This is a genomic window from Nocardioides aequoreus (assembly GCF_000720335.1).
Taxonomy (GTDB): Bacteria; Actinomycetota; Actinomycetes; order Propionibacteriales; family Nocardioidaceae; genus Marmoricola; species Marmoricola aequoreus.
This window is the reverse complement of the sequence record NZ_JOJN01000007.1, coordinates 335158-391115: the sequence shown is the minus strand read 5'-3', so window position 1 is coordinate 391115 and position 55958 is coordinate 335158. Positions and strand designations below refer to the sequence as shown.

The following is a 55958-nucleotide window of genomic DNA, read 5'->3' as shown; positions in this document are numbered from 1 at the left end:
GCTTCGGGGTCGGGGTCGGGGTGGGGGTGGGCGTGGGCTTCGGTGCGGGCGGGGGCACCGAGGACTTGCGCAGCACCGGGCTCGACTTCAGTGCAGCGGTGAACTGGTTCTGCTTCGCGCGAGTGGTGATGACCCACGGCGCGGTGCTGTTGAGGGAGGTGTTGAAGTAGGTGAAGGCCTTGCCGTTGTACTGCTGGACGGCCTTGTAGGTCTGCTCGATCCACTTGGGGTTGTTCACGGACCCCTTGTCCGTGAAGCCGGTCTCGGCGATGCCCCACGGGACGCCGTTGGCCTTGGACCAGGCGTCGAACTTCTTGAAGTACTGGTTGACCATGTCGGTGTGGGCGGTGAACTCCTTGCCGTTCTTGACGGCACCGAAGAAGTTGTAGGTGTCGTAGCCGACCATGTCGATCTTGGTGTTCTTGGGCCACAGCGAGTCCAGGGAGTACTGCTTCTCGCCGTAGAACTGGTTCCAGCCGGTCAGCACGATCGTGTAGGCGACGTTGGGAGCCGTGCTGCGCACGATGGGTGCAAGGCGCTGCTGCATCGCGGTCCACTTCGTGATGTCGCCGTCACCCTCGGGCTCGTGGTGGAACGCGAGCCACACGGGGCCCTCGACCTTGCTGAGCTTCGTGGCGAGGTCCTTGGCCCAGGCGTCGCCCGCGCCCTTCGACATGTCGGTCCAGCTGTGAGGGAGCTTGAAGCTGATCCAAGGGATGCGCCCCTTGGCGAGGTCGGCCGTGACGTTGCGGACGGCGCTGTCCACCTGGGCGCCGCTGTAGTACGTGCGTCGCACGCCGAGGTTCTTGCCCATCGACTGCTCCCACGCCGAGGGGTCGGTGTTGCTGCCGTACGCGGCGCCGACGAGGGCACCGCAGGTCGGGATTCCGCGATCAGTGAGCGGGCAGGCGTTGGACAGGGCCCACTTGCTCGTCGTCGTCTCGCTCTTGCTGGGCTTGCTCGGCGTCTGGGCGGCGGCCGCTGCCTGGACCTGAAGGGCGCGCATGCCCACTCGTGAGGCGCGAGGTCCACGCTGGATCACCAGCACCTGCACCTTCGACGCGGACGAACGCAGTTGCAGGGTCGCTGCCAGCCTGGTGTGCCGAGTCGGAGCGGTGCGTGCCCGCACGGACTTCGCCTTCACCACCTTGCCGTTGATGACCTGCCGGACCATCATCCGGACGAAGGGCTTGGCCCGGTTCGACTTGAAAGCAGCGCTGGCGCGCACGCTGGAGGTTCCGGCCGCCTGGTTGCGGCTGTGGACCAGGGTCCAGGAGCGGGACACGGCGGCGCGCTCCTTGTTCACTCGCGACCCTGGGTGGGCGGTGGCGGCTGCCGCCGTCGCCATCGTGCTGCCGCCGAGGCTCGCCGGTAGCGTGGTGAGCACCATCGCGAGCATGCCGGCCATCAGGAGGGCGGGACCGAGCCGCACGGAACGGGGGAGAGTAGTCATGTCACACCTCGGGGCAAAACGGACATCGCGGGCAGGTGTACTAAACCACACTTCTGCCGCAAATGTCCGATTTGAGAGGTCGTCGGCGTCCCGTTTGTCTGCACCTACCTCGTGGGTGCAGACCCACATGACTCGCTAGGGTCGGCGAGTGCCTACCTCCCCACGCGTCGACGACCACGCCCTCGCCGCCTGGACCGCCGACGAGGCGGGACGGGTGCTGCTCGACGTACGCCGCCAGGGCCTCGAGGGCCGCGAGCTCAAGGACGCGGGCGACATGGCCGCGCACGAGCTGCTGATGCAGATGCTCGCCGAGCACCGGCCCGACGACGCCGTGCTGTCGGAGGAGGAGCACCGGGGGACCGAGTCGCGCCACGACCGGCTCGCCACCGACCGGGTCTGGATCATCGACCCGCTCGACGGGACGCGGGAGTTCTCCGAGCCGCCGCGCGACGACTGGGCCGTGCACGTGGCGCTGTGGCAGGCCGGCGAGCTGCTCGCGGGCGCGGTGGCGCAGCCGGCGCTCGGCATGACCTTCCACACCGGGGAGCCCCCGGTCGTGCCACCGGCGACCTCGTCGCGGCCCCGGATCGCCGTGAGCCGCAGCCGTCCGCCGGCCTTCGTCGAGGCGCTGGCCGAGGAGATCGGGGCCGAGCTGGTGCCGATGGGCTCGGCGGGCGCCAAGGTGATGTCGGTGGTGCGCGACGTGGCCGACGCCTACGTGCACGCCGGCGGGCAGTACGAGTGGGACTCCGCCGCTCCCGTGGCCGTCGCCCGTGCCGCCGGCCTGCACACCAGCCGGGTCGACGGCAGCCCGCTGCTCTACAACCAGGTCGACGTCCGGCTTCCCGACCTCGTCGTCTGTCGGGCCGAGCTGGCCGAGCCCATCCTGGCCTTCGTCCGCGAGCACGGCACGGACTGACCGTGGCCTCCGTGCGGGCGGTGCTCTGGGACGCCGACGGCGTGCTCCAGCGCGGTCCCTCCGACTGGCACGACGCCTTCGGGGAGGCGCTCGGCGACCGCGCGGTCGACGTCGGCCGCGAGCTCTTCGGGGGCCTCGACCTCGACGCCGCCCTCCGCGGCGACTACGACATGCGCGAGCACGTGGTCGCCACCCTGGCACGGCACGACCTGGCAGAGGTGCAGGAGCAGGTCCTCTCCGTGTGGCGCCGCATCGAGCCGCTGCCCGAGTCCCGCGAGCTGGTCGCCGAGCTCGCCGTGCCGTCGTACCTCGCCACCAACCAGGACACCCTGCGGGCGGCCTGCATGCGCGAGCTGATGGGGTACGACGAGCTGCTCGACGGCGCCTACTACTCCTGCGACCTGGGCGTCGCCAAGCCCGACCAGCGCTTCTGGGCGCTGATCGCCGAGGCGCTTGGCCTGGCGCCCGCCGAGCTCGTCTTCGTCGACGACCTGCTCGACAACGTCGTGGCGGCGCGCGACCTCGGTCTCTGCGCCGTGCACTGGCACCACGACGACAGCGTGCCCGCGCTGCGCGACGCCCTCGCGGTGCTGGGGGTCGACTCCTGATGGCCGCCGCGAAGTCGCCCTCGGTCGAGGTCGAGGTCGACGACAAGGTGGTGCGGGTCTCCAACCCCGACCGCGTCTACTTCCCGGCGCGCGGCGAGACCAAGCTCGACCTGGTGGAGTACTACCTGGCCGTGGGCGACGGCATCGTCAACGCCCTGCGCGAGCGGCCGTGCATGCTCCACCGCTTCCCCACGGGCGTGGCGGGGGAGAAGGTCCACCAGAAGCGCCTGCCCCGCGGCGCGCCGCCCTGGATGGAGACGGTGCGGGTGCACTTCCCGCGGTGGAACCGCACCGCCGACGAGCTGTGCGTGACCGAGCTCGCCCAGGTGATCTGGGCGGTGCAGATGAGCACGGTCGAGTTCCACCCGTGGAACAGCCGCCGCGCCGACGTCGAGAAGCCCGACGAGTGGCGCATCGACCTCGACCCCGGGCCCGACTGCCCGTGGACCACGGTGCAGTGGGTCACCCACGTCGTGCACGAGGTGCTCGACGAGCTGGGCGCCACCGGCTTCCCGAAGACCAGCGGCGGCAAGGGCCTCCATGTCTACGTGCGGATCGCGCCGGACCACGGCTTCCAGGACGTACGCCGCGCCGCCCTCGCCTTCGCCCGCGAGGTCGAGCGGCGCTGCGACGACGTGACGACCGCGTGGTGGCGCAAGGACCGCGACCCGGCCGACCTCTTCGTCGACTACAACCAGAACGCGCGCGACCACACCATCGCGGCGGCGTACTCCGTGCGCGGCAACCCGATCGGCACCATCAGCACCCCGGTGCGCTGGGAGGAGGTCGACGACTGCGAGCCCGACGACTTCACCATCGCCACCGTGCCGGCCCGCTTCGCCGAGCTCGGCGACCTGCACGCCGGCATCGACAACGCGGTCTTCGACCTGGCCCCGCTGCTCGACTGGGCGGCTCGTGACGAGAGCGCGGGGGAGCAGCCGCCGGCGGACCCGGAGGACTGACGGGACGGGGTGTCGTCATTTGACACTTCCGGGCCTGGTGTCAATGTTACCGGCGGGTTTACCCTGCTGGACATGACGGCTCACCCCGACCGGCCGACCGAGACCACGGGTCCTGCGGACCCCGAGCACGACGTCACCGCGTCGTACGCGCTGGAGCCCTCCCGGGTGCGGGAGCTGACGGCGCGGCTGGTGGCGACCAGCGGCCGCGAGGTGACGGCGTACACCCCGATCAGCGGGCAGCCGCTCGCCGTGCTGCCGCAGTCGGACGAGCGCGACGTCGAGACGGCCTTCTCCCGGGCCCGGCGCGCGCAGCGGGCGTGGGCGCGCACGCCGCTGGAGGAGCGCGCCGAGGTGCTGCTGCGCCTCCACGACCTGGTCGTCGACCGGCAGGACGAGATCCTCGACCTGATCTGCTTGGAGTCCGGCAAGGCGCGCAAGCACGCCTTCGACGAGCCGATGCACGTCGCGCTGACCGCCCGGTACTACGCCCGCACGGCGCACCAGCACCTGGCTCCGCGACGGGTGAGGGGCGTGGTGCCCGGGCTCACGCGGGTGCAGGTCAACCAGGTGCCCAAGGGCGTCGTCGGCATCATCTCGCCGTGGAACTACCCCTTCACGATGGCGCTGTGCGACGGCCTGCCCGCGCTGTTGGCCGGCAACGCCGTGGTCATCAAGCCCGACGCCCAGACCATGCTCTCCGCGCTGTACGGCGCGCAGCTGCTGGAGGAGGCCGGGCTGCCCGACGGGCTGTGGAACGTCGTGGCCGGACCCGGTCGCGAGCTGGGCGGCCCGATGACCTCGCGCAGCGACTACGTCTGCTTCACGGGCTCGACCGCCACCGGCAAGGTGATCGCCGCCCAGTGCGCGGAGCGGCTGATCGGGTGCTCGCTCGAGCTCGGCGGCAAGAACCCCATGCTGGTGCTGCGCGACGCCAGCATCGGACGGGCGGCGGAGGGCGCGCTGCGAGCGATGTTCTCCAACGCCGGCCAGCTGTGCGTCTCCGTCGAGCGGCTGCTGGTCGCCGACGAGGTCTACGACCGCTTCCGCGACGAGCTCGTGCGCCGCATCGGCGCGATGACGCTGCGCGGCGGCCTCGACTGGGGCAGCGACATGGGCTCGCTGATCAGCCAGGACCAGCTCGACACGGTGGTCGCGCACGTCGAGGACGCCAAGGCCAAGGGCGCCACCGTGCTGACCGGGGGACGGGCGCGCCCCGACCTCGGTCCCTACTTCTACGAGCCCACGGTGCTCGAGGGCGTCACGCCCGACATGCTCTGCGCCGGCGCCGAGACCTTCGGCCCGGTCGTGGCGCTCTACCGCTTCTCCGACGAGGCGGAGGCCGTCGAGCGTGCCAACGAGGGCAGCTACGGCCTCAACGGCGCGATCTACAGCCGCGACACCCGACGTGCCCGCGCGCTCGCCGCGCAGGTGAAGTGCGGCACGGTCAACGTCAACGAGGCCTTCGCCGCGACCTTCGCCAGCATCGAGGCGCCGATGGGCGGGATGCGCGAGTCCGGCGTCGGACGCCGCCAGGGCGCCGAGGGCATCCTGCGCTACACCGAGACCCAGTCCGTCGCGGTGCAGCGGCTGCTGCGCTTCTCCCCGGTGCTCGGCCTCGGCGACGAGGGCTACGCCAAGGTGATGACCGCCAACCTGCGCCTGATGCGGCGGCTGGGGGCGAAGTGAGGGTCTCGACAGGCTCGACCGGCGAGGGCGGTTCGACCGGCGAGGGCGGTTCGACCGGCGAGGGCGGCTCGACCGGCGAGGGCGGCTCGGCCGACGAGGGCGGCTTCGACTACGACGTCCTGGTCGTCGGCTCCGGCTTCGGCGGGTCGGTGGCAGCGCTGCGGCTCAGTGAGAAGGGCTACCGCGTGGGGGTCCTCGAGGCGGGGGCGCGCTTCGCCGACGACGAGCTGCCCAAGACCTCCTTCGAGCTCGACAAGTTCCTCTTCCGCCCCGAGATCGGCTGCTACGGGATCCAGCGCATCGAGGCCGTCCGCGACTCGCTGATCCTGGCGGGGGCAGGCGTCGGCGGCGGCTCGCTGGTCTACGCCAACACGCTCTACGAGCCGCTCGACGCCTTCTACCGCGACCCCCAGTGGGCCCACATCGCCGACTGGAAGGCCGAGCTCGCGCCCTTCTACGACCAGGCCAAGCGGATGCTCGGCGTGGTCGAGAACCCCCTGCGCACGCCCTCGGACGACGTGATGGAGAAGGTCGCCAGCGAGATGGGGGTGGCCGAGACCTTCCACCCGACCCCGGTCGGCGTCTTCTTCGGCAAGCCCGGGCAGCGGCAGGGCGAGACCGTGGCCGACCCCTTCTTCGGCGGCGCGGGACCCGAGCGACGTACGTGCATCGCCTGCGGCGACTGCATGACGGGCTGCAAGCACAACGCGAAGAACACCCTGGTCAAGAACTACCTCCACCTCGCCGAGCAGCTCGGGGCCCGCGTGATGCCGCTCTCGACGGTCACCCGCGTCGCCGAGCGCGAGGGCGGCGGCTACGACGTCACGATCCGCTTCACTAAGGCGCGCCGCGCCACCCGGCGTACGACGCGCACCCTCAGCGCCGAGCACGTCGTCTTCGCCGCCGCCGCGATCGGCACCCAGAAGCTGCTCCACCGGCTCAAGGCGGAGGGCACGCTGCCGCGCCTCTCCGACCGGCTGGGCCACCTCTCGCGCACCAACTCCGAGTCGATCCTCGGCGCGATCGCCGGTGACACCTCGGTCGACTACAGCTACGGCATCTCGATCACCTCCTCCTTCCACCCCGACGCCGACACCCACGTGGAGCCGGTGCGCTACGGCCGCGGCAGCAACGTGATGTCGCTGCTGCAGACCGTGCTGACCGACGGCGATGGCCCGCTGCCGCGCTGGCGCACCTGGCTGGCCGAGCTCTGGCGCGAGCGGGCCAGCGTGCGCGACCTCTACGACCTGCGCCACTGGTCGGAGCGCACGGTGGTGGCGCTGGTGATGCAGAGCCTCGACAACTCGATCACCGTCTACCCCAAGCGGGTCCCGGGCACCCGGCGCTGGCGGCTCTCCTCGCGCCAGGGGCACGGCGAGCCCAACCCGACCTGGATCCCGGTCGGCAACGCGGTGGTGCGCCGGATGGCCGAGATCATGGGCGGCAAGGCGGGCGGCTCGATCGGCGAGCCCTTCAACATGCCGATGACGGCCCACTTCATCGGGGGCGCCGCGATCGGCGACTCCCCGGAGACCGGTGTCGTCGACGCCTACCAGCGCGTCTACGGCTACGACGGCCTGCACGTCGCCGACGGCGCGGCCGTCAGCGCCAACCTCGGCGTCAACCCCTCGCTCACCATCACCGCGCAGGCGGAGCGGGCCATGGCGCTGTGGCCCAACAAGGGCGAGACCGACCCGCGCCCGGCGCTCGGGGCGGCGTACGAGGTCGTGGCGCCGGTCGCGCCGCGGCGTCCGGCGGTGCCCCACGACGCGCCCGGTGCGCTGCGGCTCCCCATCGTCGGGGTCAGCTGACCCCACCTCCCGCCGGCGGGACCTGGAACGCACCAGGGCCCGGCCGGGGAGGGAGGGAGGCCGGGCCCTGGAAGCTCGCGAGAAGCGAACCGGTTCGGATCCGGTCGCCCGGATCCAAACGCCCCAACGACCTCGCGCGGGCCGGGGTTACGCCACGGACGCCGGAGTCCAGCATCTGGGCACCGCGCCGGCTCTGGCAGACTTCGGGGCTCAGGCCCGCGCCACCACCAACCCCCGGAAGGGTCGCTGCGTGACCGACCACGACACCGTCCTCGTCGTCGACTTCGGGGCGCAGTACGCCCAGCTCATCGCCCGCCGGGTGCGGGAGGCGAGGGTCTACTCCGAGATCGTGCCCCACGACATGCCGGTGGCCGAGATGCTGGCCAAGCAGCCGGCCGCGATCATCCTCTCCGGCGGGCCGTCGTCGGTGTACGCCGAGGGTGCTCCCGGGGTCGACGCGGGTCTCTTCGAGGCCGACGTGCCGGTCTTCGGCATGTGCTACGGCTTCCAGGCGATGGCCCAGGCCCTTGGCGGCGAGGTGGCCCACACCGGCATCTCGGAGTACGGCCGCACCCCCGTCGCCGTCAGCGACCCCGGCACCCTGCTGGCCGACGTGCCGCCGGAGCACCGGGTCTGGATGTCGCACGGCGACTCGGTCAGCCGCGCGCCGGAGGGCTTCCGGGTGCTCGCGGGCACGGCCGCCACCCCGGTGGCGGCCTTCGAGGACGTCCAGCGCCGCTTCGCCGGGGTGCAGTGGCATCCCGAGGTGATGCACACCGAGCACGGGCAGACGGTGCTCGAGCACTTCCTGCACGACATCGCCCACTGCCGGCCCACCTGGACGATGGTCAACATCGTCGAGGAGCAGGTCGAGCGCATCCGCGAGCAGGTGGGTGAGGGACTCGCGATCTGCGCGCTCTCGGGCGGCGTCGACTCGGCGGTGGCCGCGGCCCTCGTGCAGCGGGCCATCGGCGACCGACTCACCTGCGTCTACGTCGACCACGGGCTGATGCGCCAGGGCGAGACCGAGCAGATCGAGCGCGACTTCGTCGAGGCCACCGGGGCCGACCTCGTGGTGGTCGACGCGGAGAAGCAGTTCCTCGACGCGCTCGCCGGCGTCGCCGATCCCGAGCAGAAGCGCAAGATCATCGGCCGGGAGTTCATCCGCGTCTTCGAGGCGGCCGAGGCCGACGTGCTCGCGCCCAAGATCGAGCAGGGCGCGGCCGCCGACACCAAGGTCGCCTACCTGGTGCAGGGCACACTCTACCCCGACGTCGTCGAGTCGGGGGGAGGGGCCGGCACCTCCAACATCAAGAGCCACCACAACGTCGGTGGCCTGCCCGACGACCTGGAGTTCGAGCTCGTCGAGCCGCTGCGCACGCTCTTCAAGGACGAGGTGCGTCTCGTGGGGGAGCAGCTCGGCCTGCCGCCGGCCATGGTGTGGCGCCACCCCTTCCCGGGGCCCGGCCTCGGCATCCGCATCATCGGCGAGGTCACCCGCGAGCGCCTCGACATCCTGCGCGCCGCCGACGCCATCGCCCGCGAGGAGCTCACCCGGGCCGGGCTCGACCGCGACATCTGGCAGTTCCCCGTGGTGCTGCTCGCCGACGTCCGGTCGGTCGGCGTCCAGGGCGACGGACGCACCTACGGCCATCCAGTCGTGCTCCGCCCGGTCACCTCCGAGGACGCCATGACCGCCGACTGGGCGCGCGTCCCCTACGAGGTCCTCGAGACCATCTCGACCCGGATCACCAACGAGGTGCGCGAGGTCAACCGCGTCACCGTCGACATCACCAGCAAGCCCCCCGGCACCATCGAGTGGGAGTGAGGCCGCCCCTCGTCGGTGACTCGGGGGTGTCCCTGATGGCCCATCGGCGCGTGCGTCCCTAGGCTTCTGACCGACGGCAGGGGGTCGCATGGGGCTGGTCGCGGCGATGACGAGCACGATCACGGGCACCATCACGGGCACCATCACGGGCACGGTGGCCGGCGTGGCGCGGCGGACGCTCGTGGCGCGCACCGGGGGAGTCGACCTGACCCGGCTCGACCGGGTGCCCCGCTCGCTGTCGTGGCCGCTGCGGCGTGAGGGTGCCGCCCCCAGCGCGCGCCTCTCCGCGATGCGCGAGGCCGGACCCGTGCAGCGGCTGGTCACGGTGCTCGGGCTGGAGGTGTGGCTGGTCACCGGCGACGCCGAGTTGCGGGAGGTGCTGGCCGACGGGGCGTCGTACTCCACCGACATCAGGCCGTACGTCGGGCGCAGCGGCGGGAGTGACGGCGACATCGGGGGTCTGGGCTTCACCGACCCGCCCGACCACACCCGGCTGCGCCGCCTGCTGACCCCGGAGTTCACCGTGCGCCGGCTGCAGCGGGTGCAGCCGATGATCGAGGAGATCTGCCGTGGGCGGCTCGACGAGGTCGCGGCGGCCGCCACGGCCGGCGACGGCGTGGTCGACCTGGTGCCCACCTACGCCTTCCCGGTGCCCTTCCTGGTCATCTGCGAGCTGCTCGGCATGCCCCACGACCAGCGCGAGACCTTCGCGCGGCTGGCCACGCAGCGCTTCGACGTCGGCGGCGGCGGGGCGGGCACGCTGGGTGCGATCGGCGGCTCGCGACGCTTCCTGCTCGACGAGGTGGCCCGGCAGCGACGCGACCCCGGGCCGGGGCTGATCGGTCAGATCCTCCGTGAGCACGGCGACGAGGTCACCGACGTCGAGCTCGGCGGGCTCGCCGACGGCGTGATGACCGGCGGGCTCGAGACGAGCGCCTCCATGCTCGCCCTGGGCACGGCACGCCTGCTCGAGGACCGGGCGCTGTGGCAGCGGCTGGCCGAGGACGCCGCCGTCGCAGGCCCGGTCGTCGACGAGCTGCTGCGGCTGCTCTCCGTGGTGCAGGTCGCCTTCCCCCGCTTCGCACGGCGCGACGTGGTGGTGGGCGGCGTCCGGGTGCCGCGCGGCGCGGTGGTGATGTGCTCGCTGCCGGCGGCCAACCACGACCCCCGGGCCGGGTACGCCGCGGACCTCGACCTCGCGCGCGCCACCCGCTCGCACCTGGCCTTCGGGCACGGCGTGCACCGCTGCATCGGCGCAGAGCTGGCCCGGATGGAGCTGGTGACCGCGCTGCCGGCACTGGCGCGGCGCTTCCCCGACCTCGACCTCGACGTGGCGCCGGGCGACCTGCGCCACCGGCAGCGCTCGATCGTCTTCGGGCTGGAGCGGCTGCCCGTGCGCCCACGTGGCGCACGTCACGTTGTCTAGACCGGTAATCGATTTGTTGTTCGCGCCTACTAGTCACGGCCTGTGACGGGCATTACGTTGGGCCGGCCAACATTTACCGGACGGACACGTGGCCGACAGCTCTCGGACACCTGCCTCGCGCCCGACGGTGATCCGCACTCACTGATGGGAGGCGATCTGCGTGAAGCGGATGCCTGTAGTACTCGCGGCCGGGACCCTCGGCCTGGCGCTCACGCTCTCTGCCTGCGGCAGCGACGACGGCGGTAGCGACGGCGGCGACGGCGGCGACAGCGGCGCGGCCGCCGACGCCAAGATCGGCGTGATCCTGCCCGACACCGAGTCGTCGGTGCGCTGGGAGACCGCCGACCGTCCGGCACTCGAGTCGGCCTTCGACGAGGCCGGCGTCGAGTACGTGATCGACAACGCCCAGGGCGACGCCGAGCAGATGGCGACCATCGCCGACCAGATGATGACCGACGGCGTCACCGTGCTGGCGATCGTCAACCTCGACAACGCCTCCGGCGCCGCGATCCAGGAGAAGGCCGCCGCGCAGGGCGTCGCGACCATCGACTACGACCGCCTCACCCTCGGCGGCTCCGCGGAGTACTACGTCTCCTTCGACAACGAGAAGGTCGGCGAGCTCCAGGGTCAGGGCCTGGCGGACTGCCTCGGCGACACCGACGCCAACATCGTCTTCCTCAACGGCTCGCCCGACGACTCCAACGCCACCTCCTTCTCCAACGGCGCGCACAGCGTGCTCGACGAGATGAGCAACTACACGCAGGTGGCCGAGCAGGCCGTGCCCGGCTGGGACAACGAGCAGGCCGGCGTGATCTTCGAGCAGATGTACACGCAGGCCGACGGCGAGATCGACGGCGTCCTCGCGGCCAACGACGGTCTCGGCGGCGCCGCGATCTCGATCCTCGACAAGAACGGCCGCGCCGGTGAGGTCCCCGTGACCGGCCAGGACGCCACCGTCGAGGGCCTGCAGAACATCCTGGCCGGCACGCAGTGCATGACGGTCTACAAGTCCGCCACGCAGGAGGCCGGCGCGCTCGCGGAGCTCGCGATCGCCCTGGCCAACGGCGAGGAGGGCGAGACCACCGGTGAGGTGGAGGACACCGAGGGCGACCGCCAGGTCCCGTCGGTGCTGCTCGACCCCGTCGCCATCACGCAGGACAACGTGTCCGAGGTCATCGAGGACGGCGGCCAGACGGCCGAGGACGTCTGCAACGGCTTCGAGACGCAGTGCGAGGAGGCCGGGATCTCCTGATCCCGCGTCACCACCCGAGGACCTGATCGTCCTCCCCACGAGCAGCGGGCCCGGTCCAGCCGGTCCACCGACCCGGGCCGGGCCCGCCGCCACGTACCACAGCAAACCCCTGTCGCCCAGGAGGCGTGATGACCGACCCCCTGCTCGAGCTCCGCTCGGTCAACAAGAGCTTCGGACCCGTCCAGGTCCTCCACGACGTCGACTTCCGGGTCTACCCCGGGCAGGTCACCGCCCTGGTCGGCGACAACGGCGCCGGCAAGTCGACGCTGGTCAAGACCATCGCCGGCATCTACCGCGCCGACAGCGGCGACTTCGCCTTCGACGGCAAGCCCGTCACCATCCACAGCCCCAAGGAGGCGGCCGACCTCGGCATCGAGGTCGTCTACCAGGACCTGGCGCTGTGCGACAACCTCGACATCGTCCAGAACATGTTCCTCGGCCGCGAGGCCACCTCGGGTGGCGTCGTGCTCGACGAGCTCACCATGGAGGAGCGCGCCCGCACCACGCTGGCCTCGCTCTCGGTGCGCACCGTGAAGTCGGTGCGCCAGAGCGTCGCCTCCCTCTCCGGTGGCCAGCGCCAGACCGTGGCCATCGCCAAGGCCGTGCTGTGGAACTCCCGCGTCGTGCTCCTCGACGAGCCCACGGCGGCCCTCGGCGTCGCCCAGACCCGCCAGGTCCTCGACCTCGTACGCCGCCTGGCCGACGCCGGCCTCGGTGTCGTGCTGATCTCGCACAACATGGTCGACGTGCTCGAGGTCTCCGACCGGATCACCGCGCTCTACCTCGGCCGGGTCGCTGCCGACCTGCCGGCCAAGGAGAGCAACCTGAGCCAGATCGTCGAGCTCATCACCGCGGGGCGCTCCGGCGACATCGGCATCCCCGCCGCCACCGCCGCCGAGTCGGCCTGAGGACGGAGACCGCGTCATGACCACGACTCCCGAGACCACCGACCCCAGCGGGTCGAGCGGCACCAGCCTGGCCGCCGCCGACTTCGCCAACGACCGCGCGAGCGCCTCGCTGGGCGAGGCCTTCCGCGACTGGCGCGACCGGATCCGCGGCGGCGACATGGGCGCCCTGCCCGCCGTGCTGGGACTCATCGTCCTGGCCATCGTCTTCTCGATCCTGCGCCCGCAGACCTTCACCAGCGAGCTCAACATCGCCAACCTGCTGACCCAGGCGGCCTCGATCTCGGTGCTGGCCATGGGCCTGATCCCGGTGCTGCTGCTCGGCGACATCGACCTCTCGGCGGGCGTCGCCGGCGGCATGTCGGCCGGCTTCACCGCGGTCGCGATCGACCGCAGCGGCCAGCACTGGACCCTCGCCGTCCTCATCGGGCTGGCGGTGGGCGCGCTCGTGGGGCTGGTCATCGGGCTGCTCGTCTCCCGGCTCGGCATCCCGTCCTTCGTGGTCACGCTGGCCTTCTTCCTCGGTCTGCAGGGCGTCACGCTGCGGCTGATCGGCATGGGCGGCACGGTGCCCGTGCGCGACGAGGTGCTGCGCGCCATCACCATCAAGTCGATGCCCGTCCTGGCCGGCTGGATCGTGGTGGTCGGCCTGCTGGCGGCGTACGGCGCGCTGATGGTGGTGCGGCAGCGGCGGCTCGCGCAGCGCAACCTGCAGCGGCCCCCCAACGCGCTCCTGGCGGTCAAGTTCGCCTCGCTCGCGGTGATCGTGCTGGCCTTCACCGCCGTGCTCTCGCAGAACCGCAGCCGCTCGGCCGCGCTCGAGATCGCCGGCATCCCGTACGCCGTCTTCATCGTCATCGCGCTGCTGGTCTTCTGGACCTTCGTCTTCGGCCGCACGGCCTACGGCCGCCACATGTACGCCATCGGCGGCAACCGCGAGGCCGCTCGCCGCGCCGGCATCAACGTCACCCGGCTGCGCATCTCGGCCTTCGTGATCTGCTCGATGATGGCCGCGATCAGCGGCATCATCAGCTCCTCCTACACCGGCAGCGTCGCCCCGGGCTCCGGCGGCGGCAACACCCTGCTGTACGCCGTGGGCGCGGCCGTCATCGGCGGCACCAGCCTCTTCGGCGGCAAGGGCCTGATCCGCGACGGCGTGATCGGCGGCCTGGTCATCGCCACGATCGACAACGGGCTGGGCCTGCTCAACCAGGCGGCGTACATCAACTACATCATCACCGGCAGCGTGCTGCTCCTCGCCGCCTCGGTCGACGCCATCTCGCGCCGACGCCGGTCCGCGACAGGGACCTGACCGTGGCCTCCTCGCGGAGGCACGGGACGGGGACCAACCAGGAGGCGGTGAGGCGCCACAACCTGGCGACCCTCCTGGGCCACGTGCACCGCTCCGGCGGGGTCTCGCGGGCCCAGCTCACCGAGCGGATGGCGCTGAACCGCTCGACCATCGGCGACCTGGTGCGCCAGCTCGACGACCTCGCGCTGGTGAGCCAGGAGGTGCCGGAGGCCGGCGCCACCTCCCGGGCGGGCGTGGGGCGGCCGTCGCTCGACGTCATCCCCGACCCGCAGTCGGTGATCGTGCTCGCGGCAGAGCTCGGCGTCGACATGCTCGAGGTGGCACGCGTCGGGCTGGGCGGGTCGGTGCTGGAGCGGCTGAGCCGGCCGACGCCGCTCGACCACGACCCCGGCGCGCTGGCCGACCTGCTCGTCGACATGGCCCAGGCACTGCTCGCGGCGGCGGACCCGGGCTCGCGGCTGGTCGGGATCTCCGTGGCCGTGCCCGGCGTCGTCAACGACGTCGACGGCGTGGTGCGCTTCGCGCCCAACCTCGGCTGGAGCGACGTCGACTTCCGGGCCTCGCTGGCCGAGCGGCTCGGCGGCGACGCGCGGGTGCGGCTCGGCAACGACGCCGAGCTCGGCGCGCTCGCGGAGCACATCCGCGGCGCCGGGCGCTCGCACTCCCACCTCGTCTACCTCTCCGCCGACGTCGGCGTCGGCGGCGGCGTCATCGTGGAGGGGCAGCCGATGCGCGGTGCCAGCGGGTACGCCGGCGAGGTCGGCCACCAGCGCTTCGACGGGGGCGAGACCCGGTGCCGGTGCGGCAACCTCGGCTGCTGGGAGACCGAGATCGGGTCGTACGCGGTGGCCGACGCGGTGGGCTGCCCCCAGCACCAGATGCACCTGCTGCAGGAGTACCTGCGTCCCGGCATGCCCGTCACGCCCGAGCTGCGCCGCCTGGGCCAGCACCTGGGCGTGGGCCTGGGTGGCCTGGTCAACGTCTTCAACCCCGAGGTGATCATCCTCGGCGGCGTGCTGCGCTGGGTGCTACCGCTCGTGCGCGAGGAGGTGCACGACGCGCTGGTCACGTGGGCGCTCCCCGCCCCCGCGCAGGAGGCCGAGATCGTGGTGCCCGGCCTCGGCGGCGACAGCGTGATCATCGGCGCCGCCGAGCTCGCCTTCGGCGACCTGCTCGCCGACCCGGTCGCCACGCTGCAGCGGGTCGAGCGGACCCCCAGCCTCTCCTGATCAGTGCCGGGTGGGCCAGGTGAGCAGTCGCCAGGGCAGGCCCGGCAGCGGCGTGGCACCGCTGTCGGCGTCGTGCCGCAGCGAGCCCACCAGCCAGCGCGACGATGTCGAGAGCACCACCCGGTCGTCGTCGCCGACCACGACGACCTCGGCCGGGAGGTCGCCGAGCTCGTGCAGCACCAGCGACTCGAAGCGACCGACCGGCACGTCGGCGCCGGCGACGCCGAGGAAGTCGTCGTCGGAGAGGACCGGCTGGGTGAAGGTCAGCACGTAGCGGTCGGTGCCGTGCACGTCGACGTACGGCCCGACGACGTGCTGCAGCCGGGTGCGCCGGGGGACGGCGTACCAGGGGGCGACGACGTAGTCGTAGAAGCCGACGCTGTGGGTGTTGAGGTCGACCTCGAGCCGGGTCGGGGGGCTCGTCCCCGGCCCCCGCTGCCACCACTCCAGGAAGAGCGGCTGCTCGTCGACGACCGAGGGGGCCACGATGACGCCGAGCCCCACCGGCACGCAGTCGTCGGCGAGCAGCAGCTCCTGCAGCGGCTCGCGCAGCGCGTGCAGGTCGTCACGGCGTACGGCGACCCCCTGCGAGCGGGCCTCCTCGAAGCGGGCCAGCGCGGCCTCGCGGACGGCGGCGACGGGACCGAGCACGCGCTCGACCACCCCGTCGAGCACCGCGCGGACCTGCGCCTCGACGCGCTCGCTGGCCCTCGCCGCGCTCATCGGTCCTGACCCCTGGCGGAGGGGCCGTCGCCACGGCGCACCGCGGCGATGTGGATCTCGATCAGGCGCACGGTCACCCGGTCGAGGTGCTCCTCGGCCAGGTCGCGCGCCAGCGCCGCGTCGCGCGCCTCGACGGCGTCGAGCACGGCGTGGTGGGCGGCGGTGTCGGTCGCGACCTCGGCGGGCGAGCGGGAGGACCCCCAGAGCACCTGGCCGAGCTCCGACTGCAGCTCGATCTCCTGCGTGGTCAGCCGCACCGACTGGGTCGAGGCGGCCAGGGCGATGTGGTAGCGCCCCTCGAGCCGGCGCTGCTCGCTCCCGTCGCGGGCCGCCGCGACGCGGTCGACGAGGCCGCGCAGCGCGGCGAGCTCGGAGGCGGAGGCGCGCACGGCGGCGAGCCGGGCCGAGGTGCCGCCGACCGCCACCCGCAGGTCGCCCAGCTCGCGCAGGTCGGCGGTGGACAGCTCGGCCAGCCGGCCCCGGGCGAGCTCGGCGAGGGCGTCGTCGTCGGCACGCACGAAGCTCCCGCCGCCGCGGCCGCGCCGAGTGCTCACGAGCCCGCGCGAGCGCAGGTCGGCGAGCGCCTCGCGCAGGGTGACGGTCGCGACGTTGAGCGAGGCCGCGAGCTGCTGCTCGGCCGGCAGCTGCTCGCCGTCCTCGATGATGCCGAGGGCGATCGCGCTGCCCAGGCGGCGCACGACGGCCGCGCTGCGGCCGGCGCCGTCGTCGAGGGGCGCGAAGACGGCCTGGCGCGCGTCACCGGTGAGCAGTCGCACCCGCGGCCCTCCTCCCTGGTAGAGACCAGCCCTTGCCCTCTGAAGATATGGTCCCATATCTTTCGCAGAACGTGACTTGGATCACGTCCGTGCACCAGCCCGCACGAAGGAGCATCCCCGTGACGCAGCTCGACGACCAGCCCTCGGGCCCCGACGCCCTGGCCCAGGCACTGACGCAGCCCTTCACGCCGGGGATGCGCGACAACCCCGCCAGCCTCGCGGAGTACGACGACGAGGTCGCCGGTCCCGCGCCGGTCTCGCTGCCCGACCCGCGCACCCGCGAGTTCGTCGAGGAGTGGCGCAACGCGTCGTACAACTGCTTCTCCTCGGGCCACAAGTTCTGCCGCGAGGTCTGCCCCGTGATGCAGGTGACGCGCAACGAGTCGTGGACGCCCACCGCCTTCCACGCCAACGTCGTGGCGATGGAGAAGGGCGAGCTGGAGATCGCCGACGTGGCGGCCGACTACGTCAACTGCACGCAGTGCGGCGCCTGCGAGCTGCGCTGCCCCAACACGCTCTTCACCGGCGACTTCTACCGCTTCCGGACCCGCACCGTCGACGTCGTCAAGGCCGTGCGCGCGCTGGCCGTCGACTCCGGGATCCACCAGCCGCAGTGGCAGACGTGGAACAGGCGCACCGACGAGCGCACCCACGAGCCGGTGCTCGGCGAGACCGACATCAGTCAGGAGCACGTGCGCGACTGGGCCGACGGCCTCGACCTGCCGATCGGCGGCGAGACCATCCTCTTCGTCGACTGCGAGGCGGCCTTCTACCGCACCGCGGTGCCACGGGCGGTCGCGCAGATCCTGCAGCAGGCCGGCGTCGAGTTCGGGCTGATGGGGGAGCAGTGGTGCTGCGGGGGGCCCGCCGCCGAGATGGGCTACGTCGACCAGGCCAAGCGCTTCGCCCGGCACAACCTCGACAACTGGAGAGCCACCGGCACCCGGCGGGTGCTGGTGCTCGACCCGCACGACTACATCAGCTTCACCGAGGACTACCCGAAGTACTTCGGCGAGGAGTTCGACATCGAGGTCGTGCTCGTCGTCGAGCTCGTGGCCGACCTGATCCGTGAGGGGCGGCTGACGCCGTCGGTGCCGGTCGAGCGCACGATCACCTACCACGACCCCTGCCGGCTCAACAAGCGCAAGGGCATCTGGCAGCAGCCGCGCGAGGTGCTGCGCTCGATCCCGGGGCTGACCTTCCACGACGTCGACCGGGTGACGCAGTGGTCCTACTGCTCGGGCGGCGGGGGCGGGCTGCCGGTGGAGAAGCCCGAGCTCACGGCCGCGATCAGCGCCAACCGCATCGAGAAGGCCAAGACCCTCGAGGTCGACACCCTGGTCAGCGCCTGTCCGTGGTCGGAGCGGCCGCTCTCCGAGGCCGGCGACGGCGAGGACATCGACGTGGTCGACATCCACGAGATCCTGGCGCAGTCGCTCGGGATCGAGGTCGGCGGCAGCCGCGGCGAGGTGGGCGACCGGAGGTCCGGCTGTGGCGGCGGCAGCTGCGGGGGAGCCGGGGGCTGCGGCGGCGGCGAGGGGAGCGCGTCATGACCGTCGCGGCGGAGCGGCCCGGGGAGCGGCCCTGGGAGAGGCTGAGCCCCGAGCAGGTCGACGGCGTCGTCGAGCGGCTGCGCGGCATCCTGCGCGACGACCAGGTGCTCACCTCCAAGACCGACCGCTACAACCGCGCCCGGGTGCCCGCGCCCTTCCCGGTGCACCGCTGGCACGAGCGGGTGCCCGACCTCGCCGTGCTGCCGGAGTCGACCGAGGAGGTCGCGGCGGTGGTGCGGCTCGCCCACGAGCTGCGGGTGCCCGTGGTGCCGCGCGACGGCGGCACCGGCCTCACCGACGGCGCCGTGCCCCTGCGCGGCGGCATCGTGGTCGACGTCAAGCGGATGAACAAGATCCACGAGCTCGACCTCGACAACCGCACCGTCACCGTCGGCACCGGCATCAGCATGCTCAAGCTCAACGAGGAGCTCGCCCGCCACGGCCTGATCTACCCCGACGACCCGGCGTCCTACCCCTGCTCCCTCGTGGGCGGCCGCATCGGTACGTCGGGGTGGTCGCTGATCGGCTCGCGCTACGGCCACACCCGCGACCTGGTGCTCTCCTTCGACCACGTGCTGCCCACCGGAGAGGTGCTCCACGTCGGCGACGGCATCGGCGGCAAGGTCTCGAAGTCCTCCAGCGGCTACCAGCTCAAGCACCTCTTCATGGGCCACCAGGGCACGCTCGGCATCGCGACCCGCGCGACGCTCAAGCTCTACCCCAAGCCCGAGGCCGAGCTCTCGCCCTTCTGGGCCTTCGACGACTACGACGACGCCTACCGCTGCGTGGGCGCGCTGGCCCGCGCCGGGGTGGCGACCTTCGCCGGGGCCGTGCTCTTCGACGAGCACAAGGTGGCCTACCTGAGGCGTGACGACGAGGCCTACATCCCGCAGCCGAACGACGTCCGGGCCCTGGTCTGCGCGGTGATGTACGGCTACGACGACGAGGTGCGCCCCGCCGGGCGGCGCCTCTTCCGGATCGCCCGCGAGCACGGGGCGCGCTACCTCGGCGACGAGATCTCCGAGGGCGACTGGGCCGCCCGGCACGACCGGTACGCCACGCCGCTGCACGGCCGCACCAAGGACGGCCAGGTGGTGCCGATGTCGTGGCACTGCGAGGACGCCGCGGTCAGCTACACCCACCTCCCGGCCGTGACCCGCGCCTGGCACGAGATCATCGCCGACCTGCGGCGGCGTACCGACGTCTTCGACGACTGGGGGATGTTCGCCTACACCTCGGCCGACACCGGTGTCGACTACCTCACCGAGATCGACGTCGGCATCTGGGAGCAGCACCTCGACGACAAGGCCTGGGCGATGTGGGTCGAGGCCAAGCGCGAGATCGCCGCCACGGCGCTGCGGCACGGCGCCTCCATCAGCGCCTGCCACGGCTCCTGCCGCGAGGGCGAGGTCGACCTCGTGCCGCAGGAGCTCGGCCGCGGCTTCGAGGTGATGCTCGACATCAAGCGGACCCTCGACCCGCACCACATCATGAACCCCGGCAAGTACCACCTCGACCTCGCGTACGGCGGCGATCTCGGCGCCGCCCTCGACGAGCTCCGCCAGCGCTGAGCACCACCGTCTCCGAGAGGACACCCGCGATGAGCGACGACTCCCGCCTCCGCCCCTACCGCTACGCCGAGCAGACCTCCCCGCCCGAGCCGCAGCGGGTCAGCGACGTCGCGGTGACCACCTTCGAGCACGTCTTCGAGGTCGACCCGCGGCTGATGGAGCGCCACGTGCTCCAGCAGCAGTTCCCCAACTGGGACTCGCTGCGGATCATGAGCTCGCGCCACGACCACCTGGACTGGATGCACGCGCACTTCGCCGACTCGGTGGTCACCGGGTCCGAGCTGCTCGCCGAGATCGAGGCCGAGGAGGACGCGTGAGCACCGGCTGGGACGACGCCGCCGCGGTGCGCCCGAGCGACGTGCCGACCGACGAGGAGCAGCTGGCGGCGCTCGGCTACACCTCGGAGTTCAAGCGGGAGATGTCGCCGTGGGCCAACTTCGCCCTCGGCTTCACGTACCTCTCGCCCGTGGTCGGGATCTACACCCTCTTCGCCTTCGCGCTCGCCACCGCCGGGCCCCCGATGTTCTGGTCGCTGGTGATCGTCGGCGTCGGGCAGTTCCTCGTGGCGCTGGTCTTCGGCGAGATCGTGTCGCAGTACCCCGTCGCCGGCGGCATCTACCCGTGGGCCCGACGCCTCTGGGGGCGGCGCTACGCGTGGATGACCGGCTGGGTCTACCTCTTCGCGCTGCTCGCGACGATCGCCGGCGTGGCGTACGGCGCCGGCCCCTACCTCGGGCAGCTGCTCGACTTCGTGCCCGGCACCGGCACCACGGTGGCCTGCGCCCTGATTATCCTGGGGCTGGCCCTCGCCATCAACCTGCTCGGCACCAAGTGGCTGGCCTACGCCGCCATCCTCGGCTTCACCGCCGAGCTGCTCGGCGCGCTGGCCGTGGGCGGCTGGCTGCTGCTGACCCAGCGCCACCACGGTCTCGGGGTGCTGGTCGACAGCTTCGGCGCGGGCGAGCCGGGCGACTACACCGCCGCCTTCTTCGCCGCCGGCCTGATCGGCATCTTCCAGTACTACGGCTTCGAGGCCTGCGGCGACGTCGCCGAGGAGGTGCCCGACCCGACGCGACGCATCCCCAAGGCGATGCGGATGACCATCTACGTCGGCGGCGCCGCCGCGATGTTCGTCTGCCTCTCGCTGATCCTCGCGGTCGAGGACTTCGGCGCGGTGATCGACGGCACCGACGCCGACCCCGTCACCACCGTGCTCAACGAGGCCTTCGGCGTCGGTGGCACCCGCGTGGTCCTGGCCGTGGTGCTGCTCTCCTTCCTCTCCTGCGTGCTGAGCCTGATGGCGGCGGCCTCGCGGCTGATGTACTCCTACGCCCGCGACGGCATGATCGTCGGCTCCGCGTCGCTGCGGCGCATCATGCCAAGCACCCACGTGCCGCTCAATGCGATGATCGTGGCGGCGGTCGTGCCCGCCGTGATCGTGCTGGTCTCGGTCGTCTCGACCAACGCGCTCACCCAGATCATCAGCTTCGCCACGCTGGGCATCTACCTCGGCTTCCAGATGGTGGTGCTGGCCGCGCTGCGCGCCCGCTTCCTGGGGTGGCGGCCCTCGGGCGCCTTCCGGCTCGGGGCCTGGGCGCTGCCCGTCAACATCGCCGCCCTGGTCTACGGCGTCGGCGCCATGCTCAACATCGCCTGGCCGCGCACGCCCGACGTGCCCTGGTACGACAACTGGATCGTGGCGCTCGGCACCGCGGTCGTCCTCGGGCTCGGCTGGCTCTACCTCGCCGTGGGCCGCCCGCACGAGCGCAGCGACGCCGCCCACGGCGACGCCGTACCGACGAGCTCACGCACCGGAGCGTGATCGCGCACCACCACCACTGAAGTCCAGCAGAGAGGCCGACCCGATGAAGTTCAGCTACGTGATGCTGCCCGACTACCCGCTCCAGGAGTCGCTGGCGTCGATCAGGCTCGCCGACGAGCTCGGCTTCCACGCCGTCTACGCCGCCGACGAGACCTGGCACAAGGACCTCTGGCTGCTCTTCGCGGCGGCGGCCGCCTCGACCAGCAACATCCGGCTCGGCCCATCGGTCTCCGGCGTGGTGCTGCGCGAGCCCAGCCTGGTCGCGCAGGCCACCGCGACCCTCGACGAGCTCACCGACGGCCGCGCCGAGGTGGTGCTCTCCTCGGGCAACTTCGGGCTGCTCGCGCAGTACAAGATGGACTGGGCCAAGCAGAAGCCGCTCTCGCGGGTCAAGGAGGGCGTGCACGTCATCCGCACCCTGCTCGACGAGGGCGCGATCACCTTCGACGGCGAGTTCTTCCAGTACGAGGGGCTCTTCACCTTCGCCCGACCGGTGGCCGAGCGGGTGCCGGTGAAGATGGGCTCGATGCGCGGCCCGAAGTCCTTCCAGGTGGCCGCGGAGTTCTCCGACGGCTGCCACCACGCGCTGAGCTACACCAAGGGCGCCTACGAGTACATGGTCGAGCACATGACGATCGGCGCCGAGCGCGCCGGCAAGGACGTCAACGACCTCGACATCGGCGCCTGGGTCGTCTTCGCCACCGGTGAGGACTCCGCGGTCGCCAAGGACGCCGCCCGGTCGATGGTCGGCCTCTACGCCTCCGCGATGCCCCACGAGCAGCTGGTGCGCAACGGCATCGACCCCGCCGACATGGCGCCCATCATCGAGAAGCTCGGGGCCGGCGACCTGGCCGGCTCGATCGACGCCACCACCCCGGAGATCGGCGAGACGCTCTCGATCGCCGGCACCCCCGAGGAGTGCGTGGCCAAGCTCAAGGAGATCGAGGCGGCCGGCGTCAACCACATGATCCTCGCCGTCACCGACGCCACCCTGGTCAAGACCTTCATGGGTCGCGAGATCGACGGCGTCGCCGACGTCGACACCCAGCTGCGCCTGATCGCCGAGCGGATCATGCCCGCCTTCGCCTGACCGTCCGCGCCGATCCGCCCCAGATGTCGGCCGACCCGCCTGAGATGCCGGCATCCGGGGCGGATCGGTGAGGTCCAGGGGGTCTCAAGACCTGGTGGGGAGGCTGGGGGGCCTCGGGTGGTCGAGGAGGTCGCGCAGCGACCGTCTCGAGACCCGGTGGGACTAGAGGCCGCGGCGACCGGCGTAGACGTCGTCCAGCGCGTCGAGGGCGGCGCCCACGGAGGCGGCGTGGAGCCCGAGCGTGGAGAGGGCGACCGCGGCGCCGCCGGTGAAGGCGCCGTTAAGGGCCTCCTCGAGCGCGGGCACGAGCACGGCGCCGAGCGGCACGAAGGAGCCGCCGAGCACGACGACGGCAGGGTCGAGGCCGAGCGTCAGCGCGAGCACGCCGCGCGACATGGCTTCGCACACCGGGCGCAGCCGGCGGGGCGCGTCGGGCAGGGCGGCCACGCGGCTAGCGAAGGCGACGGGGTCCTCACCGGGGGCGACCTCCAGCCCGCTGGCGGCGGCGAGCGCGCGCTGTCCGGCGAGCGCCTCCCAGCAGCCGGTGCGGCCACAGCCACACCGGCCCGCCGAGCCCACCCGCAGGTGGCCCACCTCGCCGGCGAAGCCGCGCGACCCGCGCAGCACGGCGCCGCGGGAGACCACGCCGGCGCCGAGGCCGACGGTGCCGGTGAGGTAGACCAGGTCCCGCGTCCCGGCCGCGACCCCGCGCAGGCTCTCGGCCCGTGCAGCGCAGTTGGCGTCGTTGTCGACCGCCACGGCGACGGCGGGGGAGAGCCCCTGGTGGAGGAGTGCGGGCAGGTCGACGTCGGTCCAGCCGAGGTTGGGCGCGCGGACGACGCGGCCCGCCTCGCGGTCGACCAGGCCGGGCACGGCCACGGTGAGGCCGAGCACCTCCGAGCCCTGCTCCTCGAGCCGGACGACGTGGCGCCGCGCCAGGTCGCCGACCTGCTGCGGCGAGAGGGGCGCGCCGGCGTGCGCGACCTCCTCGAACCACCGCTCCCGGCCGGCCAGGTCGAGCGCCGTCACGGCCGTGTAGTCGACGTTGACCTCGATGCCGAGACCGACCAGCGCGGCCCCGTCGATCGCGACGGGCACGCTCGGCCGGCCGCGGCCGGCCGCCGCCGTCGCCGTGGCCGCGGCCTCGGCGAGCGCGCCGCGTGCCTGCAGCCCGGTGACGATCGTGCCGACGGTCGCCTTGGACAGGCCGGAGAGCCGGGCCAGGTCGGCCCGGCTCGCCGGTCCGTGGTCACGCAGCAGTCGCAGCACCGCGGCGGTGTTGCCACGGCGTACGTCCTCGGTGGCGGTCGGGCCGGTGCCCGCGTGGCCGTCGAGGCTCAGGAGCGCACTCCGTAGAGGTGCTCGAGCGCGAGCTGGTCGAGGTGCTCGAAGGCCATGCCGCGCGCGCCGAGGGCCTCGACGTCGGGGAGCGGGGCGTCCTTGAGGTCGCGCCAGGTCTCGCCCTCGGCCAGGGTCGGCACCGCGAGCTCGGGCAGCCTCGCCGCCTCGAGCGCCTGCTGCACCTCGGGGTCGGCGCGGAAGGCGCGGGCCTTCTCGCGCAGGATGAGGTAGTTGCGCATGCAGGCCGCGGCCGCGCCCCAGACGCCCTCGTCGTCCTCGGTGCGGGGGGTCTTGAAGTCGAAGTGCACCGGGCCGTCGTAGTCGCTGGCCAGCAGCGTGTCGACCACCCAGAAGGCGCCGCGCGCGTTGCCGGCGCCGAAGCGGAAGTCCTGGTCGTAGCGCGGGCCGGTCTGGCCGTTGAGGTCGATGTGGAAGAGCTTGCCCTGCCACAGCGCCTGGGCGTAGCCGGCGGCGGCGTTGAGTCCGGCCATCTCCTCGTGGCCGATCTCGGGGTTCACGCCGACGAGCTCGGGGTGCTCGAGCCGCTCGATGAAGGCGAGGGCGTGGCCGACCGTGGGCAGCAGGATGTCGCCGCGCGGCTCGTTGGGCTTGGGCTCGATGGCGAAGCGCAGGTCGTAGCCCTGGTCGAGCACGTACTGCCCGAGCAGGTCGAAGCCCTCCTTGTAGCGGTCGAGCGCCACGGCGACGTCCTTGGCCGCGCCCGACTCGGCGCCCTCGCGACCGCCCCACGCGACATACACCTTCGCGCCGAGCTCGGCGGCGAGGTCGACGTTGCGCATCACCTTCTGCAGCGCGAAGCGGCGTACGGCGCGGTCGTTGGAGGTGAAGCCGCCGTCCTTGAAGACGGGGTGGTTGAAGAGGTTGGTGGTGGCCGTCGTGACCACCAGGCCGGTGTCGGCCAGCGCCTTCTTGAAGCCGTCGAGGATCCGCTCGCGCTCGGTCTCGGAGCTGCCGAAGGGGACCACGTCGTCGTCGTGGAAGTTGACGCCGTAGGCGCCCAGCTCGGCGAGCTTCTGCACGGCGCGGACGGCGTCCATCGGCGCCCGGGTGGGGTCGCCGAAGGGGTCGCGGCCGGGGTACTGCACGGTCCAGATGCCGAAGGAGAACTTGTCCTCGGGCGAGGGGGTGAGTGACATCAGGTGCCTTTCGTGGTGGTGGGCCCAGGAGGTGGGTCAGGTCCAGTCGGTGGTGCGGTCGCGCAGGTCGGCGTACGCCGCTCGCAGGGCGGCGGCGTCGTGGCCGTCGTCGGTCAGCTCGGTGGAGGGCACCGGCCACGCCGGTGGCTCGGCGGTGCCGGCCAGCGCCCAGGCCGCCTGCCGGGCGGCGCCCAGCGCGACGTACTCCCCGGGCTCGGGCAGGCTCACGGGCACGCCGAGCACGGCGGGGGCCAGCGCGCGCACCGCAGCGTGACGCGCGGCGCCGCCGATGAGCAGCGCCCGGGAGGGCGGAGCCCCCACGGCCTGCATGGCGGCGAGGGCGTCGGCCAGGCTCAGCAGCAGCCCCTCGACGTGGGCGCGGGCGAGGTCCTCGCGGGTGGTGGCGCTGGTGAGGCCGCGCAGCACGCCGGAGGCGTCGGGCCGGGTCGGCGTCCGCTCGCCGTCGAGGTAGGGCAGCAGGGTGAGGCCGTGGGCGCCGGGCTCCGAGGCCAGCGCGAGCGCCGCGACGCCCTCGTGGTCGACGCCGAGCAGGCGGGCGGCCAGGTCGAGGATGCGCGCGGCGTTGACGGTGCAGGCCAGCGGCAGGAAGCGGCCGGTCGCGTCGGCGAAGCCCGCGACCTCGCCCGAGGCGTCGGCGGTGGGCGCGGTGGCGACCATCGAGACCACCCCGGAGGTGCCGATCGAGACGGCGGCGTCACCGGTCGCGAGGCCGAGCCCGAGCGCGGCGGCCATGTTGTCGCCGGTGCCCGGCGCGAGCACGGCGTCGCCGTGGTGGCCCACGACCTCGGCCGGCCCGGCGACGCGGGGCAGGGCGAGGTCGCGACCGGCGGCACGCCGGAGCACCTCGGGGAGCCACTGCTCGGTGGCGGGCGACCAGTAGCCCGTGCCCGAGGCGTCGCCCCGGTCGGTGGTCGCCTCCTCGGGCCGCCCGGCGAGGTGCCAGGTCAGGTAGTCGTGGGGGAGCAGCACCCGGTGGGCGCGCTCGAGGGCCTCGGGCGCGTGGTCGCGCAGCCACCGGAGCTTGGTCACGGTGAAGGAGGCGTTGAGCACCAGGCCGGTCAGCTCGGCCGTCGCCTGCGCCCCGCCGAGCTCCTCGACGAGGTCGGTGGCGGCGCCGGCGCTGCGCAGGTCGTTCCACAGCAGGGCGTCGTGCACCGGCTCGCCGGCCTCGTCGAGCACCACGGCCCCGTGCTGCTGGCCGCCGACCGCGACGGCGGCGGCGCGCCCGACGAGCGGCCCCGCCAACTCGTCGTACGCCGCCAGCCAGGCGCGTGGGTCGACCGCCGTGCCCTCAGGGTGCCGCGCCGTCCGCTCCTCGACGACCGTGCCGTCGTCGGCGTCGACCAGCACCGCCTTGGTCGACTGCGTGGAGGAGTCGACTCCCAGGACCAACGTCATGCCGCGATATTGGTACGAGACTTAAACTAAGTCAACCGCCGACCCGCCCGAGATGCCGTCATCTCAGGCGGATGGGCGTGCAGATGGGGCGGATGGGCGTGCAGATGGGGCGGATGGGCGTGCAGATGAGGCGGATCGGCGTGCAGATGGGGCGGGTCGGGGGTCAGACCCAGTCGCGGAGCCGGGAGACGAGGGAGGCGGGGTCGGGGTCGAGGGGGAGGACCTGCAGGTTGGTCACGCCGGCCTCGGCGTACGCCGCGATGCGCTCGCGCACGTAGGACTCCGGGCCGACCAGGTTGGTCTGCTCGAGCAGGGCGAGGGGGACGGCGGCCTCGGCCTCCTGCTTCTTGCCGTCGAGGTAGAGGTCCTGGATCTGCCTGGCCTCGGCCTCGAAGCCGTAGGCGCAGGCGAGGTCGTTGTAGAAGTTCTTGCCCCGGGCGCCCATGCCGCCGATGTAGAGCGCGGCCGTGGGGCGGGCGAGGTCGAGCTGGTCCTTGACGTCGTCGCCGACGGCGACCATGCCGCCCGCGACGACCTCCAGCGGCGGCAGCGAGGCGTCGCGCTCGGCCAGGCCGGCGCGCAGGGCGTCGCCCCACACGGCGTCGCTGCCCTCGGGGCTGAAGAGGAAGGGCAGCCACCCTTCGGCGAGTCGGGCGGTCGCCTCGACCGACCTCGCGCCGAGCGAGGCGACGTAGATCGGCACCGAGGAGCGCTGGGGGTGGGTGAGCAGCTTCAGCGGCTTGCCGAGGCCGGTGCCCTGGTCGGGGGGCAGGGGGAGGGTGATGGTGCGGCCGGCGTACTCCAGCCGCTCGCGCCGCAGCCCGGCGCGGACGACGTCGATGACCTCGGTGGTCCGGGTGAGCGGCCGGGTGTAGGGCATCCCGTGCCAGCCCTCGACGACCTGGGGCCCCGACGCGCCGATGCCCAGGATCGCGCGGCCGCCCGAGACGTTGTCGAGGCCGGCGGCGGTCTGCGCCAGCAGCGCGGGGGTGCGGGAGAAGACGTTGACGATGGCCGAGCCGATCTCGACCCGCTCGGTGACGGCGGCCAGGTAGCCCATCAGCGTGGGGGAGTCGAAGCCGTAGGCCTCGGCCACCCAGACGGTGTCGAGGCCGGCCCGCTCGAGGGCGACGACGTCGTCGGCGGCCTGACGCGGGTCGCCGGCGTAGGACAGCGAGGTCGAGAGCTTCATGTCCCTGACAGTAGTGCTGTCAGGATCGGTGGCGCAGCATGGCCTCGGTCTCGCGGTCGGGGTGGTCGGTCTCGCGGGAGAGCCGCGACGGCCACCAGATCCGGGGCCCGACGACGTGGCAGACGGCGGGCACCAGCAGCGAGCGCACCACCAGCGCGTCGAGCAGCACCCCGAAGGCCACGATGAAGGCGATCTGCGCCAGGAAGAGGATCGGGACGACGCCCAGCGCGACGAAGGTGGCGGCCAGCACGATCCCGGCGGAGGTGATCACGCCACCGGTGACCGAGAGCCCCTTCAGGATGCCGGGATGGGTGCCCTGGCGAATCGACTCCTCGCGCACCCGCGTCATCAGGAAGATCGAGTAGTCGATGCCCAGGGCGACCAGGAAGACGAAGCCGATCAGCGTTGTCGCGGCGTCGGTGCCCGGGAAGTCGAAGAGGTGCTCGAAGGCCAGGGCGGCCACGCCGAGGGTCGCGCCGAAGGAGAGCACGTTGGCCAGCAGCAGGATCAGCGGCGCCACGAGCGAGCGGAGCAGCACGATCAGCACGAGCAGGACCACGAGCAGGATCGCAGGGATGACCAGGGCGCGGTCACGCTGCGTGGTGTCGCGGGAGTCGACCGCGATCGCGGTGGCGCCGCCGACCAGGATGTCGTCGTCGATCTGGCCCAGCATGGTGCGCAGCTCGCGCACGGTCTCCGAGGCGGCCGCCGAGTCGGCGGGGTCGTCCAGGGTGGCGAAGACGGCGGTGTCACCGTCGACGACCCGTGGCACGGTCGGGTCCTCGAGCGACTCCGGCACGGGGAAGACGGTCGGCGCCTGCGGCGTGCCGCGGGCGACGCCGTCGGCCTGGGCCAGGAAGGCCAGCACCTCGCCGAGCTCGGCCTCGGGCACCACGACCTGCACGGGGCTCGCGTCGTCGGTCTCGAAGTGCCGGTCGAGCACCTCCTGCGCCCTGACCGAGTCGACCTCGGTGAGGAAGACCTCGGTCTGCGGCACCTGCTCCTCGTTGAGGGTGAAGGCGAAGGCCGCGAGCGCCGCGAGCACGAGCGCGGTGACCGAGGCGACCAGGCGGGCGCGGCGGTCGATGACCCGGGCGAGGCGGCCCCACAGGCCGGCGGCGTCGCGGTGCGGGGAGCCGTACGCCGGTCGGAAGGGCCAGAAGGCCGCGCGGCCCAGCAGCACCAGGGCGGCGGGCAGCAGCGTCAGCGCGGCGAGCACGGCGCCGCCGACGCCGATCGCGCCGACCGGCCCGAGGCCCGCCAGGCTGGAGAGGTCGGAGAGCAGCAGGCACAGCAGGCCGAGCACGACGGTGAGCCCGGACGCCGTGATCGGCTCCCAGCTGGCGCGCCACGCGGCGCCCATCGCGTCGTACGTCGACTCGTGGTCGCGCAGCTCCTCGCGGTAGCGGGAGACCAGCAGCAGCGAGTAGTCGACGGCCGCACCGATGGCCAGGATGAAGAGGATGCCCTGGCTCTGGCCGTTGACGTCGAGCACGTCGGTGCGTGCCAGTGCGTAGACCACCGCGGAGGAGACGCCGAGGGCCAGCAGCGCCGAGAGGATCACCACGAAGGGCAGGATCGGGCTGCGGTAGACGACCAGCAGGATCACCAGCACCACCGACAGCGCGACACCGAGCAGCAGGCCGTCGATCGCGCCGAAGGCGTCGATGAAGTCACCGAGCACGCCGCCCTGGCCGCCGACGTAGACGTCGAGCCCGTCGGGCGGGTCGGCGACGACCTCGCGGATGTCGACGACCGCGTCGATGATCTCCTCGCCGTCGCGGGCGTCGAGGGTGACCACGAGCTGGGCGGCGTCGCCGTCGTCGCTGGTCAGGGGACCGCGCACGCCGTCGTCGGCGACCCCGGCCACGCGCTGGATCTCGGGAGCCCAGCCCTCCAGGGCGGCGAGGTCGGCCTCGGTCAGGCCGCCCTGACGCTCGGCGACGACCTGCGCGGGGATGGTCTCCTCGTCGGCGAAGGCGACCAGCTTCTCCAGCGCCCGCGTCGACTCGGCGGTCTGCGGGAGGAAGGCGGCGTTGTCGTTCTCCTGCACCGAGCTGAGCTGCCCGGCGAAACTGCCGAGCGGCCCGCCGACGAAGACCCACAGCAGCAGCACGGCCACGGGCAGCAGCCACCGTCGCGAGCGGGTCCGGTGGGCGGGCACGGAGTCAGTGTGGCGCATGCCCTCAGCGGGCGAGGCCGTCGACCACCTCGGCGCCGGGCAGCGCGGCCAGCAGCCGCCCGGGCAGCACCAGCTTGGAGCGCCGTACGCCGCTGCCGACGACGGCGCGGTCGATCTCCACCACCCGGGCGTCGAGCAGCAGCCGCCAGTCGTCGGGCAGCCCGACGGGGGTGATGCCGCCGTACTCCATGCCGGTCTCGGCGACCGCGCGGTCGTGGTCGTGGAAGGAGCACTTGCGCACGTCGAGCAGCTTGCGCACCGCGTTGTTGACGTCGGCGCGGGTGTCGGCGCAGACCACGCAGGCGGCCAGCCGCTCGTCGCCCGCCCGCCGCCCCGCGACGACCACGCAGTTGGCGCTGGCGCCGAGCGGCACGTCGTACGCCTCGCTCATCGCCGCGGTATCGGCGAGCTCGGGGTCGATCTCCACGACGCCGACCTCGGCGGCCTGCGGCCAGGCCGAGAGCGCGGCCCGCACGGGGTCCGCGAGCAGGTCGGGACGGTCGAGGGCAGGCACGAGAGCGAGGGAGCCGAGGGGGTCCATGCCCGGTATTCAAGCGAACGTCACCTCGGCGACACCCGCCCACCACCTCGGCCACGCCTCGGGGTCGCACGGTGGGCGCATGCAGGCACCACTCGTGATCGGTCACCGGGGCGCCAGCGCCCACCGTCCGGAGCACACCGCGGCCGCCTACCGCACCGCCTGGCGCAGCGGTGCCGACTCCGTCGAGCCCGACGTCGTGAGCACCCGCGACGGCGTGCTGGTCTGCCGCCACGACCTCGACCTCGCGCTGACCACCGACGTCGCCGACCGCCCGGAGTTCGCGTCGCGCCGCCGCGAGGTGCTCCTCGGCGGCCGTCTGGTGCGCGGCTGGTTCGTCCACGGCTTCGACCTCGAGGAGCTGCGCACGCTGCGCGCCCGCGAGCGCTGGCCCGCGCGGCGCCCCGGCAGCGCGCGCTACGACGGCCACTTCGGGGTGATCACCCTGGCCGAGCTGCTCGACCTGCGCGAGGAGGAGAGCCTCCGCGCGGGACGCACCCTGGGCGTGCACGTCGAGCTCAAGCACGCCTCCTTCTTCGAGGCGCTCGGGCTGCCGACGCACCGCCCGCTCCTGGAGCTGCTGCGGGCGCGCGGGCTCACCTCGGCGCTGTCGCCGGTGAGCGTGATGTCCTTCGACGCCGAGGTGCTGCGCCGGGTGCGCCGTGCTGTCGACGTCGAGCTGGTGCAGCTGCTCGACGCCGACCGGCACGGCCTCCGGGCGACCCGGCCCCGCGCGCTGCGGCGCGTGGCGGCGTACGCCGACACGGTGGGGCTGCACCGTGACCTCGTGGCCACGGGTGCCGTGGAGCGCGCCAAGGCGGCCGGCCTCGACGTCCTGGTGTGGACGCTCGGGCCCGACGACGCCCCCGCGCTGCTGCCGGACCTGCTCGACCGGGGGGTCGACGGCGTGCTCAGCGACGCCCCCGACCTCGCGGTCGCCGTACGACGCTCCCGCCGTGCGGCGCTCGTGTCCTAGGAGTCGCTCCCGGTGTCGCTCACGTCGCCCACGTCGTCGCGGAGCTGACCCAGGATCCGGCCCAGCAGTCGCGAGACCTGCATCTGCGTGACGCCGATGCGCCCCGCGATCTCGCGCTGGGTCAGCCCCTCGTGGAAGCGCATCGAGAGGATGGCGCGGTCACGCTCGGAGAGGTGGCGCAGCACGGGCTGCAGCAGCAGCCGCGCCTCGGAGGCACGGTGGTCGGCGTCGTCGAGGGGGAGCAGGTCGCCCAGCGAGGTGGTGCCGTCGCCGCCCCCGGCGGGGTGGTCGAGCGAGGCGGGCACGAAGCAGCCGTCGCTGGCCAGCGCCTCGGTCACCGACGCGAGCGGCTCGTCGAGGTGCTCGGCGATCTCCTGCGGTCGCGGCGCCCGGCCGAGGCCGTTGGAGAGCTCGCCGTCGGCGTGGTTGATCCGGGCCTGCAGCTCCTGGATCCGCCGGGGCGGTCGCACCATCCAGCCGTGGTCGCGGAAGTGCTTGCGCAGCTCGCCGCGGATCGTCGGCACGGCGTAGGACAAGAAGTCGTGGCCGCTGGTGACGTCGTAGCCGTTGGCGGCCTTGGTGAGGGCGAGCGCGGCGACCTGGCGAAGGTCGTCGAGGGCCACCCCCCGCGACCGGTAGCGCTTGGCCTCGGCGTGGGCGAGCTCGAGGTGCATCACGATGACCTGGTCGTGCAGCTGCTGCACGACCTCCTCGGAGGCTCCGAGCGCCTGTGTGAAGAGCTCACGCGTGCGGTCGCTGCGGGCCTGGCCGGTCAGCCGGCCCGACGGCGTGCCCGGGACCCGGGACGGCGAGACGGACGTGGCGACCGGTGGGACGACGGTCGGTCCCGCCGAGGCCGTGGTGACGGACGGGGTGGCGGCGACGGATGGAGCCTCGGACGTCGCGGTGCTGGGGGCCACGTCGGTGCGCGGCTGGGGTTGCATGGTGGTCATGAAGCGCGTCCTCCCCTCAGGTGACGAGGGTTCGGATTGACCGCGGGCCGAGCGGGTCGGCACCAGGCATCAGGTCGATGGCTTCAACAAGACACCCACCGCCAAGGCGGCGGTGCGTCTTTGCACCATAGCCCACCGAAGCGGTCACACCTAGGGATGCGATGCCGCGCGGGCCCGGCGTCCTGTCCCTCGGACCCTCACAGCCCGAGCGAGCGCCCGATGATCTCCTTCTGGATCTCGGTGGTGCCGCCGTAGATCGTGGAGATCCGGCTGTCGAGGTAGGCCTTGGCGATGGGGAACTCCATCATGTAGCCGTAGCCGCCGTGCAGCTGCACGCCCTGGTTGACCAGCTCGTTCTGCAGCTCGGTGCACCACCACTTGGCCATCGCCGCGTCGACCGCGCTGAGCTCGCCGGCCAGGTGCTTGCGCAGGCACTGCTCGACGAAGGCCCGCGTGACCGCGACCTTGGTGGCCATCTCGGCGACGAGGAAGCGGTTGTGCTGGAACTTTCCGATCGGCTTGCCGAAGGCCTCGCGGGTGCGGGCGTACTCCAGGCACATCTCGTACGCCGCCTCGCTCGCGGCCAGGGCCTGGGCGGCGATGATGAGCCGCTCCTGCGGCAGGTTCTGCATCAGGTAGACGAAGCCCTGGCCGGCCTCGCCCAGCAGGTTGTCCTTGGGCACGCGGACGTCGCTGAAGGAGAGCTCGGCGGTGTCCTGGGCGTGCAGCCCGATCTTGTCGAGGTTGCGGCCACGCTCGAAGCCCTCCATGCCGCGCTCGACGACGAGCAGGCTGATGCCCTGGTGGCCAGCGTCGGGGTCGGTGCGCGCGACCACGATCACCAGGTCCGCGTTGATGCCGTTGCTGATGAAGGTCTTGGCGCCGTTGAGCAGGTAGTGGTCGCCCTCGTCGACCGCGCTGGTGCGCACGCCCTGCAGGTCGCTGCCGGCCCCGGGCTCGGTCATCGCGATGGCGGTGATGGTCTCGCCGGTGACGCAGCCGGGGAGCCAGCGCTGCTTCTGCTCCTCGGTGCCGAGCGAGGTCAGGTACGGCACGATGATGTCGGTGTGCACCGAGAAGCCGGGGCCGCTGGCGCCGGCCCGGGTCTGCTCCTCCGAGAGGACCACCTGGTAGCGGAAGTCGTCGACGCCCGGGCCGCCGTACGCCTCGGGCACGTCGAAGCAGAGCAGGCCCGCCTCGCCGGCCTTGCGCCACAGCTCCCGGGGCACGATGCCCTCGCGCTCCCAGTCGGCGTGGTGGGGCGTCACCTCGCGCTCGAAGAAAGCGCGGGCGCTCTTGCGGAAGTCCTCGTGCTCGGCCTCGTAGAGCGTGGACATGCGGCGTCCCTTCGTGGTCGGAGGCTGACATCCCGACTGTGACAGCAGATCTGTCATCGAGCAAGGCTGCCCGACCCGACGCGCCGACTGTGCCAGCATGACTGTGACAGTGCCCCTGCCCAGACCCCCGGAGGACGTCGTGAGCCAGGCTCCTGCCGAGCAGCTCTACACCGTCGACGAGCTCGCGGCCGCGGCCGGGCTGACGGTGCGCACGACGCGCTACTACGCCGGCCTCGGACTGCTGCCCCCGCCGCAGCGCCGCGGCCGGCTGGCCTACTACACCCCCGCGCACCGGGCCCGGCTCGACCTGATCCGCGCGCTGCAGGAGCACGGCTTCACCCTCTCGGCCATCGAGAGCTACCTGCGCCGGATCCCCGAGGACGCCGACGTGGAGGACCTGGCGCTGCAGCGCGCGATGCTGACCTCCTGGGGCGGCGACACGCGCGAGCCGATGACCCGCCGGCAGCTCTCCAAGCGCGCCGGGCGCGTGCTCGACGACACCGAGCTCGACCGGCTGGTGCGGATCTCCGCCGTGCGCCGCGAGGGCGAGAAGCTGTGGCCGCTGCCGGCCTTCGACGTCGCTCTCGACCTGGCCGCGCTCGACATCCCCGTCGACTCGATGGAGGAGGCCTCCGAGGCGATCAACCGCCACATGGAGGGCCTGGCCGACGAGCTCACGGTGATCCTGCGCGAGCGGGTGCTCAAGCCCTTCCGCCACCAGGAGCACACCGAGGCCGACAAGGCGGCCTTCGAGCAGACCCTCTCCCGGCTGCGGCAGCTCACCCTCGGCGCCGTCGTCGCCGGCTTCCAGCGCGCCGCCAACGAGGTCATCACCCGCTCCCTGGCCCGCGACCGCTGAGAGGTCACTCCCTGACGCGCGAGAGGTCACTCCCTGACGCGCGAGAGGTCACTCCCTGACACTCCGGGTGCCAGGCAGTGACCTCTCGGTGGTCAGGGAGTGACCTCTCGGCGAGGGGGTCAGGAGCGCGGCATCACGGCCCAGAGGACGGCGTAGGCCAGCAGGCCGAGGGGGAAGGTGAAGATCAGCGCGACGGCCACGACCACGCGGACCAGCGTCGGGTCGAGGCCGACGTACGCCGCCAGGCCGCCGCAGACGCCGCTGACCGGGCCGTCGGTGCGCACCAGGCGCTTGTAGGAGGGGCCGCCGGGGATCTGCTGCGGGTCGCTCATCGGTCGTCCTTCGGGTCGGTGGTGAGGGGGCGGGTCAGGGGAGCGGTGGGCTCGAGGTCGTCCAGCTCGTCCAGCCGGTCGCGGAGGGCGGGCTCGTCGTCGGCTGGCTGGTCCTCCACGGTGCCATGCCCGAGGTGACGGTCGTGGTCACGGCGTCGCGCCCCGGCCACGACGGCCACGAGGCCCAGCAGGCCGGCGGCGACGAGGACGCCGGGCACGAGGTACGGCACGGCCAGCGCGCTGAGCACGCCGGTGGCCACGAGCAGCCACACCAGGGCGGTGCCGAGGAAGAGGACGGCGAAGACGAGGTGGGGGACCTTCACGCTGCGGTCGTTCATGGGTGCTCCTGGGTAGGTGGTCATCGCGTCGTCACGTCGATCTGGCCGGTGCCGAGGATGAGGTCGAGCCCGACGGTGGGGGAGTCGGAGTCGCCGAGCACGGAGGAGGTGCCGCGCTGGCGGCCCATCCCGCTGCTGACCTGGTCGCCGTCGACGGAGGCCTCGCCGGCGTAGCGCAGCGTGGTGGTGACGTCGGCGTTGAGGCCCTCGGGCAGCACCACCGACAGCTCCCCGACGTCCATCTGCACGGTCAGGGTGCGGCCGTCGAGCTCGTCGAGGTCGTCGAGCCGCGTCAGGTCGAGGGTGAAGTCGCCGCTGTCGACAAGGTAGGTGCCGTCGCGGGCGTCGATCGGTGCGGTCGTGGCGGGCGCCACCACCTGCTGCCGGTAGGGCCCGAAGGCGTCGACGCTGTCGGCCGCACTGGTGGCGGCGAGACCCACGGCCGCCACCAGCCCGAGGGCGATCAGCCCGCCCGGACGCCCGGCGAAGGCACCGACGAGGAGGCCGAGCCCGATCACGGCGAGCGTCAGGGCGGCGTACGCCGAGACGGGCACGTCGTAGCTGACGTCGACCAGGCCCAGCACGCCCAGCGCGAGCACGACCGCGGCCAGTGTGGGCCAGAAGAGCACCAGGCCGGTACGCCGCTGGCGCGGCGGGGGCGGCGGGACCCAGGCGGAGGGTGCGGTGGGCGGTGCCGTCGGGGGTCCGGCCGGGGACTGCTCCCAGCCGGCGGTGGCGGGCGCCGCGGCGGCGGAAGCGGCCGCGGGGGCTGCCGGAGCGGGGGGCGGCGGGGGTACGGCGCGCTCCTCGCGGCGCCGGGTCGCCACCCACACCACCAGCGCCACGACGACGAGCAGCGGCCACGGCACCCACGGCCAGCCCGAGCCGCCCCAGGGGATGCCGAGCACGATCAGCGCGGCGACGACGCCGGCCCCGATCACCAGGACCTTGGCGACCTCGCCGCCCAGGTCGATCGTGGCGCGGTCGGAGCCGTCCTCGGGGACGAGGAGCCAGATGGCCAGGTAGAGCAGCAGCCCGGCGCCGCCGAAGAACGACAGCACCACCAGCACGACGCGCACCACCGTCGGGTCGACGTCGAGGTGGCGACCCAGCCCGCCGGCGACGCCGCCGACGTAGCGGTCGTCGCGGCTGCGGCGCAGCCGGGAGAAGTCGCGCACCTGCTCGCCGCTCACCCGGGGACCGGAGTCGTCGGGTGGGGCGGTCGCGGTGCCCGCGCCGGTGGCGGCGCCGGGGGGAGGGGTCTGCTCGTCCATGGCTCCATCGTGTCGCCGGGGAGACCCCCCGGACCATCGGGGACGACCCTGAATCCGGGCCGGGGCGACTCAGGGACGGCGCCCGATGTGCCCTGAGGTGGGCCGGTGCCACGATGGGGCACGATGACGACCGCCGCGCCCACCTCCGCCACCGGCGAGGGCACCCCGTACGTGCCCCGCCGGGCGCGACGCGCCCTCGACGACCGGGTGATCGGCGGCGTGGCCGCAGGTCTGGCCCGGCACCTGCGCCTGCCGACGCTGTGGGTGCGGCTCGGCTTCCTGGTGACGGCGGCCGTCGGCGGTCTCGGCCTGGTGCTGTACGCCGCGCTGTGGCTGGTGCTGCCCGCTCGCCGCGACGAGGGGCCGACGGCTCCCGGGCTCGACGCGGCGACGCGGCAGGGGAGGCGTCGGCAGAGCTCGCGGGAGCGGCGGCTCACCGACTACGGCCCGCTCGTGGCGGTCGGGGCGATCACGGTGGGCGTGCTGCTCGCGCTGACGATCGCCACCGGCTCCGGGCTGGCCGTCGGTCCGCTCGTGCTCGCCGGTGGCGGCATCGCGCTGCTGTGGTGGCAGGCCGACCAGGCGCAGCGCGAGCGGTGGGCCGACGGGGAGCGCCGGGTGCACCCGCTGCGCGCGGTGGTCGGCGCCGGCGGCGCGGCGGCGTACCTGCGGATCGTGGTCGGCCTTGCCCTGCTGGTGCTCGCGGTGACCCTCTTCGCGCTCCGCGGGGGGATCTCGGTGGCGCTCGACGTCGGCATGGCGGCGGCGCTCGCGGTGCTGGGCCTGGGGCTGGTGATGGCGCCCTGGCTGGTGCGACTCTCCGCCGACCTGAGCGAGGAGCGGGAGGCCCGGGTGCGCTCGGAGGAGCGCGCCGACGTGGCCGCCCACCTGCACGACTCCGTGCTGCAGACGCTGGCGCTGATCCAGCGCTCCTCCCACGACCCCGCCACCGTCGCCCGGCTCGCCCGGATGCAGGAGCGCGACCTGCGGCGCTGGCTCTTCGAGCCCGACGACCACGGTCCCTCGACGCTGGCGCAGGAGCTGCGCGACGTGGCCAGCGAGGTGGAGGACGCCTCCGGCGTGCCGGTCGAGGTGGTGTGCGTCGGAGACGCGACGCTCGCCGAGACCGCGCGCCCGTTGGTGCTGGCCACCCGCGAGGCCGTGCTCAACGCCGCCCGCCACTCGGGTGCCCCGACCGTCGACGTCTACGCCGAGGCGGGTCCCCACGCGCTCGAGGTCTTCGTGCGCGACCGTGGCCGGGGGTTCGACCCCACCACCGTCGCGCACGACCGCCAGGGCGTGCGCGGCAGCATCGTCGGACGCATGGAGCGTCACGGCGGCACGGCCGTCGTCCGCAGCGCGCCCGGCGAGGGCACCGAGGTGCGGCTGCGGCTGCCCCTGACCCACCCCGAGGAGGACTCGTGAGCAGGACCGTCGTGATCGTCGACGACCACGCCATGTTCCGCACCGGCGTGCGCGCCGAGCTGGGCGCCGCCGTCGACGTGGTGGCCGAGGCGGCCGACGTCGACCAGGCGGTGGCCGCGGTGCTGGCCCACCGGCCCGAGGTGGTGCTGCTCGACGTGCACCTGCCCGGGGGCGGCGGCGCCGAGGTGATGCGGCGTACGGCGTCGCGGGCGGAGGGCACGCAGTTCCTCGCGCTCTCGGTCTCCGACGCCGCGGAGGACGTCATCGGCACGATCCGCGCCGGCGCCCGCGGCTACGTCACCAAGACCATCACGGGGCCCGAGCTGGTCGACGCCATCGAGCGCGTCGCCTCGGGCGACGCCGTCTTCTCGCCGCGGCTGGCGGGCTTCGTGCTCGACGCCTTCGCCGGCACCGTCGAGGTGGCCGCGGTCGACGAGGACCTCGACCGGCTCACCGAGCGCGAGCGCGAGGTGATGCGGCTGATCGCCCGCGGCTACTCCTACCGCGAGGTCGGCAGCGAGCTCTTCATCTCGGTCAAGACCGTGGAGACCCACATGGGCTCGGTGCTGCGCAAGCTGCAGCTCTCCTCGCGCCACGAGCTCACCCGCTGGGCCTCCGACCGCCGGCTGCTCTGAGGGCCGCGCCCCCGGTCAGGTGGAGGCGGGCAGCGGCAGCAGCGAGCTCCACGAGGGACGCCAGGCCGGGGCGCGCTGCCCCATCTCCCAGGCCAGCTCGTCGAGCGTCGGCCCCTGGGCGGGATGCGCGACCCGCCACCAGGAGGGCCAGTGGTCGAAGGCCCGGTCGAAGCGGGTCACCACGCCGTCGGAGCGCACCCGCGCGAAGAGCCAGGCGCCGTGGTCCGGCGCGGACTCCTGCCGGTGCAGGTCGCGCAGCACGTGGGCGAGGGTACGCCGCGCGGCCCGCGGCAGCGCGGTGTTGGCCGGCGCCTCGACGAGCTCGTGCCGCCGCACCATCACGGCGTGCTCGAAGCCGCGGCGCGGCCCGTGCACCTGCGCCCACCGGACCAGCTCGGGCGGCTGCTGCAGCAGCATCCGGTCCGCCTCCGTCGCCTCGCGCATCTGCTGGTGCACCTGGTCGCGGAGCCGCGAGACCCGGGTGCCGCGGGTCAGCCGGGGTGCCGGTCCGGCGGCGTCCACGAGCAGCGAGGTCGCGGCGGCGAGGTCGGACGGCGTCCCCACGACGGGCACGGCGCCGGCCAGGTCCTCCGCCGCCAGCGCGCCGGTCGCGGCGAGCCCGACCAGGTGGGGGTCGACGGTCAGCAGGGGTCGCAGCAGCAGCGGCACGCCCTCGTCCTGCGGCGAGCGGGCGTCCCACTCGCCGTGGGCCCACCAGGCCACGAAGGTCGGGCGCCCGGGGTCGGTGGCCCGGCTCAGCGCCCAGTCGGGGGCCTCGCGCCGCGCGTCGAGGGGAGCCTCGGGCGCCATCGCGGAGCGGCCCCACAGCACGTAGCGCTCGCCCGGGCACCGCTGCACCCGCAGCCAGGAGCCGTCGGCCAGGTCGAGGGCGACCAGCATCGTGTCGCGCTCGAAGCGGCACCCGGGCGTCGCGTCGGCGTACGCCGTCGCGCGCTGCAGCGCGGCCAGCACCACGGCCGACCACCACAGCTCCCGGGGGAGGGGGATGTCCTCGGGCTCCACGTGGCCCATGGTGCGGCACCGCCCCAGCCGGTGCACCGGGTCGCCGTGGACTGAGACGCGCCGCGCGCCGGCGGGGCGACTACTCGGCCAGCTGGGCGAAGGAGGCGTCGATGAGCCACTCGACGGGGGCGTGGTCGTCGGTGTAGACGCGCCCGCCGTCGAGCCCCGGCTCGAGCCGGTCGGCGGCGGCGTCGGCGATCTGGCGGATGTCGGGGGGCACGTCGGCCGAGCGGAGGTTGGCGCGCGGGTCGACGTCGTCGAGGGTGGCGAGCAGGACGGTGTTGGTGTCGTCGACCGGGTCGCGCCACACGTTGGCGTCGCCGTAGACCTCGCGCATGGTCGCGGTCAGGACCTTCTCGAGGTCGTCGTTGCCCGGCGGGTGGCCGACGTTGACGGTCACGGTGCCGCCGGGGTTGAGCCGGGCCTTGGTGACCTCGAAGAAGTTCTCGGTCGTGAGGTACCACGGGATGTAGGGCTGCCGGTAGGCGTCGAGCATGATGTTGTCGAAGGTCTTGTCGGTCTGCTGCAGCCACGGGCGGGCGTCGGCGGCGTGGGTCGTGATCTGCTCGCTGGTCAGGTCGAAGTACTCCCGCCCCAGCTCGGTGACCTCGTCGTCGAGCTCGACGGCGTCGACCTCGATCTCCGGGAAGTAGTGCGTCAGCCCGCGGGCGACGGTGCCACCGGCGCTGCCGAGGTTGACGACCTGCTGCGGCGGCGTGCTCGCGCCGAAGCCGGCGACGAGCATGGAGTCCCAGTAGCCGCCGAAGAGGTAGTCGTCGGGGCGGTAGATGGAGTGGATGGCCTGGCCCTCGTTGAGCTCCAGCACGCGGGTGCCGGTGTCGGACTCGATCACCCGGGCGTACTGGTACTCGGTCTCCTCCTCGTGGATCACCCGGCCGGCGTCGGTGACGGTCTTGGTCGAGCCCGGGGGCAGCACGATCAGCACCGCGATCGCGACGGTCACCGCGATCGCGACGAGCCGCATCACGCCGGTGAAGGCCGGCACCACGACGAGGGCGAGGAGGACCGCGAAGGTGAGGAAGGTGCGGTGGCTGCCCACGAGGGGGATCAGCACCAGGGTCGCGAGGAAGGTGCCCACGAGCGAGCCGATGGTGCCGAGCGCGGAGAGCCGGCCCGAGACGCGACCGGTCTCGCCGACCGAGGTGACCTGCAGGCGCACGGCGTACGGCGAGACGATGCCGATCATCAGCACCGGGATCGCGATCATCGCGCCCACCCCGACCAGCGAGCCGAGGAAGAGGCCGCCGGAGAGCTCGGAGAAGGCCCGCACCGACTGGCGCAGGAAGGGCGCGGCCATGAAGGGCACGGCGGCGAAGAGCACCGAGGCCACCAGCACCCAGATGGCCATCTTGGGCAGCGTGGGGTTGCGGCTGGCGAGCCGGCCACCGAGCGCGTAGCCACCGGAGAGCGCCACCAGCGTGATGGCGATGGTGTTGGCCCACACGATGGTGCTGTCGCCGAACCAGGGGGCCAGCAGGCGGGCCGCCGCGATCTCGGCGCCCAGGCTCGCCACGCCGACGACGAAGACGATCGTGCCGAGGAGGAAGCGCGGGGGCCGCGACGCCGTCGTGGCGCCGGCGTCGGGGGTGTCGGTCGCCGGGTCGGGGCGGGTCGTCGTCACGACCAGGAACCTACCGGGACCGCGGTCGGGACCCGCCGCCCGGCGCGTCCCCGCGGCTACGCACGGACCCGCAGCCCGCGCGGCGTCACGACGAAGCCTGCTGACTCCATGGCCGCGCGCAGCGTCTCCGACTGAGTGCCGAGGATGCTCTCGCCGTCGGCCTTCTCGACCACCAGCCGGCCCAGGGCGCCGTCGCGCACGGCGGCGCCGAGCGCGGCGACGGCCGGCTCCAGGTGCTGCTCGGCGAAGGTGAGCAGGGTGCGCCCGCCGCGCTCGACGTAGAGCGTGAGCGCGCCGTCGACGAGGACCACGAGGGCACCGGCCTTGCGCCCCGGCCGGTGGCCCGACTCCTGCGGCGGCCACGGGAGGGCGGCGCCGTAGGGGTTGGCGGGGTCGGTCGCGGCGAGCGCGACGGCCTGCGGGTCGCCGTCGGGGTCGAAGCCGGCGTCGCGGTCGCGGCTGGTGCGGCTGTGGGTGCGCAGCCGGTCGACGGCGCCGGAGCCGCCGAACTGGGCGGCGCCGAGACCCTCCACGAAGTAGCCGCGCCGGCAGCGCCCGGAGTCCTCGAAGGCCGAGAGCACCTTGTACGCCGCCGCGAAGCCGCCGGGGGAGCGCTCGCTCATCACCGCGCCGCGGGTGACGATGCCGTGGCGCTCGAGCAGCGCCTCCGCCGTCGCGTGGGCCCGGGCGGTGGGGTCCTGCTCGGGCTCCGGCAGCAGGAACCACCGGCCCGCCATGTCGGGCGGCACCGCGCGCAGCGCCGCGCCGGAGAGCCGGGGTCGGGCCCGGCCGCCCCGCACCCGTGGCGGCGTACGACGCGTCGGGTGGGCGCCGCGCCGGCCGCGGGTCAGCCCCCGCAGCGGGGCGAGCGTGTCGTTGCCGACGCGGCCCGACCAGGCGAGCTCCCACACGACCGTGGCCAGCCGCTTGTCGTCGGACTGGCCGACGGCCTCGGCGAGCTGGCGGAAGAAGAAGGCGCCGCCGCCCCCGAGCGCGGCGAGCACGGCGTCGTGGTCGGGGGAGAGCTCGAGCTCCTGCGCGTCGGGCAGCGTCAGCGGTGCGGTGTCGGCGAGGTGGAGCGAGACCCAGCCGTCGGCTCCGGGCAGCGAGCCGTGTCCGGCCCACAGCAGCTCACCGGTGGAGGTCAGCTCGTCGAGCAGCGCCGGCTGGTAGTCGGAGACGCGCGCCGGCAGGACCAGGCTCTCCAGGGCGCTGGCCGGCACCGGGCAGCCGGCCAGCTGCTCGACCACGGTGACCACGCCGTCGAGCCCGCGCAGCCCCCGGCCGCGGCCGGAGCCCGAGGAGGCGACGTGCTGCCAGCTGGGGAGGAAGCGGGCCAGCGCCTCCGGCTCGACCGGCTCGACCTCCTCGCGCAGCCTCGCCAGCGACCGCCGCCGCAGCAGCCGCAGCACCTCCGCGTCGCACCACTCCTGGCCCGCGCCGTGGGGACGGAACTCGCCCTCGACGACGCGTCCCTGCCCGGCGAGGCGGGCGAGGGTCTGCTGGACCACCGCGACGCCCAGACCGAGCCGGGTGGCCACCTCGGCGGCGGTGAAGGGACCGTGGGTCCGGGCGTGCCGCCCGACCAGGTCGCCGAGGGGATCGTCGACCGGCTCGGCGAAGGTGTCGGGCACGCCCGGGGGGACCGGGACGCCGAGCCCGTCGCGCAGCCGCGAGACGTCCTCGACCACCGCGAAGCGCTGCTCACCGGTCATCAGCACGGGGAAGACGCGACGGGCGGAGGCCAGCTCGTCGAGCCACTCCGCGACCTGGGCGCCGGGCTGGCAGCGCGCCTCGACCTCGGCGAGGGTCAGCGGGCCGAGCAGGCGCAGCAGGTCGGCGACGGCCTCCCGGTCCTTGGCGCGGCGGTGCTCGGCGAGGCGCTGCAGCTCGGCCTCGGTCTCCGTGAGCACCTCGGGGTCGAGCAGCTCGCGCAGCTCGGCGCGACCCAGCAGCTCGGCCAGCAGCCCCTGGTCGAGCGCCAGCGCCGCGGCACGCCGCTCCGCCAGCGGCGAGTCGCCCTCGTACATGAAGGCGGCGACGTAGCCGAAGAGCAGGGACTGCGCCATCGGCGAGGGACGTTGCGTCTGCACGTCGACGACGCGGACGCGCCGGTCGGCGATGCGCTTCTGCAGGGCCACGAGGGCCGGCACGTCGTAGACGTCCTGGAGCACCTCGCGCACGGTCTCCAGCACGATCGGGAAGGAGGGGTAACGCACCGCCACCTCGAGCAGCTGCGCCGCCCGCTGCCGCTGCTGCCACAGCGGCGCCCGGCGGCCGGGGTCGCGGCGGGGCAGCAGCAGCGCCCGGGCGGCGCACTCGCGGAAGCGCGAGGCGAAGAGCGCCGAGCCACCCACCTCGTGGGTCACCAGCGCCTCGATCTCGTCGGGCTCGAAGGCGACGATCTCGGCGCCCGGCGGCTCCTGGTCGGTCTCCGGGATGCGCAGCACGATGCCGTCGTCGGTGGCCATCGCCTGCGCGTCGGTGCCGTAGCGCTCGCGCAGCCGGGCGTTGACCGCCAGCGCCCAGGGGGCGTGCACCGGCGTGCCGTACGGCGAGTGCACCACCAGGCGCCAGTCGCCCAGCTCGTCGCGGAAGCGCTCGACGACCAGCTGGCGGTCGTGGGGCACGGTGCCGGCGACCTCCTGCTGCTCGGTGAGCAGCGCCACCAGGTTGTCGGCGGCCCACTCGTCGAGCCCGGAGTCGCGGCAGCGGGTGAGCGCCTGCTCGCGGGGCATCGCGGCGAGCTCGCGGGTGAAGCCGCCGATGGCCTCGCCGAGCTCGGCCGGCCGGCCCAGGGTGTCGCCGGTCCAGAAGGGCAGCCGCCCCGGCTGGCCGGGGGCGGGCACGACGAGCACCCGGTCGTGGGTGATGTCCTCGATGCGCCAGCTGGTGGTGCCGAGGGTGAAGACGTCGCCCACCCGCGACTCGTAGACCATCTCCTCGTCGAGCTCGCCGACGCGGCTGGCCTTCTCGCCGACGAGGAAGACGCCGAAGAGGCCCCGGTCGGGGATGGTGCCGCCGCTGGTGACCGCCAGCCGCTGGGCACCGGGCCGGGCGGTCAGCTCGCCGGAGACGCGGTCCCAGACCAGGCGTGGTCGCAGCTCGGCGAACTCGTCGCTGGGGTAGCGGCCGGTGAGCAGGTCGAGGGTGGCCTCGAAGGCGCTGCGGGGCAGCGACGCGAAGGGCGCCGAGCGGCGGCACAGCTCGAGCAGCGCGTCGACCTGCCAGGCGTCGACCGACGCGGCCGCCACCAGCTGCTGGGCCAGCACGTCGAGGGGGTTGGCCGGCACGTGCAGCGCCTCGATGCCGCCGGTGCGCATCCGCTCGACGGCCACCGCGGCGGGCACGAGGTCGCCCCGGTGCTTGGGGAACATCACGCCGCGCGAGACCTCGCCGACCTGGTGGCCCGCGCGCCCCACCCGCTGCAGGGCGCTGGCGACCGACGGCGGCGACTCCACCTGCACCACGAGGTCGACGGCGCCCATGTCGATGCCGAGCTCGAGGCTGCTGGTGGCGACCACGCAGGGCAGCCGGCCGCGCTTGAGGTCGTCCTCGATGACCGCGCGCTGCTCCTTGGAGACCGACCCGTGGTGGGCGCGGGCGACCAGCTCGGCGCCCTCCGGCGCGGCGTCCGTGCTGCCGGACTGGGCCATCACCTCGGAGGGGGTGCGCGAGCCGCCCTGCTCGAAGGTGAGGCCGGCCCGCTCCCACGACAGCTCGTTGAGCCGGGCGGTCAGGCGCTCGGCCAGCCGCCGGGAGTTGCAGAAGACGATGGTCGAGGTGTGCTGCTCGACGAGGTCGAGCACCCGTGACTCCACGTGGGGCCACAGCGAGCCCGCGCGCGGGCCGTCGTCGCCCTCCTCGCCGAGCTGGGTGATGTCCTCCACCGGCACCACGACCTGCAGGTCCCAGCGCTTCTCCGACGGCGGAGCCACCACCTCGACCGGGGCGGCGCCGCCCAGGAAGCGGGCGACCTCGTCGACCGGCCGCACCGTGGCGCTGAGCCCGATGCGCTGCGCCGGCCGCTCGAGCAGCTCGTCGAGCCGCTCCAGCGACAGCGCGAGGTGGGCGCCGCGCTTGGTGCCGGCGACGGCGTGGACCTCGTCGACGATCACGGTCTCGACGCCGCGCAGCGACTCCCGCGCCTGCGAGGTGAGCATCAAGAAGAGCGACTCGGGGGTGGTGATGAGGATGTCGGGCGGCGTCGTGGCGAGCCGGCGGCGTTCCTGCGCCGGGGTGTCGCCGGAGCGCACCCCCACCCGGATCTCCGGGACCTCGGCGGCGCGGCCCTCCGAGCGCAGCCGCTCGGCCGTCTGCCGGATGCCGACCAGGGGTGCGCGCAGGTTGCGCTCGACGTCGACCGCGAGCGCCTTGAGCGGGGAGACGTAGAGGACGCGGCACCGCTTCGACCGCTCCGGCACGGGCTCGCTGGCCAGCCGGTCGACCGACCACAGGAAGGCGGAGAGGGTCTTGCCCGACCCGGTGGGGGCGACCACCAGCGCGTGGCGCCCGGCGGAGATGGCCCGCCACGCGCCCTCCTGCGCCGGGGTGGGCTCGGCGAAGGCGGCCCCGAACCAGGTGCGGGTCGCCTCGCTGAACTGGTCGAGGGCGGTCACCTGCTCATCCTGCCAAGGGGGTCCGACAGCGCCGTCGGCGCGCGCGGCTCGCAGGCTGTCGGCGGCCCGTCGTACGGTCGGGCCTTGTGAGTGGCCCCATGATCTCGGCGCGCGGGCTGCACAAGTCCTTCGGCGACTTCGAGGCGGTGCGCGGCATCGACGTCGAGGTGCGCCGGGGCGAGGCCTTCGGCTTCCTCGGGCCCAACGGCGCGGGCAAGTCCTCCACGATGCGCATGGTCGCGGCCGTCTCGCCCGTGAGCGCCGGCGAGCTGCGCATCCTCGGGCTCGACCCCGCCACCCACGGCCCCGACATCCGTGCGCGCATCGGCGTCTGCCCGCAGGACGACACCCTCGACCTCGAGCTCAACGTGCTCGACAACCTCTACATCTACGGTCGCTACTTCGGGATCGGCCGCAAGGAGCTGCGGGAGCGCTGCGACCAGCTGCTCGACTTCGTGCAGCTGGGCGAGAAGCGCCACGCCAAGGTCGACGACCTCTCCGGCGGCATGAAGCGCCGCCTCACCATCGCGCGCTCCCTGGTCAACCGTCCCGAGCTGCTGCTGCTCGACGAGCCCACGACCGGGCTCGACCCCCAGGCCCGTCACGTGCTGTGGGATCGGCTCTTCCGACTCAAGCAGCAGGGCGTCACGATCGTGCTGACCACGCACTACATGGACGAGGCCGAGCAGCTGTGCGACCGCCTGGTGGTGATGGACGCCGGCCGCATCGTCGCCGAGGGCTCGCCGGCCCAGCTGATCCGCGACCACTCCACCCGCGAGGTCGCCGAGCTGCGCTTCGGGCCCGAGCAGCACGACGACCACGAGCAGATCGCGGTGCGGGTCGCCGACGTGGTCGGCGACGCCGGTCGCGTCGAGGTGCTGCCCGACCGGCTGCTGCTCTACACCGCCGACGGCGAGGCCGCCGTGCAGGCGGTGATGGAGCGCGGGCTGCACCCGGTCGCCACGCTCGTGCGGCGCTCCTCGCTGGAGGACGTCTTCCTCCGCCTCACCGGCCGCAGCCTGGTCGACTGAGCGTCGCCATGAGCCACTCCACCCTCGCCCCCCGCCTGGCCGACTACTGGCTGACGATCTACCGGCGCACCTGGAAGGGCACCGTCGTCTCGTCCTTCGTCACGCCGCTGCTCTACGTCGTGTCGCTCGGCGTGCTGCTCGGCGGCTTCGTCGAGGCCGACCCGGCACGCCTCGACGGCGCCACGTCGTACGTCGACTTCGTGGCCCCCGGCATGCTCGCGGCGGCCTCCATGCAGCTCGTCTTCAGCCAGCTGACCTACAACGTCTTCGGCGGCATCCGCTGGCACAAGACCTACTACGCGATGACGGCGACCCCGCTCGGCGTCGCCGACGTCGTGCAGGCGCAGGTCGGCTACGTGCTGGCCCGGGTGCTGCTCGGGGCGCTGGTCTTCTGCCTGGTGCTCGCCCCCTTCGGAATCTTCGCCTCCGTGGGCGGGGGTGTCGTCGCGGTGGCCGTGCAGGCGCTGGTCGCGCTGGCCTTCGCCACCCCCGTCTTCGCCTTCTCCGCGTGGATCTCCCACGAGTCGGCCTTCGCGCTGCTCTTCCGCCTCGGCATGCTGCCGCTCTTCCTCTTCTCCGGCGCGTTCTTCCCGGTCGACAACCTGGGGCCGGCGCTGTCGCGGCTGGCCACGGTGAGCCCGCTGTGGCACGGGGTCGAGCTCACCCGCATGGCGAGCCTCGGGACCTGGCAGGCGGGGCCGGCGCTGCTGCACGTCGCCTACCTGGCCGTGCTCGGGGTGGTCGGCTACCTGCTGGCCGTGCGCGCCCTCACCCGGAGGCTGGTCTCGTGAGCCTCGCCGCCCACCAGCTGGCCCGCCACGGCGAGCAGGGCTCCGGCCGCCGCTCGCGGCTCGCGGCCACCGGGGTCGTCGTGCACCGCAACTACCTGACCTACCGGCGGGTGTGGTGGGTCTTCCTCTCCGGCTTCCTCGAGCCCGCGCTCTACCTCTTCTCCATCGGCGTCGGCGTCGGCCGGCTGGTCACGGGCTTCGAGGTCGACGGCCAGGTCATCTCCTACGCCGCCTTCGTGGCTCCCGGCATGCTCGCCTTCGCCGCGATGAACGGGACCCTGCTCGACGCGACGATGAACTTCTTCTTCAAGCTGAAGTTCTCCAAGACCTTCCAGCAGATGCTGGCCACGCCGCTGACCACGCGCGACATCGCCGTCGGCGAGCTGACGTGGTCGGTGGCCCGCGGCGCGGTCTACTCGCTGGCCTTCCTGGTGCTGATGCTGACGACCGGGCTGGTCTCGTCGTGGTGGGCGGTGCTGGCGCTGCCGGCGTCCGTGCTCATCGGCATCGCCTTCGGCGCGGTCGGCATGGCGATGACCACCTACATGCGGTCCTTCCAGGACTTCGAGTGGATCACCCTGCTGACGCTGCCGATGTTCCTCTTCTCCGCGACCTTCTACCCGGTCACGGCCTACCCGACCTGGCTGCAGTGGGTCGTCGAGGTGACCCCGCTCTACCGCGGCACGGTGATGGTGCGCGAGCTCACCACCGGCACGGTCTCGCTCGCCTCGCTGGTCTCGGTGGGCTACCTCGTCGTCCTCGCCGTGATCGGCATGCTCGTGGTGCGCCGCCGGCTCGACCGGCTGCTGCTGACGTGACCCGCGGGCTCGACGGGGAGGGACGGCTGCGGGCCGCCCTGCTCGGCTGGGGTGCGACTCCCGCCGAGCGGCGCGAGGTGCACGCCGCCGACCGACACGTCCCGCCCGGAGGCGAGCACCTGGTGCGGGCCGTCGACGTCGACGCCCCGCCCGAGGTCGTGCACCGGTGGCTGTGCCAGCTCTCGGTCGCGCCCTACTCCTACGACCTCGTCGACAACCTCGGACGCCGCAGCCCGCGGCGCCTGACCCCGGGGGCCGACCGGCTGGAGCCGGGCCAGCACGTGCTCATCGGCCCGCTCGTCGAGGTCCTGCCCGGGCGCGGCTTCGTGACGGCGGCCGGCCCCCGCGCCCGGCGCCTGCTCGGCGAGATCGCACTGGGCTACGAGGTCGTCGCCGGTCGCACGGCCCGCTCCCGGATCGTGGCGTGCCTGGCGCTCGGCCCGCGCCGGCGCCACAGCCGCGGCGCCTGGCGCGCGCTGCTCGCCGCCGGCGACCTGGTGATGATGCGCCGGCAGCTGCTGACCCTGCGTGACCTGGCCGAGGGCTCCGCGCGCTGCTGACGGCCTTTCCGCGGGGAAAGCATCTCGCCCGCGGTTTCCCGCGCGATCGGTGCGCGGCACGCCGTCCACGGCCGTGCCGTTCGGGCGGAAACGGCGCGGGGCGCGCCGTTGTGGGGCCATCGCTGCGTTCACGCCCCACGTCCGCCTGCGGTCTCGCCGCCCCAACGGCGCCGGGCATCGAAGTCGACGTGCGGTCGGCTGAACCACCAGGCGCGCTCGGACACCGGCTCGAAGCGACAGCGCGACCTCACCAGTCGCACGCGCTGCGCCACCAGCGAGCGTCGTCTCGAGTCACGCGCCGCCACGCGGGCCACCTCCAGCCCGAGGCGAAGCAGCGCATCGCTGCGAGCGAGGTCGGCGGAGGCCTGGTGGGGCCTTTGGTGGTGGAGCCCGTCGACCTCGATGACGAGCCCGGCCTCCGGGTCGAGCAGGTCGGCCTGTGCGACGACCCTTCCGTCGCGGTCGTGGATGTGGGCATTCACCTCCAGCCCTTGCAGTCCCAGGTCCAGCTCGCACACGAGCCTGACGTCGGTCTCGGGAGGGGACAGCGCGTACTCCGAGGCCAGCGAGGCGGCGCGGAGCACCTTGGCGGCCTCCTGCGGCTGCAGCGCGGCGTACTGCCGCAGCTGGGAGAGCGAGCAGAGTCCGGCGGCTGCCGCCATGTCGATCGCGCGGACTGCGGCATGCAGGTCCGGGGCGAGCCTGACTGCGTCGTAGACGGCCCGCACCGGAATGACCGTGGGGATGTCGTAGACCGTCGTGCGGTCGCGGGGCAGCAGGACGTGGTTGGTCACGACCACGGTGGGGCTCGCCGCCAGACTGCGGTGCGGACCGATGGCGAGCGGCACCGGCAGCCAGGCGCGACCGTCGTCGGCCAGCCCGTCGAAGTACGCCGCACCGTGCAAGCGGCACGCCGCCCACCCGGTCACCGCCCCCATGGGTGGAAGTCGCACGGCACGCTCCATGATCCACTGCTCGACGAGGTCGCGAGGCGTGCCGATCGGCACGTAGTGGCCGTGGCTGGTCCAGACCCAGAGAGGGCCTCGGGCCTGTCCCTTGGTGGGTCCGTCGAGGCCGAATGGGTCCAGGCCGACCGGCCGGACGAGGCCGTGCACCTGCGGGGTGACGGGGTTCCACGTAGTGGGTTGGCGCTGGCGCCGCATGGGAGGACTCTGACCACTTCGGCCCACGTCGTCGAACGAGTCTCCACAGGTGCCTCGGCCAGGCAGCCCGGTCGGGCGGGTCGGGCACGCGAAGCGGGTGGGGCGGCTTACCGGGAGCCTGTGTTTCCGCCTGATCGGTACGCCGGGACGGGCGTGTCGCGTGCCGTTCGCGCGGAAACCGGGTCCGACGTGCTTTCCCCGCGGAAAGGCCCGGCTCGGAGCCCACCCCCGCCCTGCCCTCCCCAGTGCCTTGGCAGACTGCGCGCATGCCTGAGACCCCCGTGCCCGACGTCGCCGTGATCGGCGGCAGCGGCTTCTACGAGTTCCTCGAGGACCCCACCACCCTCGAGGTCGAGACGCCGTACGGCGCCCCCAGCGCGCCGGTGGCGGTGGGCACCGTCGGGGGACGCACCGTCGCGTTCCTGCCGCGCCACGGGAAGGGGCACCAGCACCCGCCCACGCAGATCCCCTACCGGGCCAACCTGTGGGCGCTGCGGTCGCTGGGCGTGACGCGCGTGCTCGCCCCCTGCGCCGTCGGCGGGCTGCAGCCCGAGACCCAGCTGGGCACCCTCGTGGTGCCCGACCAGCTGGTCGACCGGACCACGCGCCGCGTGCAGACCTACGTCGAGACCGGGGCGGCCCACGCGCCCTTCGCCGACCCCTACTGCCCCGACCTGCGCGGCGCCTTCCTCGCCCACGCGGGCGAGGGCGCGATCGACGGCGGTGCCATGGTCGTCATCGAGGGCCCGCGCTTCTCCACGCGCGCGGAGTCGGTGAGCTACGCGCAGGCGGGTTGGACCGTCGTCAACATGACCGGTCACCCCGAGGCCGTGCTCGCCCGCGAGCTGGGGGTCTGCTACGCCACGGTCGCGCTGGTCACCGACGTCGACGCCGGGGTGAGCCGCGAGGAGTCGGTCGACCAGGCGGCGGTCTTCGCGATCTTCGCCGAGCACGTGGAGCGCCTCAAGACGATGCTCGGCGACGTGGTCGCCGACGTGCCCACCGGCGCGCAGACCTGCGGCTGCGCCGCCTGGCTCGACGACGTCGCGAGCACCCCGTGGATCCCCGCATGAGCAGGGTCCTCCTGACCGGTGCGGTCGGCTTCATCGGCAGCCGCATCGCCGACCAGCTGCGAGAGCGCGGCGACGAGGTGGTGGGCGTCGACGCGGTGATCCCGCAGGCGCACGGCGAGGGCACCGTCGTGCCCGACGACGTGCACCGGCTCGACGTGCGCGACGCGGGGGAGTGGGCCGACCTGCTCGACGGCGTCGACGTGGTCTGCCACCAGGCCGCGATGGTCGGCGCCGGCGTCACCCCCGCCGACCTGCCGCTGTACGCCGCCCACAACGACCTCGGCACGGCCGCCCTGCTCGCCGCGATGACCGAACGCGGGGTCGACGCCCTGGTGGTGGCCAGCTCGATGGTCGTCTACGGCGAGGGCCGCTACTCCTGCGGGGAGCACGGCCGTCAGCCGGCAGCGGTGCGGTCGCGCGCGGCGCTCGAGGGCGGTGACTTCGAGGTGCACTGCGGGGAGTGCGGGCGCGCGCTCGCCTGGGAGCTGGTGCCCGAGGACGCCCCGCTCGACCCGCGCAGCAGCTACGCCGCCAGCAAGCTCGCGCAGGAGCACTACACCTCGGCCTGGGTGCGGCAGGCGCGCTCGCGCGCGATCGGGCTGCGCTACCACAACGTCTACGGCCCCGGGATGCCGCGCGACACGCCGTACTCCGGGGTGGCGGCCATCTTCCGCTCGCAGCTGGAGGCGGGCAGGCCGCCGCAGGTCTTCGAGGACGGCGGCCAGGTGCGCGACTTCGTGCACGTCGACGACGTGGCCCGCGCCAACCTCGCGGCTCTCGACGCCGTGCTCACCCGCGACGAGGAGTCGTGGGCGGCCTACAACGTGTGCTCGGGCCACCCGGTGCCCATCCTCGAGGTCGCCCGCATCCTGGCCGACGCCGCTGACGGCCCGGCGCCGGAGGTCACCGGCCAGTACCGGCCCGGCGACGTGCGCCACGTGGTCGCGAGCCCGGAGCTGGCCGCGGCCGAGCTGGGCTTCCGGGCGCGGGTGACGCCCGCGGAGGGCGTCGCCGCCTTCGCCTCGGCCCCGCTGCGCTGAGCGCGCAGGTCCCGTTCCCAGGCGCCGCCCATCCGGTCGGCGTCTGGGTCCGAACCCCTACGGTGGAGCCCATGTCGGAGCCGGTGCCGTGTGACGTGGTGATCCCCTGCCGCGACGAGGCGGCGGCGCTGCCCGGCGTGCTGCCGCGGCTGCCCCCCGGCTTCCGCGCGATCGTGGTCGACAACGGCTCGCGCGACGGCACCGCCGAGGTGGCCCGCGGGCTCGGCGCGCACGTCGTGACGGAGTCCCGCCCGGGGTACGGCGCCGCCGTGCACGCCGGGCTTGAGGCCGCCACTGCTGGGTACGTCGCCGTCATGGACGGCGACGGCTCGATGGACCCCGTCCAGCTGGTCCCGCTCCTCGCCGACGTCCACGAGGGCCGCGCCGACATGGCCGTCGGACGCCGCCGCCCGGTCTCGCGCGGCGTGTGGCCCTGGCACGCCCGGGCCGGCAACTCCGTGGTGCTGTGGTGGCTGCGGCGCCGCATCGGCATGTCGCTGCACGACATCGCGCCGATGCGCGTGGCCCGCCGCGACGCCCTCCTCGGCCTGGGCGTCGAGGACCGCCGCTTCGGCTACCCCGTGGAGCTGCTGCAGCGCGCCACCCGGGCGGGCTGGCGCTTCAGCGAGCGCGACATCGACTACCACCCCCGCGCCGAGGGCACGCGCTCGAAGGTGTCCGGCTCCGTGGTCGGCACCGTGCGCGCCGCTCGCGACTTCGCGCGGGTGCTCTCGTGACGGGGGCGCTCGGGCAGCCCGTGGTGCTGGTCGTCGCGAAGGCGCCGGTGCCCGGCCGGGCCAAGACCCGGCTCGGTCGCACGGTCGGCATGGCGCAGGCCGCCGACCTCGCGGCCGCCGCGCTGCTCGACACGCTCGAGGCCGCCGCGGCGGCGTACGCCGTCGACCGGTGCCACCTCGCGCTCGACGGCGACCTCGCCGAGGCGGCCCGCGGTGCGGAGCTGCTCGCCGCGACCGCGGGCTGGACCGTGCACCCCCAGCGGGGCGACGGGCTGGCCGAGCGGCTGCGGCACGCCCACCTCGACGCGTCCGGCGCCGCCGACGGCGCGCCGACCGTGCAGGTCGGCATGGACACGCCCCACGCCACGCCCGCGGCGCTGCGCGAGGCCGGCGACCTGCTCCGCTCCCCGCACGACGCCGTGCTGGGCCCGGCGGACGACGGCGGCTGGTGGCTGCTGGCTGTGGGCGGCACCGCGCTGCTCACCCATCTCGAGGAGGTCCCGATGTCGTCCGACGCCACGGGCGAGGAGACCCGTCGCGCCCTGGAGCGCGCCGGTGCGCAGGTGCGCACCGTGGGCGCGCTGCGCGACGTCGACGAGGAGTCCGACGCCCACCTGGTCGCCGAGGCGGCGCCCGGGTCGCGCTTCGCCGCCACGTGGCGCTCGCTGCGAGCGGGGGTGGCCTGAGTGAGCACCGCCGAGTACCTGCCGGACGACGAGCTCGTCGACGTCGAGCCGCAGCTCTCCTTCAGCGCCGTCTTCGCCGACGCGCTGCGGGGGGAGCCTTGCCTGGTCGAGGGCCTCTCCGAGCACGACGAGGAGCTGCCGGTGCACCGGTGGTCGCGGCCGGTCGACGAGTCCGACCGCGCGCTGCTCGCCTACTGCCGGGGCACCACGATCGACGTCGGCTGCGGTCCGGGCCGGATGAGCGAGCACCTCAGCGACCAGGGCCACGCGGTGCTCGGGCTCGACATCGTCCGCGAGGCGGTCGAGCAGGCGCGCACCCGCGGCGTCCCGGCCCTGCGGCGCAACGTCTTCGACCCCGTCCCGGGCGAGGGCCGGTGGGACACCGTGCTGCTGGCCGACGGCAACATCGGCATCGGCGGCGCGCCCCGTGAGCTGCTCGCGCGCTGCGGCGAGCTGGTCGACCCGGTCCACGGCCGCATCGTCGTGGACCTCGCCGGTCCGGGCACCGGGCTGAGCACGCACGAGGCGCTGCTGGTCAGCGGCGGGCGGCGTACGCGCCCCTTCCCGTGGGCCCGCGTGGGCGTCGACGCGATCGAGGAGCTCGCCGCGTCGGCCGTGCTCCGGGTCGAGGTGGTCACCCGCCACCTCGACCGCTGGTTCGCCGTGCTGCGGCACGCCGTCTGACGGCGTCGACCGTGATCCCACGCGAGGGGTCCTTCACCTCGCCGCTGCGCCACGAGCGGCTGACGGCCCGGGTGGGCAGCTGGCTCGGCGTCTGCTTCACGATCTGCTTCGCGACGGGCCTGGTCAGCCACTGGTACTACCTCGACCTGCCGGTGGTGCCGCCGACGCGTCCGGTCCAGGGCTACCGCGTCACCCAGGGCCTGCACGTGCTCACCGGCATCGCCGCGATCCCGCTGCTGCTCGTCAAGCTGTGGTCGGTCTACCCCCGCCTCTTCGCCGCGGTGCCCTGGCGCGACGCGAGGGCCCTCGTCGGCCACGGGCTCGAGCGGCTCTCGGTGCTGGTGCTGGTGGCCGCGTCGATCTTCCAGCTCGTCGTCGGCCTGGCCAACGCCGCGCAGTGGTACCCGTGGGCCTTCGGCTTCCGGGCCGCTCACTACGCCGGTGCCTGGGTGGCGATCGGCGCGCTGCTGGTGCACGTCGCGGTCAAGCTGCCGGTGATCCGGCGGGCGTACGCCGCCCCGCTCGACGACGAGCGCAGCGACGCCCCCGACCGCGACGGCCCGCGGCGACGCACGGTGCTGCGCGCCGCCCTGCTGGCCTCGGCGGTGGCCGTGGTCGCCAACGCCGGCCAGACGGTGCCGTGGCTGCGCCGGGTCTCGGTGCTGGCCGTGCGCACCGGCGAGGGGCCGCAGGGCATCCCGATCAACCGCTCGGCGCTCGCCGCCGGCGTCACCGACACCGCCACCGACGCCGGGTGGCGGCTGACGCTCGTCGGACCCGACGGCGAGGAGTCGCTGACCCGCGAGGACCTGCTCGGGCTCGAGCAGCACACCCACGAGCTGCCGATCGCCTGCGTCGAGGGGTGGAGCGCGTCGGGGGAGTGGAGCGGCGTGCGCCTGGCCGACCTGCTCGACCGCGTGGGTCTCCCCGCCGACGCCGACGTGCTGCTGACCTCGCTCCAGACGCGCGGTGCCTTCGGGTCCAGCCGGCTCCCCGCCTCCTTCGCGCGCGACGACCTCACGCTGCTCGCGCTGCGGCTGGGCGGCGAGGACCTCGACCTCGACCACGGCTACCCGTGCCGTCTCATCGCCCCCAACCGCCCCGGGGTGATGCAGACCAAGTGGCTCACCCGGGTCGAGCCGGCCGAGGACGTGGCGACGTGAGGGCGCTGCGGCTGCTGCTCGGCGCGGCCGGCGTCGCCGCGACG

Annotated in this window: 48 protein-coding genes and 1 pseudogene (1 of these 49 running past the window's edge); 31 read left to right on the top strand and 18 right to left on the bottom strand. The window is 73.6% G+C overall.

What is annotated here, in order from left to right:
- A pseudogene (locus IG63_RS0115090) lies at positions 1-1432 on the bottom strand (cellulase family glycosylhydrolase); the annotation flags it as partial.
- A 169-nt stretch (positions 1433-1601) separates the two neighbouring features.
- Between IG63_RS0115090 and IG63_RS0115085 the strand changes: the two are divergent.
- The 11 genes from IG63_RS0115085 to IG63_RS0115035 all read left to right on the top strand — a co-directional run bounded on the left by IG63_RS0115085 (position 1602) and on the right by IG63_RS0115035 (position 15391).
- On the top strand, positions 1602-2372 hold the full coding sequence (locus IG63_RS0115085) for a 3'(2'),5'-bisphosphate nucleotidase CysQ (RefSeq protein ID WP_030485186.1): 771 nt from the start codon (positions 1602-1604) through the stop codon (positions 2370-2372).
- Positions 2373-2374: 2 nt separating this feature from the next.
- Positions 2375-2980: an HAD-IA family hydrolase gene (locus tag IG63_RS0115080; RefSeq protein WP_030485185.1), complete on the top strand. Its 606-nt coding sequence runs from the start codon at positions 2375-2377 to the stop codon at positions 2978-2980.
- The gene (gene ligD, locus IG63_RS0115075; RefSeq protein WP_030485184.1) at positions 2980-3942 is read left to right on the top strand and encodes a non-homologous end-joining DNA ligase; all 963 of its coding nucleotides are present in this window, start codon (positions 2980-2982) and stop codon (positions 3940-3942) included. The genes IG63_RS0115080 and ligD overlap by 1 nt, the downstream gene beginning before the upstream one ends.
- 72 nt (positions 3943-4014) lie before the next feature.
- Positions 4015-5628 carry a succinic semialdehyde dehydrogenase gene (locus IG63_RS0115070; RefSeq protein WP_030485183.1) on the top strand — a complete coding sequence of 538 codons (1614 nt, stop codon included), beginning with the start codon at positions 4015-4017 and terminating at the stop codon, positions 5626-5628.
- 119 nt (positions 5629-5747) lie between these two features.
- The gene (locus tag IG63_RS0115065; RefSeq protein WP_030485182.1) at positions 5748-7439 is read left to right on the top strand and encodes a GMC oxidoreductase; all 1692 of its coding nucleotides are present in this window, start codon (positions 5748-5750) and stop codon (positions 7437-7439) included.
- Between the two features lie 250 nt (positions 7440-7689).
- Positions 7690-9267 carry a glutamine-hydrolyzing GMP synthase gene (gene guaA / locus IG63_RS0115060; protein ID WP_030485181.1) on the top strand — a complete coding sequence of 526 codons (1578 nt, stop codon included), beginning with the start codon at positions 7690-7692 and terminating at the stop codon, positions 9265-9267.
- 88 nt (positions 9268-9355) lie between these two features.
- The gene (locus tag IG63_RS0115055; protein ID WP_245604449.1) at positions 9356-10693 is read left to right on the top strand and encodes a cytochrome P450; all 1338 of its coding nucleotides are present in this window, start codon (positions 9356-9358) and stop codon (positions 10691-10693) included.
- Positions 10694-10862: 169 nt separating this feature from the next.
- Positions 10863-11945 carry a sugar ABC transporter substrate-binding protein gene (locus tag IG63_RS0115050; protein WP_157210194.1) on the top strand — a complete coding sequence of 361 codons (1083 nt, stop codon included), beginning with the start codon at positions 10863-10865 and terminating at the stop codon, positions 11943-11945.
- Between the two features lie 128 nt (positions 11946-12073).
- On the top strand, positions 12074-12853 hold the full coding sequence (locus IG63_RS0115045; RefSeq protein WP_030485178.1) for an ATP-binding cassette domain-containing protein: 780 nt from the start codon (positions 12074-12076) through the stop codon (positions 12851-12853).
- Positions 12854-12869: 16 nt separating this feature from the next.
- A complete protein-coding gene (locus IG63_RS0115040; RefSeq protein WP_030485177.1) occupies positions 12870-14162 on the top strand; it encodes a sugar ABC transporter permease in 1293 nt (430 codons plus the stop codon).
- A gap of 47 nt (positions 14163-14209) precedes the next feature.
- Positions 14210-15391: an ROK family protein gene (locus IG63_RS0115035; RefSeq protein WP_051706917.1), complete on the top strand. Its 1182-nt coding sequence runs from the start codon at positions 14210-14212 to the stop codon at positions 15389-15391.
- Here IG63_RS0115035 and IG63_RS20880 read toward each other — a convergent pair whose 3' ends face one another.
- Together IG63_RS20880 and IG63_RS0115025 are read right to left on the bottom strand one after the other, a co-directional pair.
- Positions 15392-16114 (bottom strand): cache domain-containing protein, encoded by a 723-nt coding sequence (locus tag IG63_RS20880; RefSeq protein WP_051706916.1) that lies wholly within the window; start codon positions 16112-16114, stop codon positions 15392-15394.
- Complete coding sequence (locus IG63_RS0115025) at positions 16111-16890, bottom strand: FadR/GntR family transcriptional regulator (RefSeq protein ID WP_051706915.1); 780 nt, start codon at positions 16888-16890, stop codon at positions 16111-16113. Before IG63_RS0115025 ends, IG63_RS20880 begins: the two co-directional genes overlap by 4 nt.
- 119 nt (positions 16891-17009) lie before the next feature.
- On the opposite strand from IG63_RS0115025, the gene IG63_RS0115020 reads away from it, so the two are divergent.
- The 5 genes from IG63_RS0115020 to IG63_RS0115000 are packed head-to-tail and all read left to right on the top strand — an operon-like array spanning position 17010 to position 22926.
- On the top strand, positions 17010-18443 hold the full coding sequence (locus IG63_RS0115020; RefSeq protein WP_211249335.1) for a (Fe-S)-binding protein: 1434 nt from the start codon (positions 17010-17012) through the stop codon (positions 18441-18443).
- Positions 18440-20014 (top strand): FAD-binding oxidoreductase, encoded by a 1575-nt coding sequence (locus tag IG63_RS0115015; RefSeq protein WP_051706914.1) that lies wholly within the window; start codon positions 18440-18442, stop codon positions 20012-20014. The genes IG63_RS0115020 and IG63_RS0115015 overlap by 4 nt, the downstream gene beginning before the upstream one ends.
- 29 nt (positions 20015-20043) lie before the next feature.
- A complete protein-coding gene (locus tag IG63_RS0115010; RefSeq protein ID WP_030485171.1) occupies positions 20044-20331 on the top strand; it encodes a hypothetical protein in 288 nt (95 codons plus the stop codon).
- Positions 20328-21836 carry an APC family permease gene (locus IG63_RS0115005; RefSeq protein WP_051706913.1) on the top strand — a complete coding sequence of 503 codons (1509 nt, stop codon included), beginning with the start codon at positions 20328-20330 and terminating at the stop codon, positions 21834-21836. The genes IG63_RS0115010 and IG63_RS0115005 overlap by 4 nt, the downstream gene beginning before the upstream one ends.
- A 43-nt stretch (positions 21837-21879) precedes the next feature.
- On the top strand, positions 21880-22926 hold the full coding sequence (locus tag IG63_RS0115000) for an LLM class flavin-dependent oxidoreductase (protein ID WP_030485169.1): 1047 nt from the start codon (positions 21880-21882) through the stop codon (positions 22924-22926).
- 162 nt (positions 22927-23088) lie between these two features.
- Here the strand turns inward: IG63_RS0115000 and IG63_RS0114995 are convergent, their stop codons facing one another.
- From IG63_RS0114995 to IG63_RS0114970, 6 genes are all read right to left on the bottom strand, one after another.
- Positions 23089-24195: an ROK family transcriptional regulator gene (locus tag IG63_RS0114995; protein ID WP_084597203.1), complete on the bottom strand. Its 1107-nt coding sequence runs from the start codon at positions 24193-24195 to the stop codon at positions 23089-23091.
- A gap of 68 nt (positions 24196-24263) precedes the next feature.
- Positions 24264-25424: a xylose isomerase gene (xylA, locus tag IG63_RS0114990; protein WP_030485168.1), complete on the bottom strand. Its 1161-nt coding sequence runs from the start codon at positions 25422-25424 to the stop codon at positions 24264-24266.
- A gap of 36 nt (positions 25425-25460) precedes the next feature.
- Positions 25461-26843, bottom strand: coding sequence for a xylulokinase (xylB, locus tag IG63_RS0114985; protein ID WP_030485167.1), 1383 nt, complete (start codon positions 26841-26843; stop codon positions 25461-25463).
- Between the two features lie 163 nt (positions 26844-27006).
- Positions 27007-28035, bottom strand: coding sequence for an LLM class F420-dependent oxidoreductase (locus IG63_RS0114980; RefSeq protein ID WP_030485166.1), 1029 nt, complete (start codon positions 28033-28035; stop codon positions 27007-27009).
- A gap of 19 nt (positions 28036-28054) precedes the next feature.
- Positions 28055-30199, bottom strand: coding sequence for an MMPL family transporter (locus IG63_RS0114975; protein ID WP_036195760.1), 2145 nt, complete (start codon positions 30197-30199; stop codon positions 28055-28057).
- A gap of 22 nt (positions 30200-30221) precedes the next feature.
- Positions 30222-30758 carry a YbaK/EbsC family protein gene (locus IG63_RS0114970; protein ID WP_030485164.1) on the bottom strand — a complete coding sequence of 179 codons (537 nt, stop codon included), beginning with the start codon at positions 30756-30758 and terminating at the stop codon, positions 30222-30224.
- Between the two features lie 79 nt (positions 30759-30837).
- Between IG63_RS0114970 and IG63_RS0114965 the strand changes: the two genes are divergently transcribed.
- Positions 30838-31731 carry a glycerophosphodiester phosphodiesterase family protein gene (locus IG63_RS0114965; protein WP_051706911.1) on the top strand — a complete coding sequence of 298 codons (894 nt, stop codon included), beginning with the start codon at positions 30838-30840 and terminating at the stop codon, positions 31729-31731.
- Here IG63_RS0114965 and IG63_RS0114960 read toward each other — a convergent pair.
- Both IG63_RS0114960 and IG63_RS0114955 read right to left on the bottom strand, forming a co-directional pair.
- Entirely contained in the window at positions 31728-32684 is a 957-nt protein-coding gene (locus IG63_RS0114960; RefSeq protein ID WP_051706908.1) for a sigma-70 family RNA polymerase sigma factor, read from the bottom strand. The two genes, IG63_RS0114965 and IG63_RS0114960, sit on opposite strands and share 4 nt — an antisense overlap.
- A gap of 197 nt (positions 32685-32881) precedes the next feature.
- Complete coding sequence (locus IG63_RS0114955) at positions 32882-34021, bottom strand: acyl-CoA dehydrogenase family protein (protein ID WP_030485161.1); 1140 nt, start codon at positions 34019-34021, stop codon at positions 32882-32884.
- Between the two features lie 139 nt (positions 34022-34160).
- On the opposite strand from IG63_RS0114955, the gene IG63_RS0114950 reads away from it, so the two are divergent.
- Complete coding sequence (locus tag IG63_RS0114950; RefSeq protein WP_030485160.1) at positions 34161-34880, top strand: MerR family transcriptional regulator; 720 nt, start codon at positions 34161-34163, stop codon at positions 34878-34880.
- A 119-nt stretch (positions 34881-34999) separates the two neighbouring features.
- Here the strand turns inward: IG63_RS0114950 and IG63_RS0114945 are convergent, their stop codons facing one another.
- The 3 genes from IG63_RS0114945 to IG63_RS0114935 are packed head-to-tail and all read right to left on the bottom strand — an operon-like array spanning position 35000 to position 36824.
- Complete coding sequence (locus tag IG63_RS0114945) at positions 35000-35212, bottom strand: PspC domain-containing protein (RefSeq protein ID WP_030485159.1); 213 nt, start codon at positions 35210-35212, stop codon at positions 35000-35002.
- A complete protein-coding gene (locus IG63_RS0114940) occupies positions 35209-35550 on the bottom strand; it encodes a hypothetical protein (protein ID WP_030485158.1) in 342 nt (113 codons plus the stop codon). Before IG63_RS0114940 ends, IG63_RS0114945 begins: the two co-directional genes overlap by 4 nt.
- Positions 35551-35570: 20 nt before the next feature.
- Positions 35571-36824: a PspC domain-containing protein gene (locus IG63_RS0114935; protein ID WP_030485157.1), complete on the bottom strand. Its 1254-nt coding sequence runs from the start codon at positions 36822-36824 to the stop codon at positions 35571-35573.
- Between the two features lie 123 nt (positions 36825-36947).
- Here IG63_RS0114935 and IG63_RS0114930 point away from each other — a divergent pair, with 123 nt between their 5' ends.
- Positions 36948-38249: an ATP-binding protein gene (locus IG63_RS0114930; RefSeq protein ID WP_030485156.1), complete on the top strand. Its 1302-nt coding sequence runs from the start codon at positions 36948-36950 to the stop codon at positions 38247-38249.
- Positions 38246-38884 (top strand): response regulator, encoded by a 639-nt coding sequence (locus IG63_RS0114925; RefSeq protein WP_030485155.1) that lies wholly within the window; start codon positions 38246-38248, stop codon positions 38882-38884. Before IG63_RS0114930 ends, IG63_RS0114925 begins: the two co-directional genes overlap by 4 nt.
- A gap of 15 nt (positions 38885-38899) precedes the next feature.
- Here IG63_RS0114925 and IG63_RS0114920 read toward each other — a convergent pair whose 3' ends face one another.
- From IG63_RS0114920 to IG63_RS0114910, 3 genes are all read right to left on the bottom strand, one after another.
- On the bottom strand, positions 38900-39907 hold the full coding sequence (locus IG63_RS0114920) for a hypothetical protein (RefSeq protein WP_157210191.1): 1008 nt from the start codon (positions 39905-39907) through the stop codon (positions 38900-38902).
- Between the two features lie 79 nt (positions 39908-39986).
- Positions 39987-41549: a spermidine synthase gene (locus IG63_RS0114915; RefSeq protein ID WP_245604448.1), complete on the bottom strand. Its 1563-nt coding sequence runs from the start codon at positions 41547-41549 to the stop codon at positions 39987-39989.
- 56 nt (positions 41550-41605) lie between these two features.
- Positions 41606-46168 carry an ATP-dependent helicase gene (locus IG63_RS0114910; RefSeq protein WP_030485152.1) on the bottom strand — a complete coding sequence of 1521 codons (4563 nt, stop codon included), beginning with the start codon at positions 46166-46168 and terminating at the stop codon, positions 41606-41608.
- 98 nt (positions 46169-46266) lie between these two features.
- Between IG63_RS0114910 and IG63_RS0114905 the strand changes: the two genes are divergently transcribed.
- The 4 genes from IG63_RS0114905 to IG63_RS20875 are packed head-to-tail and all read left to right on the top strand — an operon-like array spanning position 46267 to position 49368.
- Positions 46267-47199, top strand: coding sequence for an ABC transporter ATP-binding protein (locus IG63_RS0114905; RefSeq protein WP_030485151.1), 933 nt, complete (start codon positions 46267-46269; stop codon positions 47197-47199).
- Between the two features lie 8 nt (positions 47200-47207).
- Positions 47208-47990 carry an ABC transporter permease gene (locus IG63_RS0114900; protein ID WP_030485150.1) on the top strand — a complete coding sequence of 261 codons (783 nt, stop codon included), beginning with the start codon at positions 47208-47210 and terminating at the stop codon, positions 47988-47990.
- Positions 47987-48808, top strand: a complete 822-nt coding sequence (locus IG63_RS0114895; protein WP_245604447.1) for an ABC transporter permease — start codon at positions 47987-47989, stop codon at positions 48806-48808. The genes IG63_RS0114900 and IG63_RS0114895 overlap by 4 nt, the downstream gene beginning before the upstream one ends.
- Positions 48805-49368: a hypothetical protein gene (locus tag IG63_RS20875; RefSeq protein WP_051706905.1), complete on the top strand. Its 564-nt coding sequence runs from the start codon at positions 48805-48807 to the stop codon at positions 49366-49368. The genes IG63_RS0114895 and IG63_RS20875 overlap by 4 nt, the downstream gene beginning before the upstream one ends.
- A gap of 128 nt (positions 49369-49496) precedes the next feature.
- Here IG63_RS20875 and IG63_RS0114885 read toward each other — a convergent pair whose 3' ends face one another.
- Positions 49497-50531, bottom strand: a complete 1035-nt coding sequence (locus tag IG63_RS0114885; RefSeq protein ID WP_157210190.1) for a PDDEXK family nuclease — start codon at positions 50529-50531, stop codon at positions 49497-49499.
- A 266-nt stretch (positions 50532-50797) separates the two neighbouring features.
- Here IG63_RS0114885 and IG63_RS0114880 point away from each other — a divergent pair, with 266 nt between their 5' ends.
- The 7 genes from IG63_RS0114880 to IG63_RS0114850 all read left to right on the top strand — a co-directional run.
- Positions 50798-51604, top strand: coding sequence for an S-methyl-5'-thioadenosine phosphorylase (locus IG63_RS0114880; protein WP_030485146.1), 807 nt, complete (start codon positions 50798-50800; stop codon positions 51602-51604).
- Positions 51601-52644 (top strand): NAD-dependent epimerase/dehydratase family protein, encoded by a 1044-nt coding sequence (locus IG63_RS0114875; RefSeq protein WP_030485145.1) that lies wholly within the window; start codon positions 51601-51603, stop codon positions 52642-52644. Before IG63_RS0114880 ends, IG63_RS0114875 begins: the two co-directional genes overlap by 4 nt.
- A 71-nt stretch (positions 52645-52715) precedes the next feature.
- On the top strand, positions 52716-53381 hold the full coding sequence (locus IG63_RS0114870; protein ID WP_030485144.1) for a glycosyltransferase family 2 protein: 666 nt from the start codon (positions 52716-52718) through the stop codon (positions 53379-53381).
- The gene (locus IG63_RS0114865; protein WP_030485143.1) at positions 53378-54067 is read left to right on the top strand and encodes a TIGR04282 family arsenosugar biosynthesis glycosyltransferase; all 690 of its coding nucleotides are present in this window, start codon (positions 53378-53380) and stop codon (positions 54065-54067) included. Before IG63_RS0114870 ends, IG63_RS0114865 begins: the two co-directional genes overlap by 4 nt.
- Positions 54068-54751 (top strand): methyltransferase domain-containing protein, encoded by a 684-nt coding sequence (locus IG63_RS0114860; RefSeq protein WP_051706904.1) that lies wholly within the window; start codon positions 54068-54070, stop codon positions 54749-54751.
- Positions 54752-54762: 11 nt separating this feature from the next.
- Positions 54763-55914, top strand: a complete 1152-nt coding sequence (locus IG63_RS0114855; protein WP_211249334.1) for a molybdopterin-dependent oxidoreductase — start codon at positions 54763-54765, stop codon at positions 55912-55914.
- On the top strand, positions 55911-55958 hold the 5' portion of the coding sequence (locus IG63_RS0114850; RefSeq protein ID WP_051706902.1) for a hypothetical protein. It continues 396 nt past the right edge of the window; the window shows 48 of its 444 coding nt (coding positions 1-48); the start codon lies at positions 55911-55913; its stop codon lies beyond the right edge, outside the window. Before IG63_RS0114855 ends, IG63_RS0114850 begins: the two co-directional genes overlap by 4 nt.

Bases quoted from the DNA above. Each gene is read 5' to 3' on its own strand.
- IG63_RS0115045 (WP_030485178.1), top strand. From the start codon at position 12,074: ATGACCGACCCCCTGCTCGAGCTCCGCTCGGTCAACAAGAGCTTCGGA.
- IG63_RS0114875 (WP_030485145.1), top strand. From the start codon at position 51,601: ATGAGCAGGGTCCTCCTGACCGGTGCGGTCGGCTTCATCGGCAGCCGC.
- IG63_RS0114870 (WP_030485144.1), top strand. From the start codon at position 52,716: ATGTCGGAGCCGGTGCCGTGTGACGTGGTGATCCCCTGCCGCGACGAG.
- IG63_RS0114885 (WP_157210190.1), bottom strand. From the start codon at position 50,531: ATGCGGCGCCAGCGCCAACCCACTACGTGGAACCCCGTCACCCCGCAG.
- IG63_RS20880 (WP_051706916.1), bottom strand. From the start codon at position 16,114: ATGAGCGCGGCGAGGGCCAGCGAGCGCGTCGAGGCGCAGGTCCGCGCG.
- IG63_RS0114945 (WP_030485159.1), bottom strand. From the start codon at position 35,212: ATGAGCGACCCGCAGCAGATCCCCGGCGGCCCCTCCTACAAGCGCCTG.
- xylB (WP_030485167.1), bottom strand. From the start codon at position 26,843: ATGACGTTGGTCCTGGGAGTCGACTCCTCCACGCAGTCGACCAAGGCG.
- IG63_RS0114960 (WP_051706908.1), bottom strand. From the start codon at position 32,684: ATGACCACCATGCAACCCCAGCCGCGCACCGACGTGGCCCCCAGCACC.
- xylA (WP_030485168.1), bottom strand. From the start codon at position 25,424: ATGTCACTCACCCCCTCGCCCGAGGACAAGTTCTCCTTCGGCATCTGG.
- IG63_RS0115010 (WP_030485171.1), top strand. From the start codon at position 20,044: ATGAGCGACGACTCCCGCCTCCGCCCCTACCGCTACGCCGAGCAGACC.
- IG63_RS0115000 (WP_030485169.1), top strand. From the start codon at position 21,880: ATGAAGTTCAGCTACGTGATGCTGCCCGACTACCCGCTCCAGGAGTCG.
- IG63_RS0114935 (WP_030485157.1), bottom strand. From the start codon at position 36,824: ATGGACGAGCAGACCCCTCCCCCCGGCGCCGCCACCGGCGCGGGCACC.
- IG63_RS0114880 (WP_030485146.1), top strand. From the start codon at position 50,798: ATGCCTGAGACCCCCGTGCCCGACGTCGCCGTGATCGGCGGCAGCGGC.
- ligD (WP_030485184.1), top strand. From the start codon at position 2,980: ATGGCCGCCGCGAAGTCGCCCTCGGTCGAGGTCGAGGTCGACGACAAG.
- IG63_RS0114955 (WP_030485161.1), bottom strand. From the start codon at position 34,021: ATGTCCACGCTCTACGAGGCCGAGCACGAGGACTTCCGCAAGAGCGCC.
- IG63_RS0114965 (WP_051706911.1), top strand. From the start codon at position 30,838: ATGCAGGCACCACTCGTGATCGGTCACCGGGGCGCCAGCGCCCACCGT.
- IG63_RS0114930 (WP_030485156.1), top strand. From the start codon at position 36,948: ATGACGACCGCCGCGCCCACCTCCGCCACCGGCGAGGGCACCCCGTAC.
- IG63_RS0115040 (WP_030485177.1), top strand. From the start codon at position 12,870: ATGACCACGACTCCCGAGACCACCGACCCCAGCGGGTCGAGCGGCACC.
- IG63_RS0114900 (WP_030485150.1), top strand. From the start codon at position 47,208: ATGAGCCACTCCACCCTCGCCCCCCGCCTGGCCGACTACTGGCTGACG.
- IG63_RS0115050 (WP_157210194.1), top strand. From the start codon at position 10,863: ATGCCTGTAGTACTCGCGGCCGGGACCCTCGGCCTGGCGCTCACGCTC.
- IG63_RS0114970 (WP_030485164.1), bottom strand. From the start codon at position 30,758: ATGGACCCCCTCGGCTCCCTCGCTCTCGTGCCTGCCCTCGACCGTCCC.
- IG63_RS0114905 (WP_030485151.1), top strand. From the start codon at position 46,267: ATGATCTCGGCGCGCGGGCTGCACAAGTCCTTCGGCGACTTCGAGGCG.
- IG63_RS0115055 (WP_245604449.1), top strand. From the start codon at position 9,356: ATGGGGCTGGTCGCGGCGATGACGAGCACGATCACGGGCACCATCACG.
- IG63_RS0114980 (WP_030485166.1), bottom strand. From the start codon at position 28,035: ATGAAGCTCTCGACCTCGCTGTCCTACGCCGGCGACCCGCGTCAGGCC.
- IG63_RS0115015 (WP_051706914.1), top strand. From the start codon at position 18,440: ATGACCGTCGCGGCGGAGCGGCCCGGGGAGCGGCCCTGGGAGAGGCTG.
- IG63_RS0115070 (WP_030485183.1), top strand. From the start codon at position 4,015: ATGACGGCTCACCCCGACCGGCCGACCGAGACCACGGGTCCTGCGGAC.
- IG63_RS0114940 (WP_030485158.1), bottom strand. From the start codon at position 35,550: ATGAACGACCGCAGCGTGAAGGTCCCCCACCTCGTCTTCGCCGTCCTC.